This window comes from Janibacter massiliensis, from assembly GCF_900289115.1.
GTDB lineage: Bacteria > Actinomycetota > Actinomycetes > Actinomycetales > Dermatophilaceae > Janibacter_A > Janibacter_A massiliensis.
Map to the genome: position 1 here is coordinate 1285661 of NZ_LT985196.1, position 50798 is coordinate 1336458.

Genomic DNA, 50798 nt, shown 5'->3' on the forward strand with positions numbered 1-50798 from the left:
CTGACCCATGCGCCCGCTCGATGTCTCCCTCTCGTAGCCTCTCTTTCTCCTTTTTTTTTGTCCATCCTCCTGCCCCCCCCTCGCTCTACCCCTCTCTATTCGTCGGCAGCGTCAGATGTGTATAAGCGCCAGGGGCCCGGCGCAGCGCCGCCGCGATCGCGGTCTGCGGGGCGAGGGCGTCGAGCGCGCGGCGGGCCGAGTGGCTCCCGGAGCTCGCGTCGTTCCCGACCCGGCCGAGCTCGTCCACGGCGCGCGCGGCAAGCCGGTCGAGCGCGCCGTCGTCCTGCCGCGCGAGCGCGTCGACGAGCTGCTCGAGCAGGGCGGCCGCCCGAGCCCGGACCGCCCGGCCGTCACGGGGCCGGGCGATCGGCTCCAGGGGTGGCACCCCCGTCCGGGCCCCGACCGCGGCGGGGAAGTGGATGTCGAAGACCTGGTCGAACGTCTCCCGCTGCCCCTCGCGGTGCAGGGTCGCGGCGGCGATCCCGGAGCGCAGGCGCTCGCGGTCGTCCAGGCCGAGGACGGTGATCACGGCCGCGGCGTCGGCGAGCTCGCTCGGCCCGGCATCGATCCCGTGCAGCCGCAGCGCCCGGCCGAGTGCGACGAGCCGCCCCGCGAGCGGGTCCGTGCTGCTCGCCGCGTCAGGCGCCATCGAGCGGGCGGTCGAGGTCAAGGGTCCGCACGGCGGTCTCGACGTCCTCCCGGTGCTTGAGGAGGACCCCGAGGGTGCGTCGCACGGTGGCGGGATCGAGGTCGGGCGAGTCCGCCCCGAGCGCGATGAGCGTGCGGGCCCAGTCGACCGTCTCGGACACCGACGGCGACTTCCGCAGCCGCATCCGGCGCAGGGCCGCGACGAGGCGGACGACCGATGCCGCGAGGGCATCGTCGATGCCCGGGACCGACAGCCGGACGATCCGCTCCTCGAGGCCCGCTTCGGGGTAGTCGATGTGGAGGTAGAGGCAACGACGGCGCAGCGCCTCGGACAGCTCCCGGGTCGCGTTCGAGGTGAGGACGACGAACGGGCGGTGCGCGGCGCGGATCGTCCCGAGCTCGGGGACGGTCACCTGGAAGTCCCCGAGGACCTCCAGCAGCAGCCCCTCGATCTCGACGTCGGCCTTGTCGAGCTCGTCGATGAGCAGCACGGTGGGCCGCGGGGAGCGGATGGCCTTGAGCAGCGGGCGGTCCAGGAGGAACTCGTCGGTGAAGAGGTCGTCGCGCACGGTCGACCAGTCGGCCTCGTCGGCGCCGCGCGCGTCGTGGTGGGCCCCGGCGGCGGTGATCCGCAGCAGCTGCTTGGCGTGGTTCCACTCGTACAGCGCGCGGGCCTCGTCGATGCCCTCGTAGCACTGGAGCCGGACGAGCTCTGCCTCCGTCGCCCGCGCGACCGCCGTGCTCAGTGCGGTCTTCCCGACGCCCGCCGGCCCCTCGACGAGCAGCGGCTTGCCGAGCGCGTCCGCCAGGAGAACCGTCGTCGCGATCTCCTCGCTCGCGAGGTAACCCACCCCCGCGAGGGCATCGGTCACGGCCTCGACGGAGGCGAAGCGGCGGTCGGTCGTCGGTCGGTCCACGGCTGCGACCCTATGCGGGACGCGACGGACCGCGCTGATCGATACCGTGTGGTCGACCGGGCCGAGGAGAGGAACCGACGTGGCAGACGAGGGCGAGCTGCGGCAGCGGATCGACCGCCTGCGGGCAATGGTCGCCGATCGCGATCGCAAGATCGCCCGCATGGACAACCAGCTCCGCGAGACGACCGACTGGGTCCGAGACCCCGAGCCGGTCGTCGCCCTCCCTGACGACGTCGAAGAGACGATCCGGCGGGTCCGCGAGGAGCGGCTGACGTACCTGCCCGAGGCCGAGCTGCGGGCCCTGGCCCGTCTGGCCGCCGCGCTGCCGGTGGGCGGCCGCGGCTGCGTCATCGAGGCCGGCGCCGCGCTGGGCGGGTCCTCGATCGTCCTCGGCTCCGCGCTGCGGGGGTCACGTCCGCTGTACGTCCACGACGTCTTCGGTCTCATCCCGCCGCCGTCCGAGCGTGACGGGACGGACGTGCAGGCGCGCTACGCGTCGATCGCCGCGGGGGAGTCGAAGGGGCTCGGTGGTGACACGTACTACGGCTACCGCGAGGACCTCGTCGGCGAGGTGCGGGAGTCGTTCGCCCGGCTCGGGGTGCCCGTCGAGCAGAACGACGTGCACCTCGTGCAGGGGCTGTTCGAGGACACGGTCACCGGCGACGAGCCAGTCGCCCTCGCCCACCTCGACGGGGACTGGTACGACTCGACGATGGTCTGCCTCGAACGGATCGTCCCGCGGCTGGTGCCCGGGGGCCGGGTCGTCGTCGACGACTACTGGTTCTGGTCCGGCGCCCGCGAGGCGGTCCGGGACTTCCTCGCCCGTACGCCTGGCCTGCGTGCCGAGTACCGGGCGCGCGTCCACCTCGTCCGGGAGGGCTGAGCCGTGGGCTTCGTCAACCCCTCCCGCGAGCACGCCCGCCGGTTCGCCGAGCGGGCGGCGGCCCGCGGGACCGACCGCACTTTCCGGGTGCTCGACGCGGGCGCCGGCTCGGCGCCGTACGCCGACCTCTTCGCCCACGTGACGTACGAGACGGCGGATGTCTGCCTCACCGAGGGCAAGGACTACTCCCACATCACGTACCGGGCGGACGTCGTCGACCTGCCCGTGCCGGACGCCTCCTACGACCTCGTGTGGTGCTCGCAGACCCTCGAGCACGTGCGCGACCCGGATGTCGCGCTCGCCGAGCTCCGCCGGGTGCTGCGTCCCGGAGGCGAGGCCTGGCTCACGGCGCCCTTCTTCTACGAGGAGCACGAGAAGCCGTGGGACTTCTGGCGCTTCAGCCGGTACGGCTGGGCCGAGCTCGCGCAGCGCGCCGACCTCGAGGTCGTCGAGATCGAGCCCATGGAGGGCTTCTACGGGATGCTCGCCTACGCCCTGCTCATGGGCGGTCGCCAGCTGCCGGACGAGCTCGCCGAGGGCCGGCGGGCGATGACCCGGATGTCGAAGCGGTTCGCCGAGCTCGACCTCGCCGACAAGCGCACCGACATCGGGATGTGCAAGAACTACCAGGTGATCCTGCGCCGCCCGGTCGACCGCGCCCGCTGATCACCCGGCGTCGCCGGTGACGACGTCGAACCATCCGACGCCGATCTCCGCGAGCAGCTCGCGCAGCAGGGGGAGGGAGAGTCCGACGACGGTGCTGGGGTCGCCCTCGACGCCCCGGACGAAGGGCGCACCGAGCCCGTCGAGGGTGAACGCCCCGGCGACGCGCAGCGGCTCGCCCGTGGCGACGTAGGCGTCGATCTCGGCGTCCGTGGGCTCGGCGAAGTGTACGGTCGTCGAGGACGTCGCGCCGAAGGTCGCGCCGGTGCCACCAGCGTCATCGCCGCGCTCGTCGACGATCCAGTGGCCGGTGTGCAGCACACCCTCCCGTCCGCGCATCGTGCGCCAGCGCTCCACCGCCTCCGCGGCGTCGGCGGGCTTGCCGTGGATCTCACCGTCGATCTCGAGGACGGAGTCGCAGCCGAGGACCACCGCGTCCTCCTCGACGTGCGCCGCAACGTCCTCGCACTTGGCTCGGGCGAGCAGGAGCGCGACGTCGGCCGGCTCGAGATCGCCGAAGCGCGCACGGGCGTCGGCCTCCACCGCGGGCTCGTCGACGTCGCTGACGCGGACGTCGGGCGCGACCCCGACCTGTCGGAGGAGGCTCGCCCGGGCGGGGGAGGCGGAGGCAAGGACGATGGTCATGGGGCCCACGCGGCGACGGTACCCCGGTGACGCGGGGACGCTCGCGCACCGGCCCGGGGATTTGACCGCGGTGAAAGGTGACCGCCAGGTAACCAAGCGATCTACGATCGGGGCACCGCGGTGTCCGCCGGGCCCGCCACTTCAACGACGAAGAGGAATCCCACGATGCGCCATTCCACCCGCACCCAGCCCGCACTCGCCGCCGGTCTCGCCGCGCTCGGCCTCGTCGCCGTCAGCGGGGCGGCCGCCCACGCCGGCGTCGCCGACGTCGAGGGGACGGCGGGTGCCCAGTCGATCCTCGGCCAGCCCGAGGCGCCCCGCCCGGCGTTCTACGAGCCGCCCGCGGACATCTCGGGCACCCCCGGCCAGATCATCCGATCCGCGGACGCGCCGCTGCTGCTCGACCCGCTCAAGCTGTCCGCGAGCACGGTGAGCGCCACCCGCGTCATGTACTCCTCGACCGACCGCCTCGGACGGCCGATCGCGGTCACCGGGACGATCTTCGTGCCGAAGACGGCGTGGACCGGTCCCGGCAAGCGCCCGGTCATCTCCTACGCCCCGGGTACGCAGGGCATGGCGGACCGCTGCGCGCCCTCGCGTCAGATGGCCGAGGGTTTCGAGTACGAGGGCATCTTCGCCGCAGGCCTCATCGCCGCCGGGTACGCCGTCGCGATGACGGACTACCAGGGCCTCGGGACCGACGGCTCGCACACGTACATGAACCGTGAGGTCCAGGGCCGGGTCGTGCTCGACATGGCGCGCGCCGCGAAGAGCGTCCCCGGCGCCGGCCTGTCCGACAGCCCCGTCGGGATCACCGGGTACTCCCAGGGCGGCGGGGCCGCTGCCTCGGCGGCCGAGCTGACCTCCACCTACGCCCCTGACCTGAACGTCAAGGGTGTCGTCGCCGGCGCCGTGCCCGCCGACCTCGGCCCGGTCGGGGCCAACCTCGACGGGTCGTTCTTCGTCGGCTTCCTCGGGTACGCGCTCATCGGGCTCGCCGCCGGGTACGACATCGACATGGCGCCGTACCTCAACGAGGCCGGGGCGACGACGCTCAAGGGCATCGAGAACACCTGCGTGCTCGAGGTGACGAAGTACGCGGGGACGAAGTCGTCGACCCTCACGGCGGACGGTCGCCCGCTCACGGCGTACTTCGACGAGGAGCCCTTCAAGTCCGTCCTCGCGGACAACAAGATCGGCAACCGTAAGCCGGCGCCGCCCGTCCTCGTCACGCACTCGCTCGCCGACGACGTCATCCCGTACTCGGTCGGCCGCGCGATGGCCAAGAGCTGGTGCGAGAAGGGCGCGAACGTCCGGTTCCGCCCGATCCTCGCCCCGACGCACATCGGCGGCGCGCTCCCGACGTCCACGGATGCGCTCCTGTTCTTCAAGGCGCGCTTCGCCGGGGTCAAGCAGCTGAGCAACTGCTGGGCGCTGAGCTGACGCACGCGCGGTGACGACACCGGCCCCGGTCCCGCGAGTGCGGGGCCGGGGCCGGTGTCGTGAGGTCAGCGGGGCAGGCCGGAGGCCCACCACCCGCCCGGACCGGGGTGGACCGGGTGGCGGACGAGGCGGGCCCGGTCGGTCCATCGGGACGGGCGGGGAGCCTCCTGCGGCTCCCCGCCGCCGAGTCCGGCGAGGATCGCCGTGAGCACGGCGATCTCCTCCGCGCTCGCGTTCCCGAGGACCTGGAGGACGGGGCCGGCCTGGTCGGCCGCAGTGTCGTTCGGGGCGGCGGTCACAGCGGGATGTTCCCGTGCTTCTTGGCCGGGAGCGTCGCCCGCTTCGTCCGCAGCGCCCGCAGCGCACGCGTGACGTTCATCCGGGTGTTGCTCGGCGTGATGACCGTGTCGATGTACCCGCGCTCGGCCGCGACGTACGGGTTGGCCAGGGCGTCCTCGTACTCGGTGATGAACGCCTGGCGCGCGGCCTCGACGTCCTCGCCCTTCTCCTGAGCCTCCGCGAGCTGCTTGCGGTAGAGGATGTTCACCGCGCCCTGCGCGCCCATGACGGCGATCTGCGCGGTCGGCCACGCGAGGTTGATGTCCGCCCCGAGGTGCTTGGAGCCCATGACGTCGTAGGCGCCGCCGTACGCCTTGCGCGTGATGACGGTGACGAGCGGGACCGTCGCCTCGGAGTAGGCGTAGATGAGCTTCGCGCCGCGGCGGATGATGCCGTCCCACTCCTGGTCGGTGCCCGGGAGGAAGCCCGGCACGTCGACGAAGGTGAGGACCGGCACGTTGAACGCGTCGCACGTCCGCACGAAGCGGGCGGCCTTCTCGGAGGCGTCGATGTCGAGCGTCCCGGCGAACTGCATCGGGTTGCTCGCGACGACGCCGACGCTGCGGCCCTCGACCCGGCCGAAACCGATGATGAGGTTCGGGGCGAAGAGCGGCTGGACCTCGAGGAACTCGCCGTCGTCGAGCACCTTCTCGATGACGGTGTGCATGTCGTACGGGGTGTTCGGGCTGTCCGGGATGAGCGTGTCGAGCTCGAGGTCCTCGGCCGTGACGGTGAGGTCCTGCTCCTCGCCGAAGACCGGCGGCTCCTCCATGTTGTTGCTCGGCAGGTACGACAGGAGCGCCTTGACGTACTCGATGGCGTCGTCCTCGTCGGTGCCCATGTAGTGCGCGACGCCCGACTTCGTGTTGTGCGTGCGCGCCCCGCCGAGATCCTCGAAGGCGACGTCCTCGCCGGTGACGGTCTTGATGACGTCCGGGCCCGTGATGAACATGTGCGAGGTCTGGTCGACCATGACCGTGAAGTCGGTGACGGCCGGCGAGTACACGGCGCCGCCCGCGCACGGGCCCATGATGAGCGAGATCTGGGGGATGACGCCCGAGGCGTGGACGTTCCGGCGGAAGATCTCGCCGTAGAGGCCGAGGGAGGCGACGCCCTCCTGGATCCGGGCGCCACCGGAGTCGTTGAGGCCGATGACCGGGCAGCCGGTCTTCATCGCCAGGTCCATGACCTTGCAGATCTTCTCGCCGAAGACCTCGCCGAGCGAGCCGCCGAAGACGGTGAAGTCCTGGGCGAAGACGCAGACGGGGCGGCCGTCGACCGTGCCGTAGCCGGTGACGACGCCGTCGCCGTACGGGCGGTTCTTCTCCTGCCCGAACGCGGTGCTGCGGTGGCGGGCGTACTTGTCGAGCTCGATGAACGAGCCCTCGTCGAGGAGCTTCTCGATGCGCTCGCGGGCCGTCATCTTGCCCTTGGCGTGCTGCTTCTCGACCGCACGCTCGGAGCCGGCGTTCGCGACCTCCGCCACGCGGCGCTTGAGGTCAGCCAGCTTGCCCGCGGTGGTGTGGGTGTCGATGTCCTGCGGGACGTCGGTCCCCCCGATCGCCGTGGCGTCGGTCGTCTGCACGTCGGTGGTCTCGGCCATGGGGGTGAGCCTATCGTCGGAAGGGTGGACGATCGCCTCGACCTCTCCCACGTGAGACGCCGGTTCGGAGCCGAGGGGGACGGTCCGATCGGCGCGTGGACGTCCGTGACGGTCCTCGAGCGGGTCGGGTCGAGCAACGTCTGGTTGCGGGAGCACGGACGGGTCGGTGACGTCGTCGTCGCGCTCGAGCAGACCGCCGGGCGGGGACGGCTCGGGCGGGTCTGGGACCACGTCCCGGGTGCGGGCCTGGCGGTCTCGGCGATGCTGCCGCGGCCGGTCGGCGCCGACGACCTGCCCGTCGTCCCGCTGCGGGTCGGGCTCGCGCTGCATCGGGCGGTCGGCGCCCTCGGCCTGCGCACGACCGCGCTCAAGTGGCCCAACGACCTCCTCGCCGCCGACGGCCGCAAGCTCGCCGGTGTCCTGTGCGAGCTGACGCCTGCGGGGGTCGTCGCCGGATGGGGGCTCAACCTCGCCCACGAGGCCGACCAGCTGCCCGTCCCGGAGGCGACCTCCCTCCGGCTCGCGGGCCTGAGCACCACCCGGGAGGAGGTCCTGGCCGCCTGGCTCGCCGAGACCGAGGTCCTGCTGACGATGCCGCGCACGGCGGTGCTCGAGGAGTACCGCCGGGCGTGCGCGACGGTGGGCTCGCAGGTCGCGGTGACCCTGCCCGGTGGAGAGGTGCTCGCCGGGGTCGCTGGCGGGCTCGACGAGATCGGGCGCCTTCGCGTTCGGGTCGGGGAGCGGTGGGTTACGGTGGGCTCTGGTGACGTGGTTCACACCAGGATGACCCGGCGACCGGAGGAGAGGCCCGAGGATGACGGCCCAGCCCCGCCCGCCGCAGACCCCGGCTGAGCGACCCAGGGTCGAGCTGGACCGCGACTCGATCGAGCTCGCCCTCCTCGGGCCGCCGACGACCATGGGGCGCCGCGACGTGTCCCGGGCCACCGGGGCCAGCATCCTCACCGCTCGACGCTTCTGGCACGCGATGGGGTTCCCGCTCGTCCAGGACGAGGACGCGCTCTTCACCGAGGCCGACCGCACGGCCCTGGCCGACGTCGGTGCGCTCGTGCGCGCGGGGGCCGTCGACGAGGAGCTCGCCCTCGCGATGACGCGGGCCCTTGCCCGCACGATGGACCGGCTCGCCCTGTGGCAGACCCAGCTGACGGCCGAGTACGTCGCGGGGGCGGACCCGGTGGACGACGAGGCCGCCTCGGCGACGCGTGGTCCCGCGGGGCTCGACCCCGAGACGGCGGCGGACGCGGCGGTGCTCATCACCTCGCTCGCCGACGACATCGAGCCGCTCGTCACCTACGTCTGGCGCCGCCAGCTCGCCCAGGCGGTCTCGCGCATGCTCTCGGACGCCACCCCGGAGGCCGAGTCCGGAGGCATGGTGCGGGCGGTCGGGTTCGCCGACCTCGTCGGGTTCACGGCGATCGTCAACCGCCTGAGCGAGCGTGAGCTCGGTGTCCTCGTCCAGCGCTTCGAGGTGCTGTGCTCGGACGTCGTCACGGCCCACGGGGGCCGGGTCGTCAAGACCGTGGGCGACGAGGTGATGTTCCAGACGACGACGGTCGGGACGGCGGCCGCGATCGCCACGGACCTCGTCGCGGCGATCGGCGAGGACGACCTCCTGCCCCCGGTGCGCCTGGGGATGGCGCTGGGTGCGGTGCTGCCGCGCCTGGGGGACGTGTTCGGGACGACGGTCAACCGGGCGAGCCGGCTGACGGCGGTCGCCGAGCCCGGCATGATCCTCGTCGACGACGCCTTCGCCGGGGAGATCGGCAACGTCTCGGGATTCGTCGCGGTGACGGACCGGCCCCGAGAGCTGCGCGGGATCGGCGAGGTCGTGCCCTCGCGGCTCACGCGCTCGCGCGGCGCCCGGGCCGAGGACGGTCCCGCGCGTTTCCCGCTGGGCGCCCCGCACTGACGACCGCGCCCCGAGCCCAGCGGCGCCGGGTCGGAACGGGCCGGGCGTGTCCCTCCTGACGGATATCCTCGCGGCCGTGACATCTCCCGAGCCCACGAGCACCGCCCGGCGCGCCCCCGGTGGCTTCCCCGTCGTCGGTATCGTCGGTGGTGGCCAGCTCGCCCGGATGTGCGCCGGGCCGGCCGCCGAGCTCGGCCTCACCCTCTCCGTCCTGTCGGAGTCTCCGGAGGCGGCGGCGGCGCTCGTCGTCCCGCACGCGCCGGTCGGTGACCACACCGACGTCGAGACGGTCCGTGCCTGGGCGCGCGGCTGCGACGTCGTCACCTTCGACCACGAGCACGTCCCGCAGGAGGTCCTCGCCGCCCTCGTCTCCGACGGGGTCGCGGTGCATCCGGGGCCGGAGGCCCTGCGGCACGCCCAGGACAAGCTCGTCATGCGCGAGGCGCTGACCGCCCTCGGCCTGCCCTGCCCGCGGTGGACCCGCGCAAGGGACCTGGCGACCGTCGACGCGTTCGCGGCGCAGGTCGGCGACGTCGTCGTCAAGACCCCGACCGGGGGGTACGACGGCAAGGGCGTGCTCCTCGTCCGCCGGGACGACGCCCGCGCGCGCGCCACTCTGGAGAACTGGGTCGCCCGGGCGGACGGCGCCGACCTGCTCGTCGAGGAGGCCGTCGCGTTCGAGCGCGAGCTCGCCGTCCTCGTCGCCCGGAGCCCGAGCGGGCAGGCCTCCGCGTGGCCGGTCGTGGAGACGGTCCAGACCGACGGCATCTGCACCGAGGTCCTCGCGCCGGCACCCGGGGTCACCGAGGACGAGGCCGCGCAGGCCATGGCGATCGGTCTCGAGGTGGCCGGCGCGCTCGAGGTCACCGGCGTGCTCGCCGTCGAGCTCTTCGAGGTCGTCATCGACGGGGAGCACGGGCTGCTCGTCAACGAGCTCGCGATGCGCCCGCACAACTCGGGCCACTGGACGATGGACGGCGCGGTGACGGGGCAGTTCGAGCAGCACCTGCGCGCCGTCCTCGACCTGCCGCTCGGCGACCCGTCGGCGCGCGCGCCGTGGACGGTCATGGCGAACGTCCTCGGGGGCGAGCCCACCGACCTCTACCCGACGTACCGCCACCTCATGGCCCGCGATCCCGGGCTGCGCCTGCACCTCTACGGCAAGGGCGTCCGTCCCGGCCGGAAGATCGGCCACGCGACGGTCTTCGGGGACGACCTGGCCTCCTTGCGCGACCGGGCCCGCCATGCGGCCGACTACATCGAAGGAGTCATCGATGAGTGACACCCAGCCCCTGGCCGGGATCGTCATGGGCAGCGACAGCGACTGGCCGACGATGGAGGCCGCGGCCCGGGCGCTGACCGAGCTCGACGTACCGCACGAGGTCGACGTCGTCTCCGCGCACCGGATGCCGACGGAGATGATCGACTACGGCCGCACCTCGGCCGATCGCGGTCTGCGGGTCATCATCGCCGGCGCGGGGGGCGCGGCCCACCTGCCGGGGATGCTCGCCTCCGTGACGCCCCTGCCGGTCATCGGCGTGCCCGTGCCGCTCAAGCATCTCGACGGGCTCGACTCGCTCCTGTCGATCGTCCAGATGCCGGCGGGGGTGCCCGTCGCCACCGTCTCCGTCGGCGGCGCGCGCAACGCCGGGCTGCTCGCGGCCCGGATCCTCGGGGCCGGCGAAGGCCCCGAGGCGCGCCGCCTTCGTACCGCGATGCTCGAGCTGCAGGACGACCTGCGCGCCCAGGCGACCGAGAAGGGACGGCGCCTGCGGGCCTCCCTCGGCCGCGACTGAGGGGTCCTGCTCAGCCGCGGGTCGCCACCCGGGGCCACTCGATCCGCGGGCAGGTGTCCATGACGACCTCGAGCCCGGCCTCGGCGGCGCGGGCGGCGACCGCCTCGTCGACGACCCCGAGCTGGAGCCAGACCGCGCCGATCCCCAACCGGTCGCGCTGCGCGATCACCTCGTCGACGACGGCACCGACCCGCTCGCTCGCGACGAAGCAGTCGACGACGTCGATCCGGGTGCCCTCGGGAATGTCGGAGAGCGAGGCGTACGCCGGGTCGCCGTCGACCGCCTCGGCCGCGGGGTGGATCGGAACGATGGTCGCCCCCCGCTCGTGCTTGAGCCAGCGTGCGACCCCGTGCGCCGGTCGCGCGGTGTTCCGGCTCAGCCCCACGACCGCCCAGGTGCCCGGATCGGTGAGCCGCCGGCGGATGACGGCCGGGTCGTTCACGTGCGGGGTGCGGGTCTCGTTCGTCACCACCCCAGTGAACGCTCCGCCACGGTGTCGGCGCAACGCGCCGGGGCGAGCGGTGGGCAGGGTCGCCCCGGCCCCTTCGGCATAATGCGGCGGAGCACTGCACGGTGGCGGCCCTCCCCGGAGCCGGGGGAGACCCCGCCCGGGTCGGGCGCGGACCGTGCTCCACCGCTGAGAGGTCAGGCAACAGTGAAGATCGCAGTCGTCGGAACGGGGTACGTGGGGCTGTCGATGGCCGTCCTGCTCTCGCAGCACCACGAGGTCGTCTCGCTCGACATCGTCCCCGAGCGGGTCGCGATGCTCAACGACCGACGCAGCCCGATCACCGACGCCGAGATCAGCGACTTCCTCGCCAACCGTGACCTGAACCTGCGCGCGACCCTCGACCCGTCCGAGGCCTACGAGGGTGCGCAGTACGTCGTCATCGCCACCCCGACGAACTACGACCCCGACACGAACGCGTTCGACACCTCGACCGTCGAGGGGGTCGTCGCGGACGTCACACGGATCAACCCCGACGCGGTCATGGTCATCAAGTCGACGATCCCCGTCGGCTTCACCGCCGGCCTGCGCGAGCGCACCGGCTGCGAGAACGTCATCTTCAGCCCGGAGTTCCTCCGCGAGGGCAAGGCGCTGCAGGACAACCTCGAGCCGAGCCGCATCGTCGTCGGCGAGGTCTCCGACCGGGCTCGGCGTTTCGCGGACCTGCTCCTCGAGGGAGCGACGAAGAAGGACGTCCCCGTGCTGCTCACCGACTCGACGGAGGCCGAGGCGATCAAGCTCTTCGCCAACACGTACCTCGCGATGCGCGTCGCGTACTTCAACGAGCTCGACACGTTCGCGGCGACGCACGGGCTCGACACCCGCCAGATCATCGACGGCGTCGGTCTCGACCCCCGCATCGGGGCGCACTACAACAACCCGAGCTTCGGCTACGGCGGCTACTGCCTGCCCAAGGACACGAAGCAGATGCTCGCGAACTACCGCGACATCCCGCAGAACCTCATCGGTGCGATCGTCGACTCCAACGCCACCCGGATGGACTTCGTCGCCAACGACATCCTCCGCCGGGAGCCCAGGACCGTCGGGGTGCACCGCCTGATCATGAAGGCGGGCTCCGACAACTTCCGGGCGAGCAGCATCCAGGGCGTCATGGAGCGCCTGCAGCAGGGCGGGGTCGAGCTCCTCGTCTTCGAGCCCGAGCTCGACGCGGCGGACTTCATGGGCGCGCGCGTGGTGCGGGACCTCCGGGAGTTCATCGACGCGTCCGACGTCATCATCGCCAACCGGATGACGGAGGAGCTCGACCCGGTTGCCGACAAGGTCTACACGCGGGATCTCTTCGGCCGCGACAGCTGACGCGGCGGGGATCCCGCCCGTACTCGTCGATCACCTCGACTGGGGTCGCATCGCCGGGGAGCTCTTGGCCGACCCCCTTGTGCATTCGAACACCCGTTCGATAGCGTTGGGGCATGGCCATCGCGGCGCTGGATCTGCAGGCCCCGGGCGGGGGGATGCCCGGGGCGATCGGTGATGCGCACGCGGCGGTGGACGCTGCCCTGGCCGCGGGGGCCGGTGGGGTGGGGTCGTTGGCCGAGCTGCGCGCGGCGTTGGGTGAGGCGGAGCGGCTGGTGCGGCGGGCGGAGGCGGTGCGGTTGGCGGTGATCCGGGAGATCGACCGGCGCGGGGCGGCCGCGTCGGCCGGGCACACCGACACCGGGTCGTTCGTCGCGATGGTGACGAACACCGACCGGGTCAAGGCCGCGGGTGCGGCGCGGTTGGCGGCGGACCTGGAGGCCAGCGCGACGGGGGAGGCGCTGGCGCGGGGGGAGATCTCCAGCGAGCACGCGCGGGTCATCACCCAGGCGTTGGCGGACCTGCCTGAGACGGTGGAGGCCGGCGGGCAGGCGCGGATCGAGCGGCGGCTGCTGGGATCGGCCCAGCGGCTGGCGCCGCGGGAGCTGCGGCGGGCCTCACGACGGGCGCTGGCCGAGGTCGAGCCGGACCCGGTGGTGGTCGACGCGCACGAGAACGCCCTGCTGCAGGAGCGGGAGCGTCGGGCGTGGGAGAAGTCCCGGTTCTGGCTGCGACGCAACGACGACGGGACCGCCACCGGTGGGTTCACCGTGCCGGTCCTGGCCGGGGAGATCCTCAAGAAGGTCATCGACGCGATGACCACCCCACGACGCGCCACGGGCGAGCCGCACCCGGCAGGGCCAGGAGCGGCGGCTGCGGCGGGGTCTCTCGAGCGGGACGACGCGGCGATGACGGCGGGGTACACCTCGCGGTGGAACGAGGACGGGCTGGCCGGGGTCCGGTGGCAGCAGCGGCGGGGGCAGGCGTTGGCGAGCGTGCTGGAGCGGTTGCCGACCGACCACCTGAACGACAAGATCGCCGCGACGCTGCTGGTCCACGTCGACCTGGAGACGTTGCGGGGTGAGCGGGAGAAGGTCGGGGCCACCGACGTGGCCGAGGACGCGCCCGCGGGCACGCTGCGGCGGTGGGCGGCCGCGGCCGGGATCATCCCGACCGTGCTCGGGGGCGGGTCCCTGCCGCTGGACCTGGGCCGGCAGGCGCGGTGCTTCACCCCGGCGCAGCGGGCGGCGCTGTCGGCGGTGTACCCGGAGTGCGCTGCCGAGGGGTGCGGGCGGCCGTTCGCGTGGTGCGAGATCCACCACCAGAACCCGTGGCAGGACGGTGGGGTCACCGACCTGGCCAACGCGATCCCGCTGTGCGGGCACCACCACCGGATGATCGACCACGCGCCCCACACGATCGAGCCCGCAGACCCACCCGGGCCACGACAGCTGGGACCACCCGCTGGTACTCACCGCCCGCAGCGGTAGGACCGCGCACGCAGGACCGTCCGCTTCCACCACCGCACGTAGCCGGTGCGCGCGCGGTCTACCCCTCCGGCTGGACGCTCAGCGGGCGGTCGTTGCGCAGGTCGTCAAACAGCTGCTTGCTCCCGGCCTCGTCCCACTGGACGGCCGATCCCACGGGGGTGGGGAGGTCGCTGTCGGACGTCGGGACCGTCACCGAGTAGCCGTCACCCTTGGCGACCCGGCGCAGGGCGAGGAAGGTCTGGCCCGTGCCCCACATCGAGTCGTCCTTGCCGATGGTGACGGTCTTCGCCGTCGCATCGCCGACCGACTTCGCCTGCCACGGCAGGAGCATGTTCGTCGGGGTGGCGAGCTTGCCCATGAGCGCGCCGAGGAACTGCCGCTGCCGCGTCGCCCGGCCGAGGTCGCCCTCGGGGTCGGAGTAGCGGGCCCGCACGTAGCCGAGCGCGTCCTTGCCCTTGAGGGTCTGGCACCCCTTCTTGAGGTTGATGTGGGCCTTGGGGTCGTTCATGTCCCGCTTGACGCAGATGTGGACGCCGCCGACCTCGTCGACGATCTTCGCGAAGCCGCCGAAGCCGATCTCGAGGTAGCCGTCGATCCGCAGGCCGGTGCTCTGCTCGACGGTCTTCGCGAGGAGATCGGCCCCGCCGATGCTGTACGCCCCGTTGATCTTGTTCATCCCATGGCCCGGGATGTTGACGTAGCTGTCGCGGGGGATCGACATGAGCGTCGGCTTCCCGTCACCCATGTGCAGGACCATGATCGTGTCCGTGCGGGCCCCGACGTCCCCGCCGGTGCCGTACGTGTTGCGCTGGGCCCGGGAGAGGCCCTTGCGACTGTCGCTGCCGACCATGAGGACGTTGCGGCCACGGCCCTCGGCGACCCGTTCGCCGTGGGGGGTCGCGTCGACCTTGCGGACCTTGTCCCATGCAGAGGCCGCAGCCCACCACATGCCACCGCCCCACAGGAGGGCGAGGCACAGCAGGACGATCCCGGCCGTGCGCAGCGGCCGCCGGGCACGAGGGCGCCGGGTCGGGGGCACCCCGTCGTCGTCGCGGCGGGCCGGAGCCTCGGCGCGCGAGAGAGCGGCCGGGCGCGGCCGGGCGGGGTCGGGGCGCTGAGGCGCGCACGGGCGCGTGGTGCTCGCCTGGATGTCCCCCCGGGTGCGCTCGCGGTCATCGGCCGCGGTCGCCGCCCGCGCCGCCGAGGCCCCTCCGGCAGCCGCCCCTGCCCTCGTGCGGACCCGCTGGGGCGCGGGCCGACCGTCGGGGCGCCGACCCTCGGTCGCCGGACGGCCCCGGCGCTCGGCCGGTGGGGCCGGACGCTCGGGGCGGTCCGTCGAGGTGGCTGCGGCTGGTCGGACGGGGCGCATCGTGCGGGTGCGGTTCGCCTCGTCGACCGGCGGGCGGGGACGCGCGCCCTGCTGCTGACGTGCCTGCTGCTGGCGTGCCTGTTGCTGGCGTGCCTGTTGCTGGCGTGCCTGCGGCGAGGGTTGCTGCTGGGCGGGCCTCTGCTGCGCGGGCTTCTTGGGGGTCGGCGTCGCGGGGCGGCCGAGTCCCGGCGTCTCCTCGTCCGGACGCGGTGTCGCGGCCCGCGGCCGGACGGGCCGGGAGGTCCGCCGCTGGGGGATCGGGCGCGGCCGGTCGTCGGAGGGGGGCATGGGAGCAGGGTAGGGCGCACCGCTGGCCGGGGCCTGGAGGTGGCACGGGCCGCGCGCACGCGTCGGCATACTGGGGCCGTGATCCCGCCGGAGCCCGTCGTCGAGCGCCCCCACGTCACGGTCGTCATGCCGGTCCTCGACGAGGAGCGGCACCTCGCCGACTCGGTCGCCCGGGTGCTGTCCCAGGACTACGACGGCCCGCTCGACCTCGTGCTCGCCCTCGGGCCCTCGACCGACGGCACCGACGAGGTCGCGGCGCGCATCGTCCGTGAGCACCCCGAGGTGCGCACGGTCCCGAACCCGAGCGGCCGGACGCCCGACGGGCTCAACGCAGCCATCGCCGCGAGCGAGGGAGAGATCGTCGCCCGCGTCGACGCGCACGCCGAGATCCCGACCGACTACGTGTCGACCGCCGTGCGCGTCCTGCAGGAGACCGGGGCGGACAACGTCGGCGGGGTCATGGACGCGCAGGGGACCACGCCCTTCGAACGGGCCGTGGCGTGCGCGATGAAGAGCCCCATCGGTGTCGGCAACGCCCGCTTCCACGTCGGTGGCGCCGCCGGGGAGGCCGACACCGTCTACCTGGGGGTGTTCCGGCGCGCGGCGCTGGAGCGGGTCGGGGGCTACGACGCCCACTTCGCCCGGGCGCAGGACTGGGAGATGAACCACCGCATCCGGACGTCCGGAGGGACCGTGTGGTTCACCCCCGAGCTCGTCGTCACCTACCGGCCCCGGTCCAGCCCGACCGCCCTCGCCCGTCAGTACCACGGGTACGGCACGTGGCGGCGGGTCGTCGCGCGCCGTCACCCGGGGACGGCGAACCTGCGCTACCTCGCTCCGCCCGCGATGGTCGTCGGGACCGGCGCGGCCGCACTCCTGGGCACGGTCGTGCCGATCGCCCGGGCCGTCCCGCTCGCGTACGTCGGTGCGGTGACGGTCGGCGGGATCGCCATCAGCCGTGGCGAACGGTGGTCGACGCGGGTGCGGGTCCCGCTCGCGCTCGGCGTCATGCACTGGTCGTGGGGGGTCGGGTTCCTCCGCAGCCCCCGTCGGCTGGCCGACGGGCCAGGCGTGTGAACGGAGGCTGACCGGGAGGTGAGGGATGGTCCGGGTGGGTTTCGAGGGACGCGTGTGACTGCGTACCCTGCTGCGGCCCGGTCCCTCCCGCCGGCCCGCTCCCGAGACAGGGGGCGCCCCCGACAAGGACGTGTCCATGACCCGGACCCTCACCGCCCGCCTGCGCTCCCGCGCCCGTACCCTGCCGCAGCGCGCCTGTGCGGTCGCGGTGGCCGCCGTCTCCGCCGTCGGTGCGCCGGTCGTCCTCACCGCGGGCGGTGGCGAGGCACCCGCGCCGGTGGCGGCCTCGGCGGAGACGATTCCCCTGCGCGGCGTCGACCGCGCCGCGCTCGCCGACGCACCCTCGATCCCCGCCGCGGAGCGGGCCAGCGCCGCCGGGTCCGCGAGCGCCGGCACGCGGTTCGAGCAGGTGGGTGACCGGGATCTGAGCCGCACCGTCGCCGCGACCGATGAGCGGGCGACGGAGCCGTTCCGTGTCGTCGGGGTGAGCTGGCGCGGGCACCGTGACGATCTCGCCGTCTTCGTCCGTACCCGCTCGGAGTCGGGCTGGGGCCGATGGGAGGCCCTGACGACCGATGCCGATCACGGGCCGGACCCGGACTCCGCCGAGGGCGCGCGCGCCCGGGGCGGCACCGACCCGCTCATCGTCGACGAGTCGACGGCCGTCCAGGTGCGCGTCGACGACCTGCCCGGCGGTGGGGTCGGAGCGCCGGCCGGGATGCGGCTCAGCCTCATCGACCCGAAGGACGTGCCGGCGGACGACGACGCCGGTCGGGTCCCCACGGCACCGGCGCTGGGCAGCGCCCAGGCGGCGGCGGCCCGCCCGACCGCCCTCACCCGCGCCCAGTGGGGAGCGGACGAGAGCATCCGCCGGGGCGAGCCGGAGTACGGCACGATCCGCGCCGGCTTCGTCCACCACACCGTCAACTCGAACGGGTACGCCAAGGATGACGTGCCGGCGCTCATCCGTGGGATCTACCGCTTCCACGTCCTCGACCGGGGATGGAACGACATCGGGTACAACTTCCTCGTCGACCGCTTCGGCCGCATCTGGGAGGGACGGTACGGCGGCGTGACCCAGCCCGTCATCGGCGCGCACACCCACGGGTACAACAGCCAGTCGTTCGCCATGGCCTCGATCGGGGACCACACGACCTCGTCGCCGAGCAACGCGACCCTGCTGGCGTACAAGCGGCTCTACGCGTGGAAGCTCGGCCTGCACCATGTCGACCCCGCCGGTCGGGTGGCGATGAGCGACGGCGCGGCGACACGGTGGTTCAGCACGATCTCCGGGCACCGGGATGCGAACCAGACCGGCTGCCCCGGGGCTGCGCTGCAGCGCCGGCTGCCGGAGATCCGCTCGGGCGCCAGGTACCGCCAGAAGGCGATGTTCTGGACGCCCTCGCTCACCGCCAGCCGGTGGACCTACGGCACCCTCGGGCCGCGGCTGAACGCGAAGGTGCAGGGCTACATCCGCTACCGGCTCGAGGCGACCCACCCGTGCGGCGGCCTCGTCCGGTACACGAGCGGGTACGCCTCGGCGGCCAACCCCATCCGCACCGGCTGGACGGGGCGCCTCTTCGACGGCTCCTGGGCCCCGCCCGGGTACTACACCCTCCGGCTCACGGCCGTCGACCGGACCGGGAAGAGTCCCGCGCCAGCGGCCTGGACCCGCAGGGTGTGGGTCCGGTCGACCCCCACGTCCCCCCCGAGCTTCTGCGAGCAGCAATGACCTCCACATTCTTCCGGCGCGTTCTCCGGCGGGTCCTCGCCGCCCTCTGCGTCACGGCAGGTCTCTTGGCGGCCGCCGCGTCCTCCGCGTCCCCGGCCCGCGCCGACGACTGGGTCGTCCGCGGCAGCGGTTTCGGTCACGGCGTCGGGATGAGCCAGTACGGCGCGAAGGCGATGGCCGACGCCGGCCGCACCGCCCCGCAGATCCTCGCGCACTACTACCGCGGGACGACCTACGACAAGGTCGCCGACACCGCGACCATCCGGGTCAACGTGCGCCACCGGGTCAGCTCGACCGCGATCGTCGGCCAGGCCCTCACCGCCGGCGGTGGGACGATCCGGGTGGCCGCCGGCGGTCGCACGCTCTCGGCACCCGCCGGTCGGACCGTCACCGTCGTCCGCTCCGGGTCGGGCGTCGTCGCCCGATGCGGCAGCGGGTGCTCGCGCACGTCGGTCTCCGGCCCCAGCGCGGTCGTCACCTTCACCCACGGGGCAAGCACCGTCTCGACCGACGGCAAGCGGTACGGCGTCGGCTCCCTCGGCATCCTCCCCTCGCCGGGGACGACCGGGCTGCTCGAGGTCGTCGTTCGGGCTCGCATGCACGACGAGTACCTCGACGGCATCAAGGAGATGCCGTGGTCGTGGCCGTCGGCCGCCCTGCAGACCCAGGCCGCCGCGGCCCGGTCCTACGCCCTGCGCAAGGTCGCTGCGGGGGTGCGCCCGTCGTGCGGCTGCCACGTGTTCGACTCCGTCTCCGACCAGGTGTTCGGCACGTACCCCACCGCGACGGAGCGCGCGTACCTGCCGCGCTGGCGGGCCGCCGTGCGCGCGGCCGGGAGCTCGACGACGGGCTACGTGCCGCGCTACGACGGGCGGGTCATCGAGGCCTACTACTCCAGCAGCAACGGCGGCTGGAGCCAGGAGAACGAGGACGTGTGGGGCGGCAGCCCCGTCCCCTACCTGCGCTCGGCATGGGACCCGTGGAGCACCCGGGCGGAGAACCCGCGCCGGTCGTGGCGCACGACGATCCCCCGCCGCAGCCTCGCGAGCGCGTTCGGCCTGCGCGACATCGCCCGGCTCGACCTCTCCCGGCGCACGACCGGGCACGGCGTCGACGTCGCCGTCGCGACCTCCTCGTCGGGCGCGACCGCGTCGATGGACGGCGAGGACCTCCGACGGCGGTTCGGTCTGTCGGGCACCTGGTTGCGCCACCCGGCGGTGCGCACGAGAACGTCCGGTCGCGTCGACGCCTCGCTCGTCCTCGCCCGCCGCACGAGCGTGCGTGCGAGCACCGCGGTCCTCACCGGCAGCGCCGATGCCGACCTCGTCGACGTCCTCGCCGCCCGCCCGTTCGCGAGCGCGGTCGCCGGGCCCCAGCTGATGACCGGGGCGACCCGTCTGCCGTCGGGCACGCTCGCGGAGCTCGACCGCCGCAAGGGCTACCTGCGCACCGTGTACGTCATCGGGAGCACGCGCTCGGTGTCCGACGGTGTCGTCTCCGCGCTCAAGGCCCGTGGCCTCAGGGCCTACCGCGTCGGTGGGACCGACCCGTACGCCCGCACCGCCCGCGTCGCCGAGCTCGTCGACGCCCGGCGGGACGTCCCGTCGGTCGTCGTCGCGACCCGGACGACGCTCGGCGCGTCCGTGCCGTTCTCGCCGGTCGCGACGGTGCGCTACCAGCCGTTCCTCCTCGTGCCGCCGAGCTCGCTGCCGACCCGCACGAGCGCGGCGCTGGGACGCATCGACCCGGCGTCGGCGCACGTCGTCGGATCCTCCTCGCTCGTGACGACGGGGGTGACGGGGCCGCTCCAGCGCCGGGGCATCTACGTCCGGAGGTTCTCCGGTGACCGCTACTCCGTCGGCCGGCAGGTGGCCACGGCCTTCGCCGGCTCCCTCGGCCGCAGCGAGGTCGTCCTCGCACCGGGGAAGGACGACCGGGTCGCCGAGGCCGCGCTTGCCGGGGCGTACCGCCGGCCGCTCGTCCTGACCTCCGGGGCGACCGTGCCGACCCACTCCCTGCGGCTCCTGCAGAGCGATCCGTCGCTCGAGCGCATCCGCGTCTTCGGGGGGACGACCGCGGTGCCCGCCAGCGCCGCCACCCGGGCCGCCGAGAGCTGACCCCGGGTCGTTCCGCTCAGCGCAGCGGGGCCCCGGTGCGCTCGCGGACCTCGTCCGACGTGACCCCGGGCGCGGTCTCGACGAGCTCGAGGCCCGCGGGGGTCACGTCGATGACGGCGAGGTCGGTGATGACCCGCTGGACGACGCCCCGCCCGGTCAGCGGCAGGTCGCACCGCTGGACGATCTTCGGGCTACCGTCCTTGGCGACGTGCTCCATGAGGACGAGCACCCGACGCGCCCCGTGGACGAGGTCCATCGCGCCGCCCATGCCCTTGACCATCTTCCCGGGGATCATCCAGTTGGCGATGTCGCCGTTCTCGGCCACCTGCATCGCCCCGAGGATCGCCGCGTCGACCTTCCCGCCGCGGATCATCGCGAAGCTCGTGGCCGAGTCGAACGTGCTCGCCCCGCGCCGGAGCGTCACCGTCTCCTTGCCCGCGTTGATGAGGTCGGCGTCGACCTCCTCCACGCGCGGGTAGGGGCCGACGCCGAGGAGCCCGTTCTCCGACTGCAGGACGATCTCGACGTCGTCGGGGACGAAGTTCGGGACGAGCGTCGGCAGCCCGATGCCGAGGTTGACGTAGTCCCCGTCGGACAGCTCTGCGGCGGCGCGGGCGGCCATCTGCTCGCGGGTGAGTCCCATGTCACGCCTCCTGGCTCGCGCGGGTCGTCCGGCGCTCGATCGACTTGTCCGCGGCCTGCTCCGGGGTGAGGGGAAGGACCTTCTGCACGAAGATCCCGGGCAGGTGGATCTCGTCGGGGTCGAGCTCGCCCGGCTCGAGCAGCTCCTCGACCTCCGCGACGCACACCCGGCCGGCCATCGCGCACAGCGGGTTGAAGTTGCGCGAGCTCGTCCGGAAGACGAGGTTGCCGTGGCGGTCGCCCTTCCACGCCCGGATCAGCGCGTGGTCGGTCGAGATCGCCTCCTCGAGGACGAACGCGTGATCCTCGGTGCTGGTCCGGCCGTCGGCGGTCAGGCGGGTCACCGGGAAGAGGCGCGTCTCCTTCGGCGGCGAGGCCAGTGCGACCGACCCGTCCGGGGCGTAGCGCCACGGCTGCCCGCCCTCGGCGATCTGGGTGCCGACGCCGGTGCGCGTCCAGAATGCGGCGATCCCGCTGCCCCCGGCCCGCAGCTTCTCCGCGAGGGTCCCCTGGGGGGTGAGCTCCACCTCGAGCTCGCCGGCGAGGTACTGCCGCGCGAACTTCCGGTTCTCGCCGACGTAGCTGCTGACCATGCGCCGGATCCGGCCGGCGCGCAGGAGGACCCCCAGCCCCCGGTCGTCGACGCCGCAGTTGTTCGACACGCACTCGAGGTCGGTGACCCCGCGCTCGAGGAGGGCGTCGATGAGCACGGACGGGATGCCGCAGAGACCGAACCCCCCGACGGCGATGGAGGCGCCGGAGGCGATGCCGGCGACCGCGTCGGCGGGGGAGGGGACGACCTTGTCCATGGCGCGACCGAACCGCCCGGGTGACTGTCGAGGTGACCCGGATCACGATCGACCGCCGGGCAACTACACGGATGTAGTTCGTCGGCTGGGCTTGTAGGGCGGGTGTCACAAGTGGGACAAAAGAGCCCGGTTGTTGCGAGAGGGTGCCAGTGGTTCCTGTGTGACGACTGTGACGTCGGCCGCCGCCGACGCCACTCGCTCGATCCGGTCCCCGCCGGTCTTCCGTCCCAGGAGCGCTCGTGTCCCGTGCTCGTCGTCTCGTCGGCGCCGCCGTCGTCCTGCCCGCCCTGACCGTTCCCGTCGGGACGAGCGTCCACGCCGCCTCCCGCGCGGTGCCGGCCCCGCCGAGCAAGTGGCTGCCGAAGGCCCTCGACGGTCAGCCGACGTACGTCGGCCAGACGACGTGCCAGCCCGACCCGAAGCCGGGCGTCGTCGCCTTCGCGCGCCTCATGGCCGCGCACTACGACAAGTGGAACTACGGCATCAGCCGCAACTGCAACTCCGGGGTGACCGAGCACTCGGAGGGCCGCGCCCTCGACTGGATGCTCAGCGCGTACGACCCGTACGAGCGCGCCGTCGCCGACTCCGTGGTCCAGTGGCTCACCGCACCCGACCGCGAGGGCCACAAGGGCGCGATGGCCCGGCGGTTCGGGGTCATGTACATCATCTGGAACCAGAAGATGTGGCGGGCCTACGACCCGGACCGCGGCTGGGCCCCGTACGTCGGGGATTCCCCCCACACCGACCACATCCACTTCAGCTTCTCGTGGGACGGCGCGCTGAAGAAGACCTCGTGGTGGACGGGACGGCCGGTCAACCCCGACGGTTCGAGCTCGACCGGTCCCGTCGTCCCGCAGCTCCGGGAGTACCCGGTGCTGCGCAAGGGTGACACCGGCAAGGACGTCGCGCTCGTGCAGAAGGCGCTCGGCCTGCCGGCGGACGGCGCGTTCGGTCAGCGGACGTTCTGGCACGTCGCCAACTTCCACCAGAAGCAGGGTCTGCCCGTCACGGGCGTCGTCGACAAGGCGATGTGGCAGCGGCTGGTCGACCTGAACAAGGTCGCCCCGCGCGGCACCATGACGAAGTCGGCGTACGCCTACCGCAAGACCTGGATCAAGATGGGATCGCAGGGCAACGCCGTCAAGGCGCTCCAGGCCAAGCTCGGCGGGCTCACCGGGGACGGCCGGTTCGGTCCCATGACGAAGGCGAAGGTCATCGAGTTCCAGCGCTCGAAGAGGACGACCGCCAACGGCGTCGTCGGTCCGCGGACGTGGGCGCTGCTCCTGGGCCTGCCCGCCCCCCAGGCGCCCCCCCACACCGTCCCCCCCCGGGGGCCCCCACCTCGGGGGCGTGCCGTCCTCGACGCTGGAGGTCAGCGGACGGCGTCGACGAGGACTCCCACGCCGAGCGCCGCGAAGAGGCTCCCCAGGACCGCGTCGACCCCGCGTTCAGCACGCTCGAACGCCCTGACCACCGGGGCCGAACCCGCGGCAACCGCCACGAGCACGAACCACGCNATATTATTTTAATCTTAGAAATATTGTAAATTAGTGAAGGCTGGAGTTTTTTTTTTTTTGCAAGCAGAAGACGGCATAGGAGGTGGGGGTCCGTCTCGTGGGCGGGGAGAGGAGTATAGGAGACAGGGGGTGATCGTCGTGCGGGCCGTGCCGGGCAGGCGCAGGCCAGCGTCGGAGGGGTCGACCACGAGGACGTCCGCGACGTCGGCCAGGACGCTCGCGGCCGCGCGGGCGCGCGGGGTCGGGAGCAACGCGGCGGTCGCTCGTGCCCGGGAGTCGGTGGCGGCGTCCCCCGTGGGGACCGGCTCGTCACCGGAGACCGGCAGGACGGCCACGACGCGGGCCGAGGTCCCCCGCAGCGCGTCGCGGATCCCGGGCAGGCCGAGGACGAGCCCCGTCGACAGGAGCAGGTCGTCCCCGGGGAGGACGACGAGGTCGGCGGTGCGGACGGCATCGAGGACCCCGGGGGCCGGGGTCGCGCGGTCGAGACCGGCGCTCGTGACGCGGACGAGGTCGGGCCCGCCGCCGTCGGGGACCCAGCCACGGACCTGGTGGGCCACCGGCTCGTCCGGGTCGAGGACGACGTGGGTCTCGACGGGGTCGTCCGTCAGGGGCAGGACGGTCACCTCCTGAGGGACCTGGGCCGCCCGGCACGCGTCGGCCGTCGCGTCGGACAGGGTGCGTCCCGTGCCGAGCAGGTGCGAGCGGTGGACCGCGGCGGCGAGCTGGGCGTCGTCGCGCGGGAGCGGGGTGACGCCCGACAGCCGTGCCAGCTCGTCGACGGCCGCGGTGCTTGTTCCGGCGGCGGTCCCGGCGGCGCTCTCCTTCTCCGTCGCCAGTGCCCGGACGAGCGCGTCGACGTCGGGGCAGACCCGCAGGCCGTGGTCGGTCGCGTCGGCGAGCGTCGAGGCGAGGACCGTGAGACGGCTCCCGGAGGGGGCCTGGCTCAGGAGGGCGGGCGCGAGGGCGTGGCCGGCCGGGCCGGCGGCGATGACGGTGATCTGCACCGGCCCATCCTCCCCGACGTGTCATCGACCCCGTCCCCGGCGTGTCGGGGACGACACGCCGGGGATCGAGGCCCAATACCGCTCATCGGCTTGACGAGCCACGGATGACACGCGTGTAATTCCATGCGTGTCCTCCTCGTCACACCGTGGCGCCGGGGGAACAGGTCGGGTGGCCATCCGGGTCAGTCGGTGTTCCGGGTCGAGTGTTCTTCAGGTCGGAGGGGCCATGCACGAACTCCAGCTGGTGGCGATGGGCCATGCCGAGGCCGAGATGGCGTGGCAGGAGCGGGGGCTGTGCGCGCAGACGGACCCCGAGGCCTTCTTCCCCGAGAAGGGCGGCTCCACGCGCGAGGCGAAGAAGGTGTGCGTCGGCTGCGAGGTCCGGCAGGAGTGCCTCGAGTACGCCCTGTCGAACGACGAGCGCTTCGGGATCTGGGGCGGGTTGTCCGAGCGCGAGCGCCGCAAGCTCAAGAAGCGCGCGGTCTGATCGCCTCCTCCGTCCCCCGTCGGGAGTCCGGCTCCGTGACCACCGACACCACCCCCGCCGTCAGCTCCGCTCCGGCGCGTCGGCGACGGCGCCCCGCCCGTACCCGCGTGACGGCGATCCTCGCCGACGTCGACGACCTCGGTCGGCCCGCCTCCACGGAGGACCTGCTGGCGCTCGTCGCCGCCGTGACGGGTCAGGACCGCACCCCCGACCACCTCGTGCTCCTGCGGACCCGACCCGCCGGCGGCGAGATCGACCCCCGGGTCGCCGACGCCCTCACGGGACCCGACCGGGACGCCACGACGGTCACGGTCGTCGACGCCCCCGGCGAGACGCTCCGCTCCGCGGTGCGGGCGACCGTCGAGCGGCACGTGCCACCCGCCCCGGCCGACGGTCGGTCCCTCGTCTGGCTCCTCGACCACGGGTGCACCCCCGAGCCGGACGCCCTCGGGCGGCTGGAGCAGGCGCTGCGGATGTCCTCGGGCGTCGCCGCCGCCGGACCCAAGCTCGTCGCGCAGGGGCGCACCGACCGGTTCGTGGGCTTCGGGACCGGGTCGTCCGCGGCGGGTCGGCTCGTGCCGACCCCGGCGCCGGGCGAGCTCGACCAGGGCCAGTACGACGACGGCTCCGACGTCCTCGCCCTCGCCGCGCCGGGCCTTCTCGTCGACACCGCCGCCCTGGTCACCGTCGGCGGGTACGACCGGCGCCTGCCACCCGTCGCCGCCGACCTCGACCTCGGGTGGAGCGCCCAGGAGCGGGCCCTACGCCTCGTGCGCGTCCCGGGCGCGCGGATCGCCGTCCCCGCGGCTCTGGGCCGGACCGGCGCTCGCGACGACGCAGCCTGCCGGGCCGTCGCCCTCAGCCACGCGCCCCTCGGACGACGTCTCGCCGGTGCGCTCGGCGGCCTCGTGTCCGGCGTGGGCCTCGCGCTCGCCCTGCTCCTGGGCCGGCGGCCCCGGCGCGCCGGCCGCGAGCTCGCCATCGCCCTCGCCGGCCTCCGGCCCCGGGCGCTGCGCCCCCCGCTGGCTCGCCGGGTCGGCGGCCGTCCAACGACGGACGTCCGTCCCCTCCTCGTCCCCGCCCGGGTCGTCCGCAGCCGATACGTCGACGAGACCGTCGATGCCCCGCCCCCGGACGCCGAGGACGCACCTCGCAGCCGGTTCGGGATCCCCATCGCCCATCCCCTCCCGTGGGTCCTCGTGACGGTCGCGGTCGCGAGCATCGTGCGGTGGCGCGCGGTACCCGGCTCCCTCGTCCGGCTCGTGGGTGACGGACCCATGGGGGGCGAGCTCGGCACCCCGCCCGACACGCCGGGCGGGCTCGTGCAGCAGTGGTGGACGGGCTGGACCGGCGCCGGCTGGGGCGGTCCCGCCGAGCCCAGCCCTGCCGTCCTGCCGCTGGCCGTCCTCGCGAAGGCCGTCGACGCCGTGCCGAAGGGGTCGGCCGCCGACTCGCCCGTGGCGTCCGCCATCGCGCTCCTGCTCCTCCTCGCGCCGCTGGCCGCGGCCCTCACGGCCTACGCGGCCTCCCGGCTCCTCACGCCGGTCCGGTGGCCGAGGGCGCTCGCGGCGCTCGCCTGGGCGCTCGGTCCGGTCGGGTGGACGGCCACGACGACCGGTCGGCTCGGGCCCGCCGTCGCGCTCGTGCTCCTGCCCACCGTCCTGGCCGACCTGGCCGCGCTCGGCGGCCGCCGGTCGAGCACGTCCCGAGCGAGCCGCGCGGGGATCCTCGGCGCTCTCCTGGCGGCGCTCGTCCCCGCTCTGGGGGTCCTCGTCCTGCTCGGCGCGGTCGTCCTCGTCGTCGTCGCCCGTGGCCGCGGGCGCCTCCGGGCCGTCCTCGTCGCGGTCCTCACCGCCGGGCTCCTCGGCCCGTGGGTCGTCCGGTTCGTCACCGACCCGGCGCGCCTGCTGGCCGGCTGGGGCGCGGTGACCGACCCCGGCGCCACCGACCCCCTCGAGCCGCTGCGCGCCGGCGGGCCGTCCTGGACGGCCGGGCTCGCGCTCTGCGTCCTCGCACTCCTGGCGTTCGGCGGTCTCGCGACGAGCCGTCGGCCGGGCCCTCTCGGTGCGGCCACCGCCCTCGTCGCGCTGGGCACCGCCGCCGCGCTCGTCGCACCCCGGATCCTGCTCGCGGGCCCCGAGCCGGTCCGTCCCTGGTCGGGCACCGGCTGGCTCGTCGCGACGGCGGGCGCACTCGCCCTCGGCCTCCTCGCCGCGGACGAGGCGCTCCGCCCTCCGGAGCTCATGGTGGGTCGTGCCCCGGCCCGCACGACGCGGACCGCGGCTCTCGTCGCCGCCGGGGTGCCCGTCGCCGCGCTCGTCGGCTGGGGAGCTGCGCTGCGGGCCGAGCCGGTCCTCGCGCCGCGGGTCGATCCCCGGCCACGCGTCAGCCTCGAGCAGGGCATCGCCGGACCGCGGCTGCGCCACCTCGTCCTCGACGTCGAGGGCGAGCACGCGACCGCGCGGGTCCTCGGGGCGGACGGCGACGAGCCGGCCCGCACGCTGCGGCGGGAGCTGCCGGGGGGGCGTGACCCGCTGTCGGTGACGCCGGTCGCCGAGGACCTCCTCGGCGGGGAGGTCGCGAGCGTGCCACCGGCCACGCGGCTCGGGCGCGCCGGGATCGGCTTCGTCTCCGTCCCCGCCGACGTCCCGCCGGCCCTCGTCACGAGGCTCGACGGGTCCCCGGGGCTGCTGCGCACCGGCTCGGTCGGGGGGTACCTCACGTGGCGGGTGACCGGGGTCGCGCGCGACGGCGGAGTCCTCACCGGCGGGCCGGCGAGGGTTCGGCTCGAGGACGCCCGGCGGACGTCGGACGTCGCCGTCGACCGCACGGGCGCTGCGGACGTGATGCTCGAGGTGCCGCAGGGGGCCCGGCTCGTCGTCGCCGAGCGCCCCGCCTGGTCCGCGCGCGCCGAGGTCCGCATCGACGACCGGCCCGTGGCCGCGCAGGCCGGGACGGCGCAGCCGACCTATCCGGTCCCGCCGGGGCGTCACCGGATCGTCATCGACCCCCGGTCCAGCGCGCCGTGGTGGAAGGTCGCCCAGGGTGGCCTGCTGCTGCTCGCGCTCTATCTCCTCGTCCCCGTCGCGCGCCAGAGGGCCGACGATGTCTGACCCCCGCAGCCGCGCCGAGGGCGCCACCGCCCCCGCCCGCCGACCGTGGCACCGCGGGGCGCTCGTCGCGCTCGCCGGCGCCGCCGCCGTCGGGCTCGCCGCGGCCGGTGCGCTGCACGCACCTGCGGTGACGGTCTCCGGTCCGTCGGTGGCGACGACCCCCCGGGCCGGGGACGACGGTTCGCTCGGGACGACCGAGCTGGCCTGCCCGGGCGCGCCGTTCCTCGGCACGCCCGGCGTCCCCGACCTGCCCTCCGAGGGTCGACTCGTGACCGCGACGCCGCCCAGGGCGGACCTGGCCGCCCTCGACGTCCCGGTCCCGCCGACCGGGCGGCTCGTCACCGGCGTCGTCGGGCTGCGGGGGACGAACCGCTCCGACGCGGCCCGCAGCGTCGACGGCACCGGCCGCCCGGCCGCCGTCGTGGGCACCGGCGCCGCTGCCGTCGGCCCGGTGGCGGGCACGGTGACGGTCGTCGACCGGCCGCGCGCCCGGGGTCTGCTCAGCTCGGGCTGCGGCGCGCCGTCGGCCGACGCCTGGCTCATCGGTGGTGGCGACGCACCCGGTCGGCAGGAACGGCTCCTGCTGACCAACCTCGGGGCCAACCCGTCGACCGTCGAGGTCGAGGCGCTGCGGACGGCCGGGGTCGACGGGGCCACCTCGCGCACGGTCACCGTCCCGGGCCGCAGCCGCCGCGGACTGTTCGTCGACGGCGCGTTCGGCGCGGACGCCGTCCCGGTGCTCCACGTCCGGGCCTCCGGCGGGCTGGTGCGCGCGACCCTCGTCGAGAGCTGGCGCGACGGGACCCGGCCCGCCGGGGCCGAGGCGATCGCCCCCACGGCGGCGCCGGCGACGACCCAGGTCATCGCCGCGGTCCCCGCCGGCCGCCGGACCGTGCGCATCGGCAACCCCGGAGCGAGCGACGCGGTCGTTCGCCTCCGCACCGCCGACGCGCGGGGGGAGCACCCCGTGGCGGGCGGGGTCGTCACCGTCCCGGCCGGCTCGAGCGCCGAGGAGGAGCTCCCGGTCGCGACCGCCCCCGGCTCCGTCGTCGTCCGTTCCGACCGGCCCGTCGTCGCGGCCGTCGCCACGATCCCCGCCGGTGCCGGCGAGGCGAGCGACCTCGCGTGGTCCGTCGCGAGCGACCCCGTCGGGCGGCTCGGCGGGACGGCGGTCCCCGCGCCGGTCGGCGGCCGCCGGGCGATCGTCGTCCACGCCTCGGGGTCCGCAGCGCGGGTCCGGGTGACCTCGGTCGTCGGCGGCCGGTCCGTCGTGCGGACCGTCGACGTCGTGGCCGACGGAACGCGGATCGTCGGTGTCCCCGACGGAGCGGGGAGCACCTGGGTACGGCCGGTCACCGAGGGTGCGGACGTCCGCGCCGGTCTCCTCGCCGCGCGGGGCCGGGGGATCGCGGAGCTGCGCGCCGCGTCGACGGTCCCGTCGGTGCGGCTGCGCCGAGGCGCCGTGCAGGTCACGCCCGCCGGCTGACGCAGGGCGGGGTCAGGCCCGCGGGTCGAGGTCCGACGGGGCGACCCCCAGGAGCGCGGCCACCTGGTCGACGACGACGGCGTGGACGAGCATCGGCAGCTCGGCCGGGTCCTGGGCCCGCAGCTCGACGGGCCGGCGGTACACGACGACGCGCGCCGGACGCTGCCCGCGCGGTGCGAACGCCCGCGCGAGGACGACCTCACCCTCCCAGCCGGCGTGCGCCGGAACCTCCTCGACGGCGAACTCGGTGTTCGCCCACCGCCCGACGAGGTGCGGTCCGAGCCGGGAGGCGCTGTCGAGGACGAGCTCGTCGAAGGCCGCGGCCCGGCTCGTCATCGCCGGCACCGGGGGCCACGCGAGCGGTCCGCGCCGCCCGCGGCCGCGGCGGTCCCGGCGGCGCGGAGCTGTCGGCTGGGGCACCGGGTCATCGTACGGGCGCGTCGTCCCGCGCTCGGCCGGAGCGTGCCGTAGCCTCTCCCCTCGTGAGTGCCCCGGACCTGTCGCGCCAGTGCTCGAAGACCGGGTGCACGAAGCCCTCCACCTCGACGCTCACGTACGTCTACGCCGACTCGACGATGGTGATCGGACCGCTGGCGACGTTCGCCGAGCCGCACTCCTACGACCTGTGCGCCGACCACGCCGCCCGGATGACCGCCCCCCGCGGGTGGGACGTGCTTCGGCTCGCCGACGACCAGCACCCGCCGGCCGACCACGACGACCTCGTCGCCCTCGCCGACGTCGTCCGCCGCGCACGGACCGGCGAGCCGGAGCCGGGAGCGCCGGTCGCCGCCGCCACGCCCCCCGGCACGTACCCCGTCGTCGGGGAGCACCTGCCCGGCGGCATGCGCGAGTCCGGACGGCGCGGGCACCTGCGCGTCCTCTCCCACCGCGACCCCCGCTGAGCGGTGTCACGGGCGGCCGCGCCCTCCTAGGATGACCGCGTGCGAACCGACCTGAGCGCCTTCGTCAAGGCCTACGACGTCCGCGGTACCGTCCCCGACCAGATCGACGCCCGTGTCGTGCGCGCGCTCGGCGCCGCGTTCGCCGACGTCGTCGCCCGCCCCGAGGGGGCTCCGGCCGTCGTCATCGGGCACGACATGCGCCCGAGCTCGCCGGAGCTGGCCACCGCCCTCGCCGAGGGCGTCCGCGACCGTGGGGTCGACGCCGTCCTCATCGGTCTGTGCAGCACCGACGGCCTCTACCACGCCAGCGGCGTGCTCGGCCTGCCCGGAGCGATGTTCACCGCCTCCCACAACCCCGCGCAGTACAACGGCATCAAGTTCTGCCGCGCCGGCGCGGCCCCGGTCGGCCAGGACACCGGCCTGTCCGCGGTCCGCGACCTCGCCCAGCAGTGGCTCGACGCCGACGAGGTGCCGGTCGAGGAGCGCCGCGGCGAGGTCAGCGAGCGGGACACGCTCGCCGACTACGGCGCCTTCCTCCGGGGACTGGTCGACCTCTCCGGCTCGCGGCCGCTGAAGGTCGTCGTCGACGCGGGCAACGGCATGGGCGGGCACACCGTCCCGGCGGTCCTCGGCGAGGCGGCCGGCCTGCCCGCGCTGCCGCTCGAGGTGGTCCCGCTGTACTTCGAGCTCGACGGCACGTTCCCCAACCACGAGGCCAACCCCCTCGACCCGAAGAACATCGTCGACCTCCAGGCCGCCGTCCGGGAGCACGACGCCGACCTCGGGCTCGCCTTCGACGGGGACGCCGACCGCTGCTTCGTCGTCCACGAGCGCGGCGAGGCGGTCGGGGCCTCGGCCATCACGGCGCTCATCGCGCAGCGCGAGATCGCCAAGGAGGTCGCCAGGGGTGTCGACCCGGCGGCGGTGACGACCGTCCACAACGTCATCACCTCGAGCGTCGTCCCCGAGGTCGTCGCGGAGCAGGGCGCCCGGGCCGTCCGCACCCGCGTCGGCCACTCGTTCGTCAAGGCCGTCATGGCCGAGCACGAGGCCGTCTTCGGTGGCGAGCACTCGGCCCACTACTACTTCCGCGACTTCTTCTTCGCCGACACCGGGATGCTGGCGGCGATGCACGTCCTGGCCGCCCTCGGCGAGTCCTCTGGTCCGCTCAGCGCGCTCATGGCCCCCTACGAGCGGTACGCCGCCTCGGGGGAGATCAACTCCACGGTCGAGGACGTCCCGGGCGCCACCGCCCGGGCGGCGGCCTGGGCGCGGGAGCAGGGCGCGCAGATCGACGAGATGGACGGCCTCACCGCCCTGCACGAGGAGGCGCCCCGCTGGTGGTTCAACCTCCGGCCGAGCAACACCGAGCCCCTGCTGCGGCTCAACGTCGAGGCCGCCGACGAGGCGACGATGGAGCGGGTGCGGGACGCCGTGCTCGCGCTGGTGAGAGGATCTGCGGCATGACCCCCACGGACCCGGCACCGATCCCCGGCTGGCTGCGCGAGATCCTCCGTTGCCCGGCCTGCGGGTCGACCCTTCGTGACGAGGCAGGCCCGGAGCACCCCGAGCTCGTGTGCACCGCGACGGACTGCGCCCGCGCCTACCGCGTCGAGGACGGGATCCCGGTCCTGCTCGTCGACGAGGCCCGCCGGCCCGCCTGAGACCGTGCGCCCGTTCGACGAGGACCGGATCCGGGACCTCCAGATCCTCTCGACCCTCGACCGGTCCGACCTGCTCGGCGGCCTCTCCGGCGCGGCCGACCAGGTGCGCCGCGGCATCCGGATCGGCCAGGACGCCGACCTCGCGGCGATCCAGCGTGACGAGGCAGTCCGGTCCGTCCTCGTCGAGGCCAGCGGGGGAGCCCGGCTCGCTGGCGACGCCCTCGCTCGGCTCGCGGGGGACATCTCGCCCCGTGTCGTCGACCGGGTGGGGATGCCAGGGCTGCCCGGCTGGTTCGGGAGCGAGGACCTTCTCGGCGTCGTCACCCACCGCGGCGCCAGCCCGTACCAGGCCGAGCTCGTGCGCGAGGCGGGGAAGCGGGGTGCCCGGGTCCTCACCGTCGGCGACCCGACGAGCGAACCGGCCGCGGCCTGCGCCGAGGCCGGGGGAGTCCACCTGACGGTCCCGGCCCTGCACTCCTCCGCGCGCGCGAGCGTGTGGGGCCTGCTCGCGCCGACCGCGATCGCCCTGGCCCGCATCGGCGGGCCCGAGGTGACCGCCGCCGACCTCGAGGACGTCGCCACGCGGTTGGAGGCGGTGTGGTCGGTCTGCGCCCCCGGCGTCGCGCTCGAGGCCAACCCCGCCAAGCAGCTCGCCGGGCGCCTCGAGGGGAGCGCGCCCGTCATCGTCGGGGGGTCGCCGACGATGCAGGTCGTCGCCGACCGGCTCCGGCAGATGCTCGCTCGGACCGCCCGCATCCCGTCGATGACGGCCACCCTGCCCGATGCGGCGCAGGATGTCCTGGCCTGCCTGGCGGGACCCCTGAGCATGCCGATGCCGACCCTCACCGACGACCCGTTCGCGGCGACCTTCGCGGAGGACGGGGACCGCCAGCACGGGCGCCTCGGTCTCGTCATCCTCCGCGACGACCCCGGGATCGACTCCGAGGCGGCGCGCGACCGCTCGCGACTCGCCGACCAGCTCGCCGACGAGGCCGAGCAGCGCGGCGTCGAGGTCATCACCGTGCGGGCCGAGGCCGGCCACCCCCTCGTCCGGATCGCCGGGGTCGTCCACACCCTCGACCTCGCGGCCGCCTACCTCGCCCTCGCGCACGCCATGGATCCGCTCGCCCCCGAGCTCATCGTCGATCTGGCCCGCCGATGACGACGGCGACGCACCACGACCTGCTCGTCCTCGGCTCGGGGTCGGGGAACTCCCTGGTCACCCCCGAGATGGCCGGGTGGTCCGTCGGGATCGTCGAGGAGGGCATCTTCGGCGGCACCTGCCTCAACGTCGGGTGCATCCCCACGAAGATGTTCGTGCTCCCGGCCGACCGGGTCGCCGAGGCGCACGAGGCCGCGCGGATCGACGTCACCGTCGAGGGGGCCCGGGCCGACTGGGCGGCCGCGCGCGACCGCATCTTCGGGCGGATCGACCCCATCAGCGAGGCCGGGGCCGCCTACCGCCGGGACGGGGAGGGCACGACCCTGCACCAGGGGCGGGGGCGCTTCGTCGGCCCGCGCGAGGTGGAGGTGACCGCGGCCGACGGGTCGACGACCCGCGTGACCGCCGACCGGGTCGTCATCGCGACCGGGTCGCGGCCGTGGGTGCCCGAGCCGTTCGCCCGGGCGCTCGCCGACGGTCTGCCGGTGCACACGTCCGACACGGTCATGCGGATCGGTGCCGCGCCCCGTCGCGCCCTCGTCGTCGGCGGCGGCTACATCGCGACCGAGATGGCGCACGTGCTCTCCGGCTTCGGCGCCTCGATCACCCTCGTCGTCCGCGGGCCCCAGCTGCTGCGGGATCTCGACCCGAGCATCGGGATCCCGTTCGACGCGATCGCCACCGACCGCTGGGACGTCCGGCACGGCACGACCGTCGACTCGCTCGAACGCATCGCGGGGTCCGACGCGGTGCGGGCGCACCTGTCGGACGGCACGACCGTCGAGATCGACCTCGTCCTCGTCGCGACCGGCCGGGTGCCCAACAGCGACGACCTGGGCCTCGAGCGCGCGGGGGTCGACACCCACCCCGACGGACGGATCGTCGTCGACGCGCACGGTCGGACCGGTACGGACGGGGTGTGGTCCCTCGGGGACGTCAGCTCGCCCTTCCAGCTCAAGCACGTCGCGAACGCCGAGGCGCGGGTGGTCGCCCACAACCTCGTCCACCCCGACGACCTGCGCAGCTTCCCGCACGACGTCGTCCCGGCGGCCGTCTTCGGTCACCCCCAGATCGCGACCGTCGGGGACACGGTCGCCCAGGCCCGGGAGCGCATCCTCGCCGACGGGGGAGGCGTCGACGACGTCCTCGCCCACACCCAGGCGTTCGGCTCGACGGCGTACGGCTGGGCGCTGGAGGACACCGAGTCGTTGTGTACCGTCGTCGCCGACCGTCGCTCCGGGCTCCTGCTCGGTGCGCACCTCATGGGACCTCAGGCCTCGACGCTGATCCAGCCGCTCGTCCAGGCCATGTCGTTCGGGCTCCGGGCGGCGGACGTCGCCCGGGGACAGTACTGGATCCACCCCGCACTCACGGAGGTCGTCGAGAACGCCCTCCTCGGACTGGAGGACTGATGGCCGGCGGACTCGCTGCCCTGCTCGACGACATCGCGGCGATGGCGCGCCTGGCCGCGGCATCCATCGACGACGTCGGTGCCGCCGCCGGACGGGCGAGCATGAAGGCGACGGGCGTCGTCGTCGACGACACGGCCGTCACACCGCGCTACATCACCGGCATCGAGCCGAAGGACGAGCTGCCGATCATCAAGCGCATCGCGATCGGGTCGCTGCGCAACAAGGTGATCTTCATCCTCCCGGTGATCCTCCTGCTCTCGCAGTTCCTCCCGTGGCTGCTCGCGCCGCTGCTCATCGTCGGCGGGACCTACCTGTGCTTCGAGGGCGCCGAGAAGCTGTGGGAGGCGGTGTCGGGGCACCACCCGGACGTTCCCGCCGTCGCCGCGGACGAGGTCGGGGTCGACCCCGAGAAGAAGAAGGACGAGGTCGTCTCCGGTGCGGTGCGCACCGACTTCATCCTCTCCTCGGAGATCATGGTCATCGCGCTCAAGGAGGTCGAGAAGGAGTCGCTCGTCTCCCGGGCCGCCATCCTTCTCGTCGTCGCGCTCCTCATCACCGCGCTCGTCTACGGCGTCGTCGCGCTCATCGTCAAGATGGACGACGTCGGCCTGCACATGAGCCGCCGGGAGTCCGGCGCCTCGCGGGCGATCGGGCGCGGACTCGTCGCGGGGATGCCGAAGCTGCTCGCCGCGCTCTCGACCATCGGCATCGTCGCGATGCTCTGGGTCGGCGGCCACATCGTCCTCACGCAGCTCGACGAGCTCGGCGTCCACGGTCCCTACGGGGTCGTCCACCACCTCGAGGAGCAGGTCCACCACGCGGTCCACGGCCCGCTCGGCGGGGTGCTCGCCTGGCTGACGAACACCGCCCTCTCCGCGCTCGTCGGGGTCGTCCTCGGGGCGATCGTCGTCACGGTCGTCCACCTCGTGAAGAAGGCCCGCGGCGGCGGTCACGAGGCGCCTGCCCACTGATCGGCGTCGGCGACCCCGTCGGGGCCGGTCAGAACTCGCCGCCGCCGGAGAACCCCTCGGTCTGCGGGCGGCCGCTGTCCGCGATCCGCTGCGGCTCGGTCTCGGTCGTCGTCAGCTCGGACTCGCCCTCGCCGGAGCCGGGCGATCCTGCGGCCTGCTCGGCCTCGAGGGCGCGGGCCTCCATCTCCTGACCCGTCGCGTCGTGGTCGTCGCCGAGGTCGAGGTCGTGCGCGGGGCTCGTGCCGGGCATGCCCGTGCCGAGGTGGTCGATGGGGGAGTCGGTCATCTCTGGTCCTCGATTCGTGCCGGGACGACGCCCCCCGAGAGGGGGGCGCGCCAGCCCGGAGCGGGCCGGTCGGACCACGCTAGTGCACTAGTCTGGTCGGAACGCCGGCGTGGGAGATGACCCGCGCGGCGGATCGGCGCAGCCGAGCCGCGTCGCGTGCCCAGAAGGGCGTCGCCGGGTCGAGACCACCCGACAACACCAAGGAGTCACATCCATGACCGTCGACCACAAGGTCGCCGACCTGGGCCTCGCCGAGGCCGGGCGTCACCAGATCCGTCTTGCCGAGCACGAGATGCCGGGTCTGATGTCCCTGCGCGAGGAGTTCGGCGACAGGCAGCCGCTCGCGGGCGCGAAGATCGCCGGCTCGCTCCACATGACCGTCCAGACGGCCGTCCTCATCGAGACGCTCACCGCGCTCGGCGCGGAGGTCCGCTGGGCCTCGTGCAACATCTACTCGACCCAGGACGAGGCGGCCGCGGCCGTCGTCGTCGGCCCGAACGGCACCCCGGAGGACCCGCAGGGCGTCCCCGTCTTCGCCTGGAAGGGCGAGACGCTCGAGGAGTACTGGGACTGCACCGAGCAGATCCTCACGTGGGCCGACGGCGACGCCCCGAACATGATTCTCGACGACGGCGGCGACGCCACGATGCTCGTCCTCAAGGGCCGTCAGTGGGAGGAGGCCGGCCAGGTCCCGCCCACGACGGAGGAGGACTCCGAGGAGTTCGGCGTCTTCAAGGCGCTCGTCCGCCGGACGATGGCCGAGAACCCGACGAAGTGGACCGAGATCAGCAAGCGGATCAAGGGCGTCACCGAGGAGACGACGACCGGTGTCCACCGCCTCTACCAGCTGGCCGAGGCCGGCGAGCTGCTCTTCCCGGCGATCAACGTCAACGACTCGGTCACCAAGAGCAAGTTCGACAACAAGTACGGCATCCGCCACAGCCTCGTCGACGGCCTCAACCGCGCGACCGACGTCCTCGTCGGTGGCAAGGTCGCCGTCGTCTGCGGCTACGGCGACGTCGGCAAGGGTTCCGCGGAGTCGCTGCGCGGCCAGGGCGCCCGGGTCATCGTCACCGAGGTCGACCCGATCTGCGCGCTCCAGGCCGCGATGGACGGATACCAGGTCGCGCGCATCGAGGACGTCCTCGACATCGCCGACATCTACGTGACGACGACCGGCTGCTACGACGTCATCACCGCCGACCACATGCAGAAGATGAAGAACAAGGCGATCGTCGCCAACGTCGGTCACTTCGACAACGAGATCGACATGGCCGGCCTCGCGAAGGTCCCCGGCATCGTCAAGCAGGAGATCAAGCCGCAGGTCCACGAGTGGACGTTCTCCGACGGGGAGAACGCGGGCCGCTCGATCATCGTCCTGTCCGAGGGGCGTCTGATGAACCTCGGCAACGCGACGGGTCACCCCTCGTTCGTCATGAGCAACTCGTTCGCCAACCAGACGATCGCCCAGATCGAGCTGTTCACGAAGACGGACGAGTACCAGAACGAGGTCTCCGTCCTGCCGAAGCACCTCGACGAGAAGGTCGCGCGCCTGCACCTCGACGCGCTCGGCGTCCGGCTCACCGAGCTGACGAAGGGTCAGGCCGAGTACCTCGACGTCGACGTCGCGGGCCCGTACAAGCCGGCGCACTACCGCTACTGACGCCGCCCGGGTCGTGCCCGTCCGGCACACCGCGGCCCCCGTCGTCCTCCGGGACGGCGGGGGCCGCGTCGTGCGCACGGTCGGGCCGCGTCACGGGTACGGGCGGCCGTTGCCCGGCTCGACCGGGATGGTGAAGACCTCGGTGACCGCGACGTACTGCAGGACGAGCCACAGGACGCAGACCACCCCCAGTGCCCACACCCGTCGACGGTGGGCCGCCCGCGCCTGCGGTCCGGTGGGGATCCGGTCGGGGAAGGGCCACATCGGGGCGAGGACGAGGACGAGGAAGCGGATCGTGCTCGAGCCGGGGCTCGTCACGAGGAGGAGGAAGGCGGTGTACGCGAAGGCCCACGCCCGCAGCTCCGGGCCCCACACCCGGGTCGCGCGCCGGAAGAGGACGACGAGCAGCGGCAGGATCGCGAGCATGACGACCGTCGCGACGACCGGTCCGTAGTAGTCGTCGATCCGCGACCACCAGTTGTTGAGGATCGCCCGGTCCTGGTTGACCCGCCAGGCGCGCTGGGTCTCCATGAAGCCGTCCGGGGTCCCGGTGGCGAGCCCGACGATGAACGGCCACAGCCCGGCCAGCGCCCCGACGGCGAGCGTGAGGCCGGCGACGCGGATCATCTCCAGCCGCTCGAAGGGTTCCTCGCGCCGGTGCCACCACCGCAGGATCCAGTAGACGCCCATGCAGATCGCCATCGCGGGTGCGATGCCGCGGGTCAGGCTCAGCGGCACGCACAGGGCGAGGACCAGGAGGTACCGACGCGAGCGCAGCGCCCACATGACGAGGACGATGAGCAGGAGCGCGAGCGACTCGGTGTAGGCGACCTGCAGGACGGGCGAGGCGGGGAAGACCGTGAGGCACAGGACCGTCGCGGCGGCGACGAACCGTCCCGCGCCGACGAGCAGCAGCCGGTAGAGGAGGACGACGGCGATCCCCCCGAGGACGGTCGACAGCAGCGGGGCGACGACCTCGAACGGCAGGCCCGTGACCTCCATGAGGGCGCGGCACATGCCCGGGTACAGCGGGTAGAAGGCCCACTCGTTCTGCGCGACCGAGCCGTTGACGATCGGCAGGGTCGAGGGGTAGCCGTGGAGGGCGATCTGCTTGTACCACTGCCCGTCCCAGTTCGTCGTCGCCACCCAGTAGCCCGGGTCGCCGACCGTCGGGAAGTGGACGGTGTACCCCGGGGACGACTCGACCATCGGGATCTGGCGCCGCGCGCCGACGACGAGGAAGACCGTGGTGATCGCCCGACCGAGGAGCCAGATCGCGAGGGGGACGACCCACCACCGCACGCTCGCGCGCTCGAGGATCCCGTCGAAGCTCGAGCGCCACCTGGCCGCGACGACGGCGCGCTCCCGGGGTCCCCGACGGGCCCGGACGCTCGTGGCGCCGCCAGCGCGCGTCACGGGGCCTCCAGGTGGTTGGTGTGCAAGGATCGTCTGGCACGTCGCTCGCGTGCCGTCCGGTCATTGTGGCGCACCCCGCGGGCGGGACCGGCTGCGACCCACGGAAGGACGATCACGGTGAAGGGACGCGTTCTCGTCGTCGACGACGACCTCGCTCTCGCGGAGATGCTCGGCATCGTCCTGCGCAACGAGGGCCTCGACGTCGTCCACGTCGCCGACGGCACGTCGGCGCTGCCGACCTTCCTCGAGACCCGCCCGGACGTCGTCCTCCTCGACGTGATGCTGCCCGGCATGGACGGCATGGAGGTCTGCCGTCGCATCCGCGCCGAGTCCGGGGTGCCGATCGTCATGCTCACCGCCCGGACGGACACCGTCGACGTCGTCGTCGGGCTCGAGTCCGGGGCCGACGACTACGTCGTCAAGCCGTTCAAGCCGCAGGAGCTCGTCGCGCGGATCCGCGCCCGGTTGCGCCGCGGCGAGGACCCCGAGCCCGAGCGCCTGACGATCGGCGACCTGACGATCGACGTCGCTGGCCACGCCGTGCGCCGCGGCGAGGAGTCGCTCTCCCTGACGCCGCTGGAGTTCGACCTGCTCCTCGCGCTCGCCCGCAAGCCGTACCAGGTCTTCAGCCGCGAGGTGCTCCTCGAGCAGGTGTGGGGCTACCGCCATGCCGGTGACACCCGCCTGGTCAACGTCCACGTGCAGCGGCTGCGCAGCAAGATCGAGCACGACCCGGAGAACCCGCAGATCGTCGTCACCGTCCGCGGCGTCGGGTACAAGGCCGGGCCCGCCTGACGGTGTCCTCGCTCGACCGACCGCTCCGCCTCCTGCGCGCCGCAGCACGCCGGGCGTCGCGGCGGTGGCGCCGGTCGCTGCAGTTCCGCGTCGTCGCCTCGACGATCGTTCTCGGTGTGCTCGTCGTCGCCCTCATCGGCGCGTACCTCTACCAGGAGATCGCCCAGGGCCTGCAGCGCGACCGGATCGAGTCCGCGCAGGTCGAGTCGCGCGCCCGGGCCCAGACGATCCAGAAGGACCTCGACGTCAGCACGGCGACGCAGACCCCGGGCCAGCTGTCCCTCACGGCCGCCGACGCGGTGAAGATCCGCGGCTCGGACACGAGCGGCGGGCTGCAGTACATCGTGCTCACCCGGTCGCTGAACAACACCAACTCCCTCGTGGTCGAGACGGCCGAGTCCGGGGGCGAGGTCGGGCTGGCCGAGATCCCGGCCGACCTGCGCACCGCGGTCGCCGCCGACCCGGAGCACCAGCAGACGGCCCTCGCGCCGGTCCCGGGGACGGCCGAGGACGGCACCGCGGTGACCGTCCCCGCGGTCATCGTCGGCGAGCAGGTGACCGTCCCGCGCGCCGGCCCCTACGACGTGTACTTCGTCTACCCGATGGATCGCGAGCAACGCACGCTCGACGTCATCAGCCGGTCGATCGGGCTCGGCGGCGTGTTCCTCGTCGTCCTCGTCAGCGGTGTCGCGTGGCTGGTCACCCGGCAGGTCGTCGCGCCCGTCCGCCGCGTGGCGCACGTCGCCCGGCGGCTGTCGTCGGGCGAGCTCGGTGAGCGCGCGAACGTCAGCGGGGAGGACGACCTGGCCCTGCTCGCCCAGTCGTTCAACGACATGGCCGACAACCTCCAGGCGCAGATCCGCCAGCTCGAGGGGCTCTCGCGCGTCCAGCAGCGGTTCACCTCGGACGTCTCGCACGAGCTGCGCACGCCGTTGACGACGATCCGCATGGCCTCGGAGCTCATCTACGACGGGCGCGAGTCGATGCACCCGGTGGTCCAACGGTCCGCGGAGCTCCTCCACGGCGAGGTGGAGCGCTTCGAGGCGCTCCTGACGGACCTGCTCGAGATCAGCCGGTTCGACGCGGGCGCCGCAGGCCTCGAGTGCACGACGGTCGACCTCGGGGACCTCACCCGACGGGTCATCGAGGCCGCAGCCCCGATCGCCGCGGCCCGCTCGACGGTGGTCCGGCTCCACCCGGGCCCCGCGCCCGTCCTGGCGGAGGTCGACTCCAGGCGCATCGAGCGGATCCTGCGCAACCTCGTCGTCAACGCGATCGAGCACGGCGAGGGCCGTCCCGTCGACGTGTACGTCGCCCGGAACGAGGACACGGCCGCCGTGCTCGTGCGGGACCGCGGCGTCGGTCTGCGTCCGGGCGAGGCCTCGCTCGTCTTCAACCGGTTCTGGCGTGCCGACCCGGCGCGGAACCGGACGACCGGCGGCACCGGGCTGGGGCTGGCGATCGCCCTCGAGGACGCCCGGCTGCACGGCGGCTGGCTCCAGGCGTGGGGTGAGCCGGACGCAGGGTCGCGCTTCCGGCTCACGGTGCCCTGCAGCCAGGGCGACTCCGTCCGGGTCTCGCCGCTGCCGCTCGCGCCGGGGCCCGACGCCGTCGAGGACTCCCCGGGGGTCGTCGTCGTCGACGGGGCTGCGGTCGGGGCCGGGACAGCGGGGGAGGAGCTGTGAGCGGGGTCGGTCGGGTGCGTCGTGCGGTCCTCGGGGTCGTCGTCGCCGCCACGGTGGCCGTGCTGCCCGGGTGCGGCGGGCTGGCGACGAGCTCACCGGTCCGTCAGGGCCTGCCGGTCGACCCCCCGGCCGAGCGGCAGCCGCGTGCGGTCCTCGCCGGCCCGACCGACGGGGAGTCGAAGGCGGAGGTCGTGCGAGGGTTCCTGCGCGCCGGCGCCGCGACGGGGTCGGACGTCGACGTCGCCCGCGAGTACCTCACGCCGCAGGCGGACCGGGGGTGGATCCCGGACTCCGGCACCGTCGTCTACGAGGAGGGCTCCCTGCGGATCGTGCCGCTGCCGGGCAACCGGGCGCGGCTGCGGATCGACGTCCTCGCGACGATCGATGCCGAGGGGCGGCTCGTCGAGTCCCCGCCCCTGACCTACCTGCGCACGGAGGTCCAGCTCGTCCGGGACGGGGAGCGCTGGCGGTTGCAGGGGCTGGAGAAGGGGTTCGGCCGCTGGCTGACACCGGCCGAGACGCAGCGGGTGTTCCAGCGGGTCTCGATCCACCACGCGGCCACCAACCAGGACGTCCTCATCCCGGAGGAGCGCTGGCTGCCGGACGACCGCATCGTCACGCGGCTCGTGCAGGCCCAGCTGTCCGTGCCCACCCGGGAGTTCACGGGGGCCATCCGCGACGTGGGCGACCCCGATCTGTCCATCGAGGCGATCCCCGTCGAGGACGGGATCGCCTCGGTCGACCTCACCCCGGCCTCGCGCCCCGGCGATCCCGACACCCGCCGGGTGATCTATGCCGAGCTCGTCGCCACCCTGCAGTCCGCGCCCGGGGTCGACGGGGTGCGGCTGACCAGCGACGGTGCCGCGCTCGACGTCCCGGGCACCTCCCTGCCCGTGCGCACCGTCGGCGAGGTGGGGTTCACGACGCAGGCGACCGGTGCGACCGCCGCGCCGCTCGTGCGCCAGGGCGACCGCCTCTACCGGACCGCGGCCTCCGGCATCGGCGACCGGGCGAGCGACCGTCGGCTGGCGCCGTTCCCCCGGATCCCGCTCGCGTGGGGGCCCCTCTCGCTGTCCGCCGACGGCCGCGACCTCGCCGCGACGACCCGCGACCGGACGCAGTTGGCCCGGTGGCGCGGTCGAACTGCGCTCGAGGTGTCGACCCCCGGGACCGAGCTCACCCGGCCCGTCTTCGACATCCAGGGCGTCCTGTGGTTCGGCGGGGTCGCCCGCGACGGTCGGCCGGGTCTGTGGGCGGTGAACGCCACCGCCGCACCGGGCTCGCCGGGGGCGAGGGCCTACCGCGTCAAGGTCCCGTGGTTGGCCGGTCGTCGCATCGCGCACGTCGCGCCCTCCGCACTCGGGCAGCGGGTCCTGGTCGTGACGACCCGGGCGGACGGCTCCGACCCCCAGCTCGTCGTCTCCGGCGTCATCCGTCGCCCGAACGGTCTGCCGCAAGCCCTCTCCCCGCAGGCGCGCCGGCTCGCTGCGCGGGTGACGAGCGTGCGCGACGTGTCGTGGGTCGGACCCACCCAGGTCGCGATCCTCGGCTCGCTCCATCCGGCCCGCGCGGTCGGGGTCCTCCTCGCAGAGGTCGGCGGGTTCACGGCGGCTCCGCCGACCCGAGCGCTCAGCTCCCTGCGCGGCCTTCGCCAGGTGTCCTCGATCGGTGGCGTGCGCGGGCTCGTCGTCTCGACGGACTCGGGCACGTTCCAACGGGCGGGCGGCGCCTGGTTCGAGATCGACGAGGCCGACGAGGTCCTCGTGCCGCTGTCCTGACCGGCGGGTCGTCCACAGGGCGCGGCAGTCGCCTCGCCTGTCCACCGTGGTCCGCGGCGACGTGCGGTCCGAGCACGCGTCGGGTGATCGTCCTTCGGTGAGCCTGGCCGCGGCGTTCGACCTCGTGCTGCCGGTGCGGTGCGCAGGGTGCCCGGCGCCCGCCGTGCGACCCGACGTTCCCCTGTGCGCGCCGTGCGCCCGGGTGGTCCTCGCCGAGACCGCGCGACCGCTCGGCGGAGTGCTCCACGCGCCCGGCGCCGCAGGCGAGATCCCGGTCGTCGCCGCTGCGGCGTACGGCGGTGCCGTCGGCGCGGTGCTGCGCTCGCTCAAGGACGACGACCGGCCGGACACGCTCGACCTGCTCGGGGCGGTCCTCGCGGGAGCGCTGGACCTCGCGCGCGAGCTCGTCGGGCCGCCCGGTGGTCGCACGGCCGTCATACCCGTCCCCGCGAGCGCCCGGTCCCGGCGTCGCCGGGGGAGGGCGGTCGTGCCCGACCTCGCTCGGGCGGCCGTCGGCGCGGTCGGCACCCGGGAGCGGTTCGTCGTCGTCGACGGTCTGCGGCACCGGGGCGGGGCGGCCGACCAGCGGGAGCTGTCCGCCGAGGCGAGGCGGGTCAACGTGGCCGGCGTCCTCACGCCGACGCCCCGGTTGCGGTCGGTGACCGGCGGCTGCCTGCTCGTCGACGACGTCGCGACGACGGGGGCCACCCTGACCGAGGGCGTGCGGGCACTGGCGGAAGGCGGCGTCGACGTCCACGGCGTCGCTCTGCTGTGCGCGACGCCGTGAGTCCTCCCCGAGGGGTGAGGTGAACGGAACATGGACGCGGGTCGACGAATGCCTTCCGGGCAGGCGACGGGAGCGGTAGCGTCCTGTCATGGCCCCCCGAGCCGCGCTCTCGATCGTCATCGGTCGTGCGCGCCGTGGCGGGGGTGCCGCACCTCACGGCAGGGGGTGGCCGCGCAGCTGAGGGCCGGCGCACCCGGCGGTGGGGACGTGCCGCACGAGACCGTGTCCCCGCCGTGCCCGCTGCACAGACCGGCGGCCCCCGAGGACGAGGGCCGCCCGACGAGGAGGACACAGTGGACATCGCCGTCACCGGACGTCACCTGAGCATCACCGATCGCTTCCGCGAGCACGTGCACGAGCGCCTCGAGCGCCTCGGCCACCACGCCGCCGGAATCCAACGGGTCGAGGTCCTCGTCAGCCACGAGCCGACCCGGTCCGGCGGCCCCAGCGAGCGGGTGGAGGTGACCTGCCTGGGCAAGGGGCCGGTCATCCGCGCCGAGGCCCGGCACGACGACAAGTTCAGCGCCCTCGACCTGGCGACCGAGCGGCTGCGCGAGCGCCTGCGTCGGGCGAGCGACCGGCGCCGCGTGCACCGCGGGCGGCGTACGCCCGAGTCGGTCGGCGAGGCGACCCACCGGGCGGGCGCGATGGCTGAGGCGCTCGCCTGGGCCCAGCCGCAGCCGGACCCGGAGCGGTCCGAGGAGGGCCGGTTCGGCGACTCCCCGATCGAGATCCGTGAGAAGATCCACCGCGCCGAGCCGATGACCCTCGAGCAGGCCTTGCACGAGCTCGAGCTCGTCGGGCACGACTTCTTCCTGTTCGTCGACGTCGAGACCTCCGCGCCGAGCGTCGTCTACCGGCGGCGGGGCTGGAGCTACGGCGTCATCCGTCTCGACGACGCCGGCGCCGGTGCCGACGACGAGGTCGACGTCGCCTGAGCAGCCCGCGGCTGCCCCGGGGCCCGCTGGTCCCGGGGCGGCCCGAGCGTCTGGGAGGATGGGACGAGCGGGTTGGGGCCCGGGGGGGAGGAACTGGCAATGACGGACCCGGTACGGGTGGTGCTGGTCGACGACCACGTCCTTTTCAGGACTGGCCTCGAGGTCGTCCTCGGGGCCGACCCGAGGGTGGAGGTCGTCGGCCAGGCCGCCGACGGGGTGGCAGCGGTCGAGGTTGCTCGAGCGGCGCGCCCGGACATCGTCATCCTCGACCTGCGCCTGCCCGGGTGCTCAGGGCTCGAATGCTGCCGACGGATCCGGGATGAGCTGCCCGACACCCAGGTCCTCGTGCTCACCGCCTCCGACGCGGAGGATGACCTCGTCGCCGCGCTCCGCGCCGGCGCCGGCGGCTACCTCGTCAAGGACGGTGATCCCGCGGAGCTCGTGGAAGCCGTCCTCGGGCTGAGGGAGGGGCGCTCGATCGTCCCGCCCGACCTCGCCGCGCGTGCGCTCACCGACCTCGCCCGCTTCGATCGGCAGGCGGCTGCCGGACCCATCGGTCAGCTCACCCCGCGCGAGCGCGAGGTCCTCGCCCTCGTCGCGCTCGGGCTGCGGAACCGGGAGATCGCGGCCCGGCTCTTCATCGCCGAGAACACGGCGAAGAACCACGTGCAACGGGTGCTGACCAAGCTGGGGATGAGCTCCCGGGCCGAGGCGGCGGCGTTCGCGGTCCGTGCGGGGCTCCTGTCGCCGTCGTGAGGTCCCGGTGGCTCACCGGCTGAGCCGCTCCCAGCGGAGGCAGTCGGCCCACGACCCGTCGGGCAGGGCGTCGGTCGCGTGCTCGTGGCCGCACACGCCGAAGCCGAGGCCGCGCAGGACGGCGTTGCTCCCGGCGTTGTCCGCCGAGGTCATCGCCGTCAGCCGGCGCAGGCCCAGCCCGCCGCGCTCCCGGGGCGAGGTCACGTGGTCGACGACGAGCCGGGTGGCCGCCGCCGCGACGCCCCGCCCGCGCGCCGAGGGGAAGACGGTGTACCCGAGCTCGGCGTCGTCGCCCGCCCCGAGGGTCGCCCCGTCGCGGCGGAACACGGCGACGTAACCGAGCGCCCGGTCGCTCGCCTCGTCCGCGACGCACCACGTCACCGAGGTGCCCTCGGCCGCCCCCTCCCACGTGCGGGTCAACCACTCATCGGCGTTCGCCGGACGCAGCGTGCTCGAGGGGGTCCAGTGCTCGGGGTGCTCCCGCTCCTCGACGGCCTCGAGGTCGCTCGTGCGCCACTCCCGCAGCCGCAGCCCCGCACCCGTCAGGGTCGGTGCGACGAGCCACGGGCGCGCCGGGCGGGTGAGGTCGTCGTGCGGGCCGACGCTACCGATCCACCCGTCGGCGACCCCGTCCCGGACGGGCACCGACGACGGCAACGTCGCGTGCACGGTGAACCCGCACGCCCACGCCACCCGGCGGGAGGCCCAGTTGCCGACCGCGGCCTCCCAGTAGACCCGGGGAGCGCCCTGCTCGAAGGACCACCGGGCGGCCAGGCGGAGGGCGGCGCTCATGACCCCGCACCCGCGTGCGGCCGGGTGGAGGGCGAACCCGCACGACCACGCCATCGCCGGGGTGCGGCCCTGGCGGAGGTCGACGAGGCCGCTGAACCGTGGAGCGGCCCCCGGGACGGTCTCGGCCTCGATCGCCCAGAGCCGGTCCCCGCGCTCGTCCGACCACGCGCGGGCGTGCAGCGCCAGGAAGTCCCGCGCATCGTCGGCCCCGTACGGCTGCGGAACCGTCGTCCACCGCACCGTCTCCGGGTCGTTCGACTGCTCCACGACGGCCACGAGGTCGTCCTCACGGAGGGCGCGCAGCGTGACCCGCCCGTCGCCGAGCACGGGCACGATGTCGGGAAAGGCGTGGCCGGGCATCGCGCCATCGAACCATCAGGGTGCGCGCTCCGTCGACCGACTAGCCTGTCGGCACACCTCCGCGTGCCCGGGAACGGCCCGCGGCGTCGAGCAAGCCACCAGGAGTCTGATCCCGTGAAGATCGTCGAGCGTCTGCTGCGCGCCGGAGAGGGCCGCGTCGTCAAGCGGCTGGAGGGCATCGCGGCCCAGGTCAACGCGATCGAGGAGGACTTCCAGAAGCTGTCCGACACCGAGCTGCGCGAGGAGACCGCGAAGTTCAAGGCGCGGCTGGCGGACGGCGAGACCCTCGAGGAGCTCATGCCCGAGGCCTTCGCCGCGGTGCGCGAGGCCAGCGTCCGCACGATCGGCAAGCGGCACTTCGACGTCCAGATCATGGGTGGCGCCGCCCTGCACCTGGGCAACGTCGCGGAGATGAAGACCGGTGAGGGCAAGACGCTCGTCGCCACCCTGCCGAGCTACCTCAACGCCCTGACCGGCAAGGGCGTGCACGTCGTCACCGTCAACGACTACCTCGCCGAGTACCAGGCCGAGCTCATGGGCCGTGTCCACCGCGCCCTCGGGCTGGAGACCGGGTGCATCCTCGCGCGGATGACGCCGGACCAGCGGCGCGCGGAGTATGCGAAGGACATCACCTACGGCACGAACAACGAGTTCGGCTTCGACTACCTGCGCGACAACATGGCGTGGTCGACCGACGAGCTCGTCCAGCGCGGCCACAACTTCGCCATCGTCGACGAGGTCGACTCGATCCTCATCGACGAGGCCCGCACGCCGCTCATCATCTCCGGCCCCGCCGACCAGCCGCAGAAGTGGTACGTGGAGTTCGCGCGGATCGCGGAGATGCTCGAGAAGGGCGAGGGCGGCAAGGACGGCCGGCCCGGCTGGGGCGACTACGAGGTCGACGAGAAGAAGCGGACCGTCGGTGTCCTCGAGCCGGGCATCGAGAAGGTCGAGGACCACCTGGGGATCGACAACCTCTACGAGGCGGTCAACACCCCGCTCATCGGCTACCTCAACAACGCGATCAAGGCCAAGGAGCTCTTCAAGCGCGACAAGGACTACGTCGTCGTCGACGGCGAGGTCATGATCGTCGACGAGCACACCGGGCGCATGCTCGCCGGCCGCCGGTACAACGAGGGCATGCACCAGGCCATCGAGGCCAAGGAGGGGGTGGAGATCAAGAACGAGAACCAGACCCTCGCGACGATCACCCTCCAGAACTACTTCCGCATGTACGACACGCTCTCGGGCATGACGGGCACGGCCCAGACCGAGGCCGCGGAGCTGTACTCGATCTACAAGCTCGGCGTCGTCCCGATCCGCACGAACCGCCCGATGATCCGCAAGGACCGTGCCGACCTCGTCTACCGGACCGAGAAGGGCAAGTTCCGGGCCGTCGCCAAGGACATCGCCGAGCGCCACGCCAAGGGTCAGCCGGTCCTCGTCGGGACGACCTCCGTCGAGAAGAGCGAGTACCTCTCGGAGGCGCTGCGCCGCGAGGGCATCCCGCACGAGGTCCTCAACGCCAAGCACCACGAGCGGGAGGCGGCGATCGTCGCCGAGGCGGGCCGCAAGGGCGCCGTCACCGTCGCGACGAACATGGCCGGCCGCGGCACCGACATCATGCTCGGCGGCAACCCGGAGTTCCGTGCGGTCGCCGCGCTGAAGAAGCGCGGACTGGACCCCGAGGAGACGCCGGAGGAGTACGAGGCCGCGTGGGACGCGGCGCTCGAGCAGGCCGAGAAGGCCGTCAAGGACGAGGCGGGGAAGGTCGCCGAGCTCGGCGGTCTCTACGTCCTGGGCACCGAGCGCCACGAGTCGCGCCGCATCGACAACCAGCTGCGCGGACGCTCCGGTCGCCAGGGCGACCCCGGCGAGTCCCGCTTCTACCTCTCCCTCGAGGACAGCCTCATGCGGCTGTTCAACGCGGGGTTCGTCGAGCGGGTCATGGCCACGGCGAAGATCGACGAGGACACCCCGATCGAGGGCAAGATGCTCTCCCGCTCGATCGAGTCGGCACAGAGCCAGCTAGAGGGCCAGAACTACGAGATCCGCAAGAACGTCCTCAAGTACGACGACGTGCTCAACCGGCAGCGCCAGGTCGTCTACGCCGAGCGGCGCCGCGTCCTCGAGGGCGAGGACCTGGAGAAGCAGGTCCGGTACTTCATCACCGATGTCGTCGGCGGCTACGTCGACGGCGAGACGGCGACGGGCTACGCGGAGGAGTGGGACCTCGACCGGCTCTGGGGCGCGCTCGCATCGCTCTACCCGACGGGGCTGACGCAGGAGCAGGTCGTCTCGGCCGCCGGCGGCCGCTCGGGCCTGAGTGCCGAGGCGTTGCGGACCGAGCTCGTCTCCGACGCCCACGAGGCCTACGATCGCAAGGAGGCGCAGGTCGGCGAGGCCGGGATGCGCGAGTTCGAGCGGCGGGTCATCCTCTCGGTGCTCGACCGGAAGTGGCGCGAGCACCTGTACGAGATGGACTACCTCAAGGAGGGCATCGGCCTGCGGGCGATGGCCCAGCGCGACCCGCTCGTGGAGTACCAGCGCGAGGGCTTCCAGCTGTTCGAGGCGATGAACGACTCGATCAAGGAGGAGTCGGTCGGCTACCTCTTCAACACCGAGGTCGAGGTCGAGCAGACCCCCGCCGTAGGGCAGGGCGCGGTGCACGTGTCCGACCTCCTCGGCGATGGCGACGCCGAGGCGCCGAAGCTCGAGGTCCGCGCGAAGGGGCTCGACGACGGGCGCGGCCAGCCGATGCACTTCAGCGCCCCGAGCGACGACGGTGGCATCGAGGAGCGCGAGGTCGCCGCGGACGGTCATGTCATCGCCGAGGGCGACGAGGTCGGCAGCAACCGCGCCCAGCGTCGAGCCGCCCGCCGCAAGAAGGGCCGCTGAGCCCCCGGAGCGAACGAGTCGTCCGGCGCGCCTCTCAGGCGATCTGGAGGGCCTGGACGACCCATCGGCCGTCGCGGCCCTCGAGGCGCATCGCCATCGCCCTGACCCGGTCACCCTCGTCGAGGATGACCGTGGCCTCCACGGCGTCGTCCGCGGGGTGGCACAGCACGATCCGCCGGATGCGCACGCGACGGCCCTCGCCGGCACGTGCGGACGGCCGGCGGGCGGCCGCGCGCCGGGCGGCGGTCGATCCCCGGCGGGCCAGGCTCTCGTAGACCTCGGGGGAGGTGCAGCGGAGCAGCTGCGCCGCCGGGCGCCGTCCGCGCATCACCTCCAGCGCGGCGAGGGCGATCCGTGCCGCCGTCGCATGGGCGTCGGGCAGGTCGGCTCGGCGCGTGGGCTGCGGGCCGAAGTCGGGGTCGGCGCCGAGGTGTGCGTCGTGGCGTGCGCGGGCGCGGCCGAGGGGGATGTCGAGCGGCTCCTGCACGAAGCGTGGGTCGGTCCACCGGTCGAGCTCGGCGTCGAGGAACGGGTGGAGCGCGACGGGTGCCGACCGAACGGCGGGGAGGACGGCGATTTTAACCATCTGGCGCCGGCCGCGAAAAAGGAGGGGGTGGGGATCGGGGGCGGCCGGGCAATGAAAAAAAAAAATAAGAGGAAAGCGGTCGGAGCAGACGATAGAGTATAGCTAGACTGTGTAACTATGCTGAGAG

The 50798-nt window shown here is 73.8% G+C and carries 45 protein-coding genes; 30 read left to right on the forward strand and 15 right to left on the reverse strand.

The genetic code is table 11. From position 1 onward, the window contains the following. Window positions 1-85: 85 nt before the first annotated feature. Together DAA34_RS06245 and DAA34_RS06250 are read right to left on the reverse strand one after the other, a co-directional pair. A complete protein-coding gene (locus DAA34_RS06245) occupies window positions 86-649 on the reverse strand; it encodes a hypothetical protein (RefSeq protein WP_158707644.1) in 564 nt (187 codons plus the stop codon). After that, window positions 639-1565 (reverse strand): AAA family ATPase, encoded by a 927-nt coding sequence (locus DAA34_RS06250; RefSeq protein ID WP_234354138.1) that lies wholly within the window; start codon window positions 1563-1565, stop codon window positions 639-641. Before DAA34_RS06250 ends, DAA34_RS06245 begins: the two co-directional genes overlap by 11 nt. Window positions 1566-1644: 79 nt before the next feature. Here DAA34_RS06250 and DAA34_RS06255 point away from each other — a divergent pair, with 79 nt between their 5' ends. Together DAA34_RS06255 and DAA34_RS06260 are read left to right on the forward strand one after the other, a co-directional pair. Continuing rightward, complete coding sequence (locus DAA34_RS06255; protein ID WP_234354139.1) at window positions 1645-2448, forward strand: TylF/MycF/NovP-related O-methyltransferase; 804 nt, start codon at window positions 1645-1647, stop codon at window positions 2446-2448. 3 nt (window positions 2449-2451) lie between these two features. After that, the gene (locus tag DAA34_RS06260; RefSeq protein ID WP_106818081.1) at window positions 2452-3114 is read left to right on the forward strand and encodes a class I SAM-dependent methyltransferase; all 663 of its coding nucleotides are present in this window, start codon (window positions 2452-2454) and stop codon (window positions 3112-3114) included. Here the strand turns inward: DAA34_RS06260 and DAA34_RS06265 are convergent, their stop codons facing one another. Next, on the reverse strand, window positions 3115-3756 hold the full coding sequence (locus DAA34_RS06265; protein ID WP_106819885.1) for a Maf family protein: 642 nt from the start codon (window positions 3754-3756) through the stop codon (window positions 3115-3117). Window positions 3757-3921: 165 nt separating this feature from the next. Here DAA34_RS06265 and DAA34_RS06270 point away from each other — a divergent pair, with 165 nt between their 5' ends. Continuing rightward, entirely contained in the window at window positions 3922-5199 is a 1278-nt protein-coding gene (locus DAA34_RS06270) for a lipase family protein (RefSeq protein ID WP_106818082.1), read from the forward strand. Window positions 5200-5264: 65 nt separating this feature from the next. Here the strand turns inward: DAA34_RS06270 and DAA34_RS06275 are convergent, their stop codons facing one another. Continuing rightward, window positions 5265-5498, reverse strand: a complete 234-nt coding sequence (locus tag DAA34_RS06275; RefSeq protein WP_106818083.1) for an acyl-CoA carboxylase subunit epsilon — start codon at window positions 5496-5498, stop codon at window positions 5265-5267. Then, a complete protein-coding gene (locus tag DAA34_RS06280; RefSeq protein WP_106818084.1) occupies window positions 5495-7141 on the reverse strand; it encodes an acyl-CoA carboxylase subunit beta in 1647 nt (548 codons plus the stop codon). The genes DAA34_RS06275 and DAA34_RS06280 overlap by 4 nt, the downstream gene beginning before the upstream one ends. Window positions 7142-7165: 24 nt before the next feature. Between DAA34_RS06280 and DAA34_RS06285 the strand changes: the two genes are divergently transcribed. From DAA34_RS06285 to purE, 4 genes are all read left to right on the forward strand, one after another. Then, window positions 7166-7993 (forward strand): biotin--[acetyl-CoA-carboxylase] ligase, encoded by an 828-nt coding sequence (locus tag DAA34_RS06285; RefSeq protein WP_158707646.1) that lies wholly within the window; start codon window positions 7166-7168, stop codon window positions 7991-7993. Further along, window positions 7956-9068: an adenylate/guanylate cyclase domain-containing protein gene (locus DAA34_RS06290; RefSeq protein ID WP_106818086.1), complete on the forward strand. Its 1113-nt coding sequence runs from the start codon at window positions 7956-7958 to the stop codon at window positions 9066-9068. Before DAA34_RS06285 ends, DAA34_RS06290 begins: the two co-directional genes overlap by 38 nt. 76 nt (window positions 9069-9144) lie before the next feature. After that, on the forward strand, window positions 9145-10350 hold the full coding sequence (locus tag DAA34_RS06295) for a 5-(carboxyamino)imidazole ribonucleotide synthase (protein ID WP_106819887.1): 1206 nt from the start codon (window positions 9145-9147) through the stop codon (window positions 10348-10350). Then, the gene (gene purE / locus DAA34_RS06300; protein WP_106818087.1) at window positions 10343-10864 is read left to right on the forward strand and encodes a 5-(carboxyamino)imidazole ribonucleotide mutase; all 522 of its coding nucleotides are present in this window, start codon (window positions 10343-10345) and stop codon (window positions 10862-10864) included. Before DAA34_RS06295 ends, purE begins: the two co-directional genes overlap by 8 nt. A 10-nt stretch (window positions 10865-10874) precedes the next feature. Here the strand turns inward: purE and DAA34_RS06305 are convergent, their stop codons facing one another. Then, entirely contained in the window at window positions 10875-11333 is a 459-nt protein-coding gene (locus tag DAA34_RS06305) for a CoA-binding protein (RefSeq protein WP_106819889.1), read from the reverse strand. A 186-nt stretch (window positions 11334-11519) separates the two neighbouring features. On the opposite strand from DAA34_RS06305, the gene DAA34_RS06310 reads away from it, so the two are divergent. Both DAA34_RS06310 and DAA34_RS06315 read left to right on the forward strand, forming a co-directional pair. After that, window positions 11520-12689, forward strand: coding sequence for a nucleotide sugar dehydrogenase (locus DAA34_RS06310; protein WP_106818088.1), 1170 nt, complete (start codon window positions 11520-11522; stop codon window positions 12687-12689). A 113-nt stretch (window positions 12690-12802) separates the two neighbouring features. Further along, window positions 12803-14176: an HNH endonuclease signature motif containing protein gene (locus DAA34_RS06315; protein ID WP_106818089.1), complete on the forward strand. Its 1374-nt coding sequence runs from the start codon at window positions 12803-12805 to the stop codon at window positions 14174-14176. Window positions 14177-14234: 58 nt separating this feature from the next. Here DAA34_RS06315 and DAA34_RS12460 read toward each other — a convergent pair whose 3' ends face one another. Continuing rightward, a complete protein-coding gene (locus DAA34_RS12460) occupies window positions 14235-15833 on the reverse strand; it encodes an LCP family protein (RefSeq protein WP_234354140.1) in 1599 nt (532 codons plus the stop codon). A gap of 78 nt (window positions 15834-15911) precedes the next feature. Between DAA34_RS12460 and DAA34_RS06325 the strand changes: the two genes are divergently transcribed. The 3 genes from DAA34_RS06325 (at window position 15912) to DAA34_RS06335 (ending at window position 20759) form a co-directional block, all read left to right on the forward strand. Next, entirely contained in the window at window positions 15912-16910 is a 999-nt protein-coding gene (locus DAA34_RS06325) for a glycosyltransferase family 2 protein (RefSeq protein ID WP_267894607.1), read from the forward strand. 136 nt (window positions 16911-17046) lie between these two features. Next, window positions 17047-18642, forward strand: a complete 1596-nt coding sequence (locus tag DAA34_RS06330; protein ID WP_106818090.1) for a peptidoglycan recognition protein family protein — start codon at window positions 17047-17049, stop codon at window positions 18640-18642. Then, window positions 18639-20759 (forward strand): cell wall-binding repeat-containing protein, encoded by a 2121-nt coding sequence (locus tag DAA34_RS06335; RefSeq protein WP_106818091.1) that lies wholly within the window; start codon window positions 18639-18641, stop codon window positions 20757-20759. The genes DAA34_RS06330 and DAA34_RS06335 overlap by 4 nt, the downstream gene beginning before the upstream one ends. Before the next feature lie 16 nt (window positions 20760-20775). Here the strand turns inward: DAA34_RS06335 and DAA34_RS06340 are convergent, their stop codons facing one another. Both DAA34_RS06340 and DAA34_RS06345 read right to left on the reverse strand, forming a co-directional pair. After that, a complete protein-coding gene (locus DAA34_RS06340) occupies window positions 20776-21402 on the reverse strand; it encodes a CoA transferase subunit B (protein ID WP_106818092.1) in 627 nt (208 codons plus the stop codon). Between the two features lies 1 nt (window position 21403). Continuing rightward, the gene (locus DAA34_RS06345; protein WP_106818093.1) at window positions 21404-22210 is read right to left on the reverse strand and encodes a CoA transferase subunit A; all 807 of its coding nucleotides are present in this window, start codon (window positions 22208-22210) and stop codon (window positions 21404-21406) included. A gap of 680 nt (window positions 22211-22890) precedes the next feature. On the opposite strand from DAA34_RS06345, the gene DAA34_RS06350 reads away from it, so the two are divergent. After that, window positions 22891-23739, forward strand: a complete 849-nt coding sequence (locus DAA34_RS06350; protein ID WP_456077581.1) for a peptidoglycan-binding protein — start codon at window positions 22891-22893, stop codon at window positions 23737-23739. 2 nt (window positions 23740-23741) lie between these two features. On the opposite strand, the gene DAA34_RS06355 is transcribed toward DAA34_RS06350, so the two are convergent. Beyond that, window positions 23742-24734, reverse strand: a complete 993-nt coding sequence (locus DAA34_RS06355; RefSeq protein ID WP_106818095.1) for a 2-phospho-L-lactate transferase CofD family protein — start codon at window positions 24732-24734, stop codon at window positions 23742-23744. 226 nt (window positions 24735-24960) lie between these two features. Between DAA34_RS06355 and DAA34_RS06360 the strand changes: the two genes are divergently transcribed. The 3 genes from DAA34_RS06360 to DAA34_RS06370 are packed head-to-tail and all read left to right on the forward strand — an operon-like array spanning window position 24961 to window position 29820. Then, the gene (locus DAA34_RS06360) at window positions 24961-25221 is read left to right on the forward strand and encodes a WhiB family transcriptional regulator (protein ID WP_106818096.1); all 261 of its coding nucleotides are present in this window, start codon (window positions 24961-24963) and stop codon (window positions 25219-25221) included. Between the two features lie 35 nt (window positions 25222-25256). After that, on the forward strand, window positions 25257-28334 hold the full coding sequence (locus DAA34_RS06365) for a glycosyltransferase family 2 protein (protein WP_158707647.1): 3078 nt from the start codon (window positions 25257-25259) through the stop codon (window positions 28332-28334). Continuing rightward, the gene (locus DAA34_RS06370) at window positions 28327-29820 is read left to right on the forward strand and encodes a DUF5719 family protein (protein WP_106818098.1); all 1494 of its coding nucleotides are present in this window, start codon (window positions 28327-28329) and stop codon (window positions 29818-29820) included. The genes DAA34_RS06365 and DAA34_RS06370 overlap by 8 nt, the downstream gene beginning before the upstream one ends. Window positions 29821-29832: 12 nt before the next feature. Here the strand turns inward: DAA34_RS06370 and DAA34_RS06375 are convergent, their stop codons facing one another. Further along, window positions 29833-30240 (reverse strand): metallopeptidase family protein, encoded by a 408-nt coding sequence (locus DAA34_RS06375; protein ID WP_234354141.1) that lies wholly within the window; start codon window positions 30238-30240, stop codon window positions 29833-29835. A gap of 62 nt (window positions 30241-30302) precedes the next feature. Here DAA34_RS06375 and DAA34_RS06380 point away from each other — a divergent pair, with 62 nt between their 5' ends. Genes DAA34_RS06380 through DAA34_RS06405 form a run of 6 tightly spaced genes read left to right on the forward strand, consistent with a single transcriptional unit; the run spans window position 30303 to window position 35931 of the window. Next, window positions 30303-30722, forward strand: coding sequence for a DUF3499 domain-containing protein (locus DAA34_RS06380; protein WP_199847433.1), 420 nt, complete (start codon window positions 30303-30305; stop codon window positions 30720-30722). A 39-nt stretch (window positions 30723-30761) separates the two neighbouring features. Then, a complete protein-coding gene (locus DAA34_RS06385) occupies window positions 30762-32189 on the forward strand; it encodes a phosphomannomutase/phosphoglucomutase (protein WP_106818099.1) in 1428 nt (475 codons plus the stop codon). Then, window positions 32186-32386, forward strand: coding sequence for a Trm112 family protein (locus DAA34_RS06390; protein WP_106818100.1), 201 nt, complete (start codon window positions 32186-32188; stop codon window positions 32384-32386). The genes DAA34_RS06385 and DAA34_RS06390 overlap by 4 nt, the downstream gene beginning before the upstream one ends. Window positions 32387-32390: 4 nt before the next feature. Continuing rightward, on the forward strand, window positions 32391-33548 hold the full coding sequence (locus DAA34_RS06395) for an SIS domain-containing protein (RefSeq protein ID WP_106818101.1): 1158 nt from the start codon (window positions 32391-32393) through the stop codon (window positions 33546-33548). Then, window positions 33545-34960 (forward strand): mycothione reductase, encoded by a 1416-nt coding sequence (locus DAA34_RS06400; RefSeq protein WP_106818102.1) that lies wholly within the window; start codon window positions 33545-33547, stop codon window positions 34958-34960. Before DAA34_RS06395 ends, DAA34_RS06400 begins: the two co-directional genes overlap by 4 nt. After that, window positions 34960-35931, forward strand: coding sequence for a DUF808 domain-containing protein (locus tag DAA34_RS06405; RefSeq protein WP_106818103.1), 972 nt, complete (start codon window positions 34960-34962; stop codon window positions 35929-35931). Before DAA34_RS06400 ends, DAA34_RS06405 begins: the two co-directional genes overlap by 1 nt. Before the next feature lie 28 nt (window positions 35932-35959). On the opposite strand, the gene DAA34_RS06410 is transcribed toward DAA34_RS06405, so the two are convergent. After that, the gene (locus DAA34_RS06410) at window positions 35960-36217 is read right to left on the reverse strand and encodes a hypothetical protein (RefSeq protein WP_106818104.1); all 258 of its coding nucleotides are present in this window, start codon (window positions 36215-36217) and stop codon (window positions 35960-35962) included. Window positions 36218-36431: 214 nt separating this feature from the next. On the opposite strand from DAA34_RS06410, the gene ahcY reads away from it, so the two are divergent. Next, a complete protein-coding gene (gene ahcY / locus DAA34_RS06415) occupies window positions 36432-37880 on the forward strand; it encodes an adenosylhomocysteinase (protein ID WP_106818105.1) in 1449 nt (482 codons plus the stop codon). A 90-nt stretch (window positions 37881-37970) separates the two neighbouring features. Here the strand turns inward: ahcY and DAA34_RS06420 are convergent, their stop codons facing one another. Beyond that, on the reverse strand, window positions 37971-39296 hold the full coding sequence (locus DAA34_RS06420; RefSeq protein WP_106818106.1) for a hypothetical protein: 1326 nt from the start codon (window positions 39294-39296) through the stop codon (window positions 37971-37973). 117 nt (window positions 39297-39413) lie between these two features. Here DAA34_RS06420 and mtrA point away from each other — a divergent pair, with 117 nt between their 5' ends. From mtrA to DAA34_RS06450, 6 genes are all read left to right on the forward strand, one after another. Then, complete coding sequence (gene mtrA / locus DAA34_RS06425; protein WP_106818107.1) at window positions 39414-40091, forward strand: MtrAB system response regulator MtrA; 678 nt, start codon at window positions 39414-39416, stop codon at window positions 40089-40091. A gap of 2 nt (window positions 40092-40093) precedes the next feature. Next, window positions 40094-41776, forward strand: coding sequence for an MtrAB system histidine kinase MtrB (gene mtrB, locus DAA34_RS06430; RefSeq protein ID WP_106818108.1), 1683 nt, complete (start codon window positions 40094-40096; stop codon window positions 41774-41776). Then, window positions 41773-43554, forward strand: a complete 1782-nt coding sequence (locus DAA34_RS06435; RefSeq protein WP_106818109.1) for a GerMN domain-containing protein — start codon at window positions 41773-41775, stop codon at window positions 43552-43554. The genes mtrB and DAA34_RS06435 overlap by 4 nt, the downstream gene beginning before the upstream one ends. A 97-nt stretch (window positions 43555-43651) precedes the next feature. Next, window positions 43652-44341, forward strand: coding sequence for a ComF family protein (locus DAA34_RS06440; RefSeq protein ID WP_106818110.1), 690 nt, complete (start codon window positions 43652-43654; stop codon window positions 44339-44341). Between the two features lie 293 nt (window positions 44342-44634). Next, window positions 44635-45279 (forward strand): ribosome hibernation-promoting factor, HPF/YfiA family, encoded by a 645-nt coding sequence (gene hpf, locus DAA34_RS06445; protein ID WP_106818111.1) that lies wholly within the window; start codon window positions 44635-44637, stop codon window positions 45277-45279. Window positions 45280-45378: 99 nt separating this feature from the next. Next, entirely contained in the window at window positions 45379-46035 is a 657-nt protein-coding gene (locus tag DAA34_RS06450; protein ID WP_106818112.1) for a response regulator, read from the forward strand. 12 nt (window positions 46036-46047) lie between these two features. Here the strand turns inward: DAA34_RS06450 and DAA34_RS06455 are convergent, their stop codons facing one another. Continuing rightward, window positions 46048-47187 carry a GNAT family N-acetyltransferase gene (locus DAA34_RS06455; protein WP_106818113.1) on the reverse strand — a complete coding sequence of 380 codons (1140 nt, stop codon included), beginning with the start codon at window positions 47185-47187 and terminating at the stop codon, window positions 46048-46050. Between the two features lie 114 nt (window positions 47188-47301). Here DAA34_RS06455 and secA point away from each other — a divergent pair, with 114 nt between their 5' ends. Further along, window positions 47302-50085, forward strand: a complete 2784-nt coding sequence (gene secA / locus DAA34_RS06460; RefSeq protein ID WP_106818114.1) for a preprotein translocase subunit SecA — start codon at window positions 47302-47304, stop codon at window positions 50083-50085. Between the two features lie 34 nt (window positions 50086-50119). Here secA and DAA34_RS06465 read toward each other — a convergent pair whose 3' ends face one another. Beyond that, window positions 50120-50671, reverse strand: a complete 552-nt coding sequence (locus tag DAA34_RS06465; RefSeq protein ID WP_106818115.1) for an Rv3235 family protein — start codon at window positions 50669-50671, stop codon at window positions 50120-50122. Between the last annotated feature and the right edge of the window lie 127 nt (window positions 50672-50798).

What these genes read in the sequence shown, in the direction of transcription:
- DAA34_RS06265 (WP_106819885.1), bottom strand. Translation starts at nt 3,756, where the DNA reads ATGACCATCGTCCTTGCCTCCGCCTCCCCCGCCCGGGCGAGCCTCCTC.
- DAA34_RS06270 (WP_106818082.1), top strand. Translation starts at nt 3,922, where the DNA reads ATGCGCCATTCCACCCGCACCCAGCCCGCACTCGCCGCCGGTCTCGCC.
- DAA34_RS06465 (WP_106818115.1), bottom strand. Translation starts at nt 50,671, where the DNA reads ATGGTTAAAATCGCCGTCCTCCCCGCCGTTCGGTCGGCACCCGTCGCG.
- DAA34_RS06345 (WP_106818093.1), bottom strand. Translation starts at nt 22,210, where the DNA reads ATGGACAAGGTCGTCCCCTCCCCCGCCGACGCGGTCGCCGGCATCGCC.
- DAA34_RS06370 (WP_106818098.1), top strand. Translation starts at nt 28,327, where the DNA reads ATGTCTGACCCCCGCAGCCGCGCCGAGGGCGCCACCGCCCCCGCCCGC.
- DAA34_RS06450 (WP_106818112.1), top strand. Translation starts at nt 45,379, where the DNA reads ATGACGGACCCGGTACGGGTGGTGCTGGTCGACGACCACGTCCTTTTC.
- DAA34_RS06410 (WP_106818104.1), bottom strand. Translation starts at nt 36,217, where the DNA reads ATGACCGACTCCCCCATCGACCACCTCGGCACGGGCATGCCCGGCACG.
- DAA34_RS06330 (WP_106818090.1), top strand. Translation starts at nt 17,047, where the DNA reads ATGACCCGGACCCTCACCGCCCGCCTGCGCTCCCGCGCCCGTACCCTG.
- DAA34_RS06280 (WP_106818084.1), bottom strand. Translation starts at nt 7,141, where the DNA reads ATGGCCGAGACCACCGACGTGCAGACGACCGACGCCACGGCGATCGGG.
- DAA34_RS06340 (WP_106818092.1), bottom strand. Translation starts at nt 21,402, where the DNA reads ATGGGACTCACCCGCGAGCAGATGGCCGCCCGCGCCGCCGCAGAGCTG.
- DAA34_RS06455 (WP_106818113.1), bottom strand. Translation starts at nt 47,187, where the DNA reads ATGCCCGGCCACGCCTTTCCCGACATCGTGCCCGTGCTCGGCGACGGG.
- DAA34_RS06390 (WP_106818100.1), top strand. Translation starts at nt 32,186, where the DNA reads ATGACCCCCACGGACCCGGCACCGATCCCCGGCTGGCTGCGCGAGATC.
- DAA34_RS06360 (WP_106818096.1), top strand. Translation starts at nt 24,961, where the DNA reads ATGCACGAACTCCAGCTGGTGGCGATGGGCCATGCCGAGGCCGAGATG.
- DAA34_RS06290 (WP_106818086.1), top strand. Translation starts at nt 7,956, where the DNA reads ATGACGGCCCAGCCCCGCCCGCCGCAGACCCCGGCTGAGCGACCCAGG.
- ahcY (WP_106818105.1), top strand. Translation starts at nt 36,432, where the DNA reads ATGACCGTCGACCACAAGGTCGCCGACCTGGGCCTCGCCGAGGCCGGG.
- DAA34_RS06335 (WP_106818091.1), top strand. Translation starts at nt 18,639, where the DNA reads ATGACCTCCACATTCTTCCGGCGCGTTCTCCGGCGGGTCCTCGCCGCC.
- DAA34_RS06400 (WP_106818102.1), top strand. Translation starts at nt 33,545, where the DNA reads ATGACGACGGCGACGCACCACGACCTGCTCGTCCTCGGCTCGGGGTCG.
- DAA34_RS06315 (WP_106818089.1), top strand. Translation starts at nt 12,803, where the DNA reads ATGGCCATCGCGGCGCTGGATCTGCAGGCCCCGGGCGGGGGGATGCCC.
- DAA34_RS12460 (WP_234354140.1), bottom strand. Translation starts at nt 15,833, where the DNA reads ATGCCCCCCTCCGACGACCGGCCGCGCCCGATCCCCCAGCGGCGGACC.
- DAA34_RS06405 (WP_106818103.1), top strand. Translation starts at nt 34,960, where the DNA reads ATGGCCGGCGGACTCGCTGCCCTGCTCGACGACATCGCGGCGATGGCG.
- DAA34_RS06245 (WP_158707644.1), bottom strand. Translation starts at nt 649, where the DNA reads ATGGCGCCTGACGCGGCGAGCAGCACGGACCCGCTCGCGGGGCGGCTC.
- purE (WP_106818087.1), top strand. Translation starts at nt 10,343, where the DNA reads ATGAGTGACACCCAGCCCCTGGCCGGGATCGTCATGGGCAGCGACAGC.